Origin of the sequence: Allosphingosinicella sp., assembly GCF_036403745.1 — a bacterium.
GTDB lineage: Bacteria > Pseudomonadota > Alphaproteobacteria > Sphingomonadales > Sphingomonadaceae > Allosphingosinicella.
This window is the reverse complement of record NZ_DASWQI010000039.1, coordinates 1-57,671: the sequence shown is the minus strand read 5'-3', so window position 1 is coordinate 57,671 and position 57,671 is coordinate 1. Positions and strand designations below refer to the sequence as shown.

Here is a 57,671-nt window from a genome sequence, read left to right as displayed (position 1 = left end):
TTTCCGAAGGCACGGCGCTCTTTGACATATTCCAGTGTGAGATCGAACGCGGTTTGCGCGGCCGCCATGAAGCCTATGGCTGCGACGAGCCGCTCCTGCGCGAGGAAACGCGCCAGATATTTGAAGCCTTGTCCTGCCTCTCCAAGGAGATTGCTCTGCGGGACCTTCACGTCATGGAAGAAAAGTTCAGCGGTGTCCTGCGACTTCAAGCCGATCTTAGCCAGCTTCCGGCCACGCTCGAATCCTTCCATTCCGCGTTCGACCAGGAAAAGACTTATCCCGTGCGGCCGGCTCGGATCAGTGCGTGCCGCAACGATGATTACGTCCGAGAGTATGCCATTGGAGATGTAGGTCTTTGCGCCGTTGAGCACCCAGTGGTCCGCCCGTTCCACCGCCCGTGTCTTCATTCCTGCGAGGTCGCTGCCCGTCGAAGGCTCGGTCATCGCAATGGCCAAAATTGTCTCCCCAGAGACGATGCCCGGCATCAGCCGCATCCTTTGCTCGTCAGTCCCGAGCTTGGCGATGTAAGGCGCTACGAGGTCGCTGTGCAGATTGATGTAGAAGCCAATATCGCCGTGACGCAAATTCTCCTCGATGATGATTTGCTCAAAGCGAAAGTCATCGATACCCGCCCCGCCGAAACGCTCGTCGGCCCAGGTGCACAGGAAGCCGGCTGCGCCCGCCTTGTGATAGACTTCCCGGTCCACCTGTCCCGCTTCGCGCCAGCGCTCGGCGTGCGGTCCCACCTCCTTCAACATGAACGCGCGGACGCTATCGCGGAACTGCTCGTGCTCCGGTTCGAAGATGAGCCGCCTCATTGCGAATTGAAGCTTTGGCCGGCCGCCGCCATTTCGCGCAGCTGCCGGGTGGGGGCGAATCGCGCCCCGTGTTGTTGCGCGAGCCTGTCGCACTCGGCGACGAACTGAGGCAGACCGATCGTCTCGACGAGCGAAAGCGTTCCGCCCGTCCAGCTCGGAAATCCCCAGCCGTACACGCTGCCGAGATCCGCGTCCGCCGGATGGGTCAGGACACGCTCTTCGAGACATCGAGCAGTCTCGATGGCCTGAATGTACAGCAGCCGTTTCGTGACGTCGCTGGGCGATGGCTGCTGCGCGGCGACTGGGAAGGCCTCAGCGAGGCCCCGCCACAGCCGCTTCGACCCGCCTTCCGGATACTCATAGAAGCCGCCCCCGCCCTTGCGGCCGGAACGGCCGAGTTCGTTGACCATCTTTTCCATCACCTGCATCGAGGACGGACGGCGATAGCCCGCCTCTTCCGCCTCGGTCTGGCGGACGATCTTGATCGGCAACTCCAGGCTCACTTCGTCCGTGACGGCGAGCGGCCCCACCGGCATGCCTGCGTTTCGCGCGGCGTTCTCGATCAGCGCAGGGTCGACGCCTTCCCGCAGCAATTCCATGCCTTCGTGGATGAACGTTTGAAACACGCGACTGGTGTAGAATCCCCGGCTGTCGTTGACGACGATCGGGATCTTGCGGATCTGAGTTACAAAGTCGAGCGCGCGCGCCAGCGTCGCCTTGGAGGTGGCGCGACCGAGGATGACCTCCACGAGTGACATCCTGTCGACGGGCGAGAAGAAGTGCAGCCCGATGAAATCCTCGGGACGTCCGAACGCCTGCGCGAGCCCGCTGATCGGCAGCGTCGATGTGTTCGAGGCGAAGATCGCCTCGGAGCCGATAGCTGCCTCCGCTCTGCGGGCGACGTCCGCCTTAATTGACGTATCCTCAAAGACGGCTTCGATCACGAGCTCGGCGCCGCGCAATGCGTTGTAATCGACCGTGGGCACAATGCGCGCCAAAATGGCGTCGGCGTCCTGCTCCGTCAGCACACCCTTCTGCAACTGCTTGGCGAGCAGCTTGGCGGAATAGTCCTTTCCCTTCTCGGCAGCCTCCCTCGAGGTGTCGATCAGGACCACCTCCATTCCAGCCTTCGCCGCGACGTATGCGATCGCCGCGCCCATCATCCCGGCACCCAGAACCCCAAGCGTGGCGACCTTGAGCTTGGGCACGCCATCAGGTCGTCGTGCGCCCTTCTCCGCCATCCCCTTTTGGATGAACGTGGTCCGAATGATGTTGCGGCTGACCGGGCTGGTGAGCAGCTTGGCGAAATAGCGGCTCTCAACAAGCAGGCCCTTGTCGATCGGCACCTGCACCCCCTCGAAGATTGATGACAGGATCGCTATCGGCGCCGGATAATTGTCACCGAAGCGCGCGCGCAGCCTGGCCGTCGTCGCAGTAAAAAAAGCAGCCGTTGACTGTTTGAGGAGGCCGTCCGATTCGGGTATCGCAAATCCCCGTTTATCCCAGGGGCGCGCCGGATCGGGAGCACTGGCCAGCCACGTGCGAGCGCGGGTGAGCACCTCATCCTTGGCCACGACCTCATCGACCAGACCGAGCGCAAGGGCCTCGGCTGGCGCGTATGTCCTTCCCTCGAGCAGCACCTCGGCCGCGCGCGCCACCCCGATAATCCGCGGCAGTCGCTGCGTGCCGCCCGACCCCGGCAGCAGCCCCACGGTCACCTCGGGCATGCCCACGACCGCCTTGCTGTCGTCTGCCAGTATGCGATGGTTGCAAGCCAGCGCCAGTTCATACCCGCCGCCAAGGGCAAACCCCGCCATCGCTGCCACGACCGGCTTGCCGCACGTCTCGAGCAACCGGTGCATATGCGTGGCGCGTTGACTGAACCCGAACGCCTCCCCGGGCGTCATCCCGGACGCCTGGTCGAGGATGAACTTGAGATCCGCGCCCGCCATGAACCCGGGCTTGGCGGACGCGACGATGATGCCTGTGACACCGACATCGTCGCGCAGCCGCTCGATGGCCTGCGACATCTCGGCGATCCAGGCTGGCGCAACTGTGTTCACGGCTGCGTCCGGCGCATCGAGCGTGAGCGTTGCAATGCCTTCCGAGACGTCGATCTTGAGGTAGCGCATTCCAGTCATATCCGTTCGATGATGGTCGCGGTGCCAAGGCCATTGCCGGCGCAAAGCGTGATGAGCGCCGTGTTCAGGTCGCGCCGCTCAAGCTCGTCGAGCACCGTCCCCAGGATCATCGCTCCCGTCGCTCCCAATGGGTGCCCGAGGGCAATCGCGCCGCCGGCAACGTTGGTGCGCTCCGGATCGAGGTCCAGGTATTTCATGAATCGAAGCACCACGCTTGCAAAGGCTTCGTTGATCTCGAACAAATCAACATCGCCTATCTGCATGCCTGTGCGCTTGAGGAGCTTCCGAGTGACGTCCGCGGGAGCGGTTAGCATGATCGTCGGCTCGGAGCCGATGTTGGTGAAGCCCCGGATACGGGCGCGCGGCTTCAGCGCTGCTGCCTGACCGAACTCGGCGCTTCCCACCAGCACCGCGGCAGCGCCGTCAACGATACCGGACGAGTTGCCGCCGGTGTGGACGTGCTCGATCGCTTCGACCTGCGGATATCGCTGGAGCGCGATTGCATCGTAGCCCATGGCGCCTTGCCCGATGAAGGCTGGCTTCAGGCCGGCGAGCGACTCCAACGTTGTCTTCGGGCGCAGATACTCGTCTTTTTCGAGTACCGTCTGTCCGATCACGTCCTTTACCACCGCTACCGACTTGTCGAAGTTACCGCTCCGCTGTGAGTTGGCTGCGCGACGCTGGCTCTCGACGGCGTAGCGATCGACATCTTCGCGGGTGAAGCCGTCAAGCGTCGCAATCAGATCCGCCCCTATGCCCTGGGGAGCAAAATAGCTGTGATAACTGCGCCAAGGATCAGCAGACCAAGCGCCGGTGTCCGCGCCGATATAGGTACGGGACATCGCCTCCACGCCGCCGCCGACAGCCGCGTCGGCCGCCCCGCTCATCACCTGCGCCGCCGCGTTGTTCACTGCCTCGAGGGCGGACGCGCAGAAGCGATGGACCTGCTGGCCCGCAACGCTCTCGTGCCAACCGGCGGCGAGTATCGCGGCGCGGCCGATGTTGCCACCCTGCTCACCGACGGGCTGCGCGCAGCCGTAGATCACGTCGTCCACAAGGGAGGTATCCAACCCGTTGCGTTGGGCCAGGGCCTCTAAAGGGGTGGCCGCGAGTTCCACCGCTGTGATCTCGTGCAACGACCCATCCGATCGTCCTCGGCCGCGCGGCGTGCGCACATGATCATAGATGAAGGCTTCCGCCATGGCAGTCCCCTGACCCGTGTCAAATCGGCACCGACCCGGGCGCCTGCTCATGAAGCTAACGCACCGAGCCGTCGCTGTCTACCATCCGTTTGGTATTTTTTCGTTTGACTTCGCCCGGCAAGTTCCACAAACCGACAGCGCCAACCGGGGCAGGTGGGCGACGAGCCTGGCCTCCGTACCTTTTCTGACGCGAGTGGGGCATGGATCGTCAATCTCATTTCCAAGTCGGGTATCTCGAGGTTCGATCCGAGGGTCACGTTGCCCAGATCGTGATGCAACGCCCTGAGAAGCTCAACGCGATGACCGCGGGGTTCTGGTCGGATCTTCGCGAAGCGCTCGATCGCTTGGCCAGCGACGGAGAGACGCGAGTCGCGATTATCACAGGAGGAGGCGATCGCGCCTTCAGCGCTGGAGGAGATATTGCGGGCTTCCTCCATTTGCAGACCATCGACGAGATGCGCGCCTATCAGGTGGACGCAATGCAGGCCTTCGCGCACGTTGAGGGATCACCCCTGATCGTGATTGCGGCGGTAAACGGCATCGCCTACGGCGGGGGGTGCGAACTGGCCATGGCGAGCGACATCGTCATTGCGAGCGATGCTGCGCGCTTCGCGATGCCGGAAGCGATGCTCGGCCTGGTTCCCGGATTTGGCGTGCTTCGCGCGCCGGACGTCGTCGGACGGCAGATGGCGAAGCTCCTGATTGCAACCGGGGAGAATATCGACGCGCAGAGGGCTCTTGAGGTCGGTCTTGTTCAGCGCGTCGTACCCGCCGCGGAGCTAATGGTGGAAGCGCGCCGAATGGCCGAGACTATCGCCGCGCGCTCCCCGATGGCGCTTTCAGTAGCGAAGCGCATGGTCAATCGTACGATTGACGATGCAGCGCTGAACTACTCGGTGGAAGAGATTACGATTCTGCACACGTCCGAGGATCGCAAGTGCGGCGTCGAGGCATTTCTCGCAAAGCGCACTCCCGTCTTCACAGGCGGCGTAAAGGTGGCGCCGAAATGAGCCCCTCCGAGCCGACCATGCACGAGAGGGTCGCAGACCTGCGCGAGCGTCAGGCGCGCGCGCTCGAGATGGGCGGGGCCGAAGGTCTCGAAAGGCATCGCGACTCTGGGCGCCTCCCCGTGCGGGAGCGGGTCGAGTTGCTGATCGACGAGGGCAGCTGGTTCGAAATTGGTGCGCTTGCGCTGCCGGAACGGCGCACCTCTCGGCATGTGCCGGGTGACGCGGTCGTTACTGGATTCGCGACTCTCGATGGCCGTCAAATCGGCGTGATCGGAATCGACTCGTCAGTGCTTGCCGGCACCACCGCGCCCACGAGCATGCGCAAGCAGGGGCGCCTCATCGAAATAGCGCAGAAGAACGGCTATCCCCTCGTCCTGCTGTGCGATGCCGACGGGGGGCGTATACCGGACGTGATGGGGTGGCGCTTTTCCCACCTCCCGCTCGACTTCAAGACCTTTCTCAAACGCACGGATGGAGGGCCCCAGGTGCCCCGCGCCGCCGCGGTGCTCGGCCCCTCCTACGGAGACTCGGCGCTCCACGCCTCCACCGCCAATTTCGTCGTGATGCTCAACTTCGCTTCGCTTGCTCTCGTCGGGCCCTCAGTAATCGCGCCGGCGACCGGTGAGACGCTCACGGACGCCGAGCTTGGCGGCCCTGAAAAGGCAATGGCGGTGGGCAATGCGCACATGGCCGTGGAGACAGAGGCGGAGGCGATGGACGCCATTGCTGCCTTTCTCTCCTACCTCCCGTCCAACAGCGCAACACCGGCGCCGATCGCCCCCTCCCGAGGACCTGCCATCGACCCTGCGGAGCTCGAGACGATCGTGCCGCTGGGACCCAAATCGGGCTACGACATGCGGCGAGTGATAGAGGCCATCGCCGATGAAGCGAGTATCTTCCCTTGGGCAGAAGCGTGGGGCCCCTCGCTGCTCACCTGTTTTGCGCGCATTGACGGCCATCCGGTCGGCATCCTCGCCAACCAGCCGATCGTGAAGGCCGGTGCGCTGGACGCGGACGCGTTGGTCAAGGAGCACGATTTCGTCGATCTCTGCGACACGTTCAACGTGCCACTCGTTTTTCTTCAGGACGTGCCGGGGCTGATGGTCGGCACCGAGGCGGAGAGGAAGGGGACGCTGAAGGCTTACGAGAAGCTTGCATTGCGGATCTCGACGGCCACCGTCCCGAAGGTCGGCGTCATCATCCGCAAGGCTTATGGCGGCGGTCACTTCGCTATGGGCGGCCGACCTACCCACCCCGATTTCCTCTTTGCGTGGCCTTGCGCGGAGATGGGCTTCATGGCCCCCGAGACCGGCATCAAGACCGTCTACCGACGCAGGCTGGACAAAGTCTTGGCGGAGGAGGGCGAGGAGGCGCACGCAGCACTTGTGGCCGAGCTACACCGTGAATGGACCACGATCTCGGAACCTTGGGAGGCGGCGGCGCATATCGCGCTCGACGACGTGATCGAGCCGGCGCAAACGCGAGCGAAGCTGATCAAAGCCCTCGAGTTCGCATGGGGCCAGCGGCCGCGGGTCAGCGAGTGAGCAAGCTCTCTGTTGCCGAGGGTCCAGCTTTCCTGCGGCTAATGAAGCGGTACGTGGTGGAATACACGAACGCCCACAATCAGGCGCTGACCAAGGACATCATGGAGCCGGACTACCAGCTTCAGATGGGCGGTCACCGAATCTCCGGGCGTGACGGCGCTTATGCGGAGGCCACGCGTAGGCAGTTAGACCAATTTCCGGGTCTCGGCCTCACCGTGCACGAGATTTGGACCTCCGGAGAACGCCTCGCGATGCGCTTCTCGGAACATGGAGCCTCCCGCCGTCATAATGGCAACCGCGCGGCGTGGGGTGGCATCGGGCTATATCGTTGGAACGGCCGAAAGCTCACCAGCAACATGGTCGAACAGGACTACTTCTCGCGCGCGACCCAGCTTGCCAGCGGGGTGGCGTACCCCGTCGAGACGCCCGCGACGGCGCCTTGGGACACTATCGCCGCCGCACCCGATGGGGAAGTGGAGGAGGTGACGCGCCGCTGGCTGGGAGAAGGTCTTCTGGAAGCAACTCCTGGCGTGCTCTGCGACGACGCATGGCATCTTGGTCGGGAGCTTGGCCTTGTCGATCAGGAGGGGATCGAGATCAATGACCTCTTCTCGTGCGGCGACGTAGCAGCCTTTCATGCAACTCAGACAGGGAAGCTCGCCCGACAGCTTGGGGAGGTTCCTGCCGACGGCACATTGGTCCGCCTGCACATGGCAGGCATCGTTCGGATCGACCATGGCGCAGTCGCTGAGGGGCGTGTGATCCGGAATCGGCTGGACCTCATTCGCTCCGTCAATCAGCGCACCTGATGTTCGAGTCGATCCTTGTCGCCAATCGCGGTGAAATCGCAGTCCGCATCATCCGTGCGGCCCGCGAGATGGCCATCCGGACGATCGCCGTGTTCAGCGATGCGGACGAAGGCGCCTTGTGGACGCGGCTTGCGGACGAGGCCCATCGCCTTGGGCCGGCGGTCGCCAGCGAATCTTATCTCAGCATTCCACGGCTCATGGAAGTGGCGAAGGCGGCGGGCGCTGCCGCGGTGCACCCAGGCTACGGGCTCTTGAGTGAGAGCGCAGAATTCGCACGGGCTGTGGAAGAGGCAGGACTCGTCTTCATCGGTCCTGAGGCGCCGACCATCGCGATGATGGGCGACAAAGTCGAGGCACGGCGCGCTGCCCAATCGTGCGGAGTTCCGGTGCTGCCGGGGACGGATCGGCCGGTGGGGTCATTGGAAGAAGCGCTCGCCCTTGCCGACCATATCGGCTGGCCCATCGCGGTGAAGGCGAGCTTTGGCGGCGGTGGGCGCGGGATGCGGGTTGCGACCAACCCCGACCAGTTGGGCCCGGCGCTCGAGCAGGCGGCCCGCGAGGCCGCGTCCGCTTTCGGCCGCGCAGAGGTGTTCTTGGAGCGCTTTCTAATGCGCCCGCGCCATATAGAGGTGCAGGTGCTGGGCGATTCCCACGGGAACGTGATCCATCTCGGCGATCGGGATTGCTCCGTCCAGCGCCGGCACCAGAAGCTGCTGGAGGAAGCTCCCGCGCCGGCCTTACCGCCCCTGTTGCGCGCGCGCATTTCCGACGCTGCGATAACCTTGTGCCGAAGTGTAGGTTACCGTGGCGCGGGCACGGTCGAGTTTCTCGCCGACGTCGCCGATGAGAGCTTCTTCTTTCTTGAAATGAATACGCGCTTGCAGGTCGAGCACGGCGTCACCGAGCTCGTTACCGGGATAGATCTGGTCCGCCAGCAGATCTTGGTCGCTACCGGGGCGCCGCTGCAGATTCGGCAGGAGGATGTCGTGCTTCGCGGTCACGCCATCCAGGGCCGTATCGCCGCCGAGGATCCATGGGAGGGATTTCGGCCCACACCGGGTAAGGTTCGGTCGCTCAAGCTGCCGCTGGGGCCGTGGGTTCGTCTCGACTTCGGCATAGAGCAAGGAGACTCCGTACCCCAATTTTACGATTCGATGTTCGGCAAGGTGCAAGCTTGGGGCGCCACTCGCGATGAGGCGCGGGCACGCCTTGCACTTGCGCTCGACAGCCTTGCCGTGGAGGGCGTCTCCACCACGGCACCATATCTGCGCACGCTGATCGACAGGTATGCGTTCGTCGCGGCCAGCCACGACACCGGCTCGCTGGAACGGGATTGGCTACCGGATGCTTCGGGCCGCCCGGCGAAGCTCGAACCCCTGGACGAGACGGCCTCAAGGCGCAGCGAGCGCAGCGTGGGGGTACCCTGGGGCGGCCGGATCGTTGACGTCGCGGTTTACGGCCTTGCGCCTGCAAGCGGTGGGATTCCCGCTGCCTCTGGCCAGAGGCCGGACAGACGCGCCTCCGCGGTCGCGACAGGTGGCGGGCCACTTGTGACCTCGCCCATGGACGCCGTCATCATCTCGCTCGGGTCTGCCGTCGGGGACCGTGTTGCGAAGGGCGACCCCATTCTGCTTCTTGAAGCGATGAAGATGGAGGTGGTGATCGCCGCGCCCCATGACGGCATTGTTGAAGCGATCCACGTTGCGGCCGGTGACACCGTCAAGACAGGCGCGAAGCTCGTGACGGTGCTTCAGGAGGCCCGGGGATGAGTGGACCCCTCAGTGGATTGAGAGTGGTCGAATTTGCCGGAATAGGGCCCGGCCCCTTTGCCGGAATGTTGCTTGCCGACATGGGGGCCGAGGTACTGCGCATCGATCGCGCCGGTGGGGGGGACTGGCCGGAGATTCCAGTCGTATCTCGCGGCCGATCGTCTCTGGCGCTCGATCTCAAGGACGAGGAGGCGATCGGCACTTGCCTGACCGCGATCGATCACGCGGACGTGCTGATCGAGGGGTTTCGGCCCGGGGTAATGGAGCGGCTGGGGCTTGGCCCCCAGACGGTCCTTAAGCGCAATCGCAGGCTGATCTACGGCCGGGTAACGGGATGGGGTCAGGATGGCCCGATGGCGCTCCTTGCCGGGCATGACATCAACTATGTGTCCATCGCAGGCGCGCTGGCGATTATTGGTGACCCCGCCCGACCGCCATCGCCGCCGCTCAACCTGCTGGGGGATTACGCCGGGGGGTCCCTATATCTGGTGATGGGAATTCTCGCCGCGCTGCACGAGCGCATGTCCTCAGGGTGCGGCCAAGTCATCGACGCGGCGATCGTGGACGGCGTTTCCTCCATGTTGGCGCCGCTGCTTGGCATGCGGGCAGCGGAGGTCATCGAATTTGACAGGGCGCGCAACGTGCTCGGCGGTACTGAGGCACCGCATTACCGCTGCTACACCTGCCTCGACGGCAGGCACATCGCGGTTGGCCCTCTCGAACCACGTTTCCGCGCAGTACTCTCCGAGAAGCTCGGCCTGGCGCCGGCGACGCTTTCTGGGGTCGACGACAAGGAGCAGTGGGCGCGCCTCTCCGAGACCCTCGCCACTGCGTTCGCCGAGCGCACGCGCGATGAATGGGCAGAGGTTTTCGCTGGCTCCGATGCATGTGTCTCGCCCGTGCTGACACCGGAGGAGGCCGCTGCGCATCCGCAGCTGGGGGGCCGTGGAGCCCTCAGAGAGGTCGATGGCCTGCTCCAGCCTGCTCCCGCACCGCGCTTTTCGCGTACGCCGGGCACGATCCCCGGCACACGTCCGACTGGTCTCGCTCTGCTCGCCGATTGGTGCTCTTAGCGCATCGGCAGTTCGGTGGAATGCTTTCGCGGTCGCTGCTTTGCTGCTACTCGCGGGGGCTAATCGTGGAATGACTGACATGCAGAAGGCCCTGGACCCCCTCCCCGTGGGACGCCGCCGCAAGCCTGCCGGCGAGCGTAAGCCACGCGAAGAGCGGTGGAGCGAGCTTCTCGACGTCGCCGCTCGTATCTTCGCGCGCAGCGGCTACGATGCGACCTCGTTGCAGGACATCGCCGACGAGCTCGGAATGCTCAAGGGCAGTCTCTACTATTACATCACCACGAAGGGGGATTTGCTCGCGCACCTGCTGCGCAATGCGCACGAGCAAGGCATTCGCAATATCCAGCCGATCGCCGAGGGGGCTGGCAATCCCATCGAACGGCTCGCGCAGATGATCCGTACTCACGCCAATTACGTCTGCACGGACCGTGACCGTACCGCCGTCTTCCTGCACGAGCGAAAGCGATTGACGCCTGAGCAGCGTAAGGATTTTCTGGGCGACGAGCATGCGTATCGGCGCTTCTTCGAAGCCGTGATTACGGATGGTCAGCGAGAGGGTCTCGTTCGCAGCGAGCTGGATCCGAAGCTGGTCGCGCTGTGCCTGCTCGGCTCCCTCAACTCCGTGTATCAGTGGTACAAGCAGAGCGGCGAATTCTCGGCGGACGCGATTGGGGACACATTCGTGATGAGTTGGCTTGCGGGTATCACCACGCCCGCTGGGGCTGCTGTGGTCGGCATAATGTCTACCGCGGCCGCGCGGAAACCGCGGAAACCTCCGGGCTCATAACCCACAAAGGATATGCTGGGACTTGTCGCACGCGGACCTCTGTGTTACCAACCGAACGTTTGGTATTTAGGAGTTCGTCAGAATGGCCTCACTGGAGCCGCTCCGGTTCGACGGTAAGGTAGCGCTCATCACCGGCGCCGCCGGCGGCCTTGGCCTATCGCACGCGCGCGAATTCGCAGCGCGTGGCGCCAAGGTCATCCTGTCCGACATCACGCCAGACGTGAAGAGCAGCGCCTCCGGCATAGGAGATGCGGCCGCTTTCGCGGTAGGGAGTGTTACGTCACGCGCCGACTGCGAAGCCGCCGTCGCCGTGGCACTCGAGGAATTCGGACGGCTCGATATCCTGGTGAACAATGCCGGCATGTTGCGGGACCATACGCTCGAAAAGCAGACCGACGCGGAGTGGCAGTCCGTCATCGATGTGCATTTGACCGGTACTCGCAATATGACGCTCGCTGCCTGGGACGCCCTGAAGGCGTCCGGCGCAGGCCGGATCATCAACACAAGCTCGGCGTCGGGGCTCTACGGCAATTTCGGTCAGTCCAACTATTGTGCTGCGAAAATGGGCATCGTGGGATTCACAAAAGCGTGCTCTCAGGAGGGCAGGCGCTTCGGCATAAACGTCCACTGCATTGCGCCAATTGCGCACACACCGATGACGGACGATCTCTGGCCGGATGAAATGGTGAAGGCGGCGACGAGCCCGGAATTGGTCTCGCCAGTCGTTGCGTATCTTTCCTCCGAGGAATGCCAGGAAAATTCTCTAATACTCGCCGCTGGCGGTGGGTATCTCGCACGTGTCGCCGTCGTCGAGTCTGCTGGAGTGAGGCTAGCCGCCGGAGAGATGCTCGACGCCGAATGGGTTGCCGCACGCTTCAGCAGTGCTGCCGCCATGGCCCAGTGGGCCGAGCCTGCGACGGTTGCTTACGCCCTCGATCGGGCTTTCGGCCGGTGAGCGAGGCGTGTGCTACCCTCGGCCACTTGCTGGAGGAACAAGCAAGGACCCAGGCCAACCGGCCTTTTCTCGTCATCGACGACACACAACTCGACTTCGGAGAGGTGTATGCCCGAGCGCTGCGCCTCGCGCGAGGCCTGGTCGAATTGGGCCTAAGGCCGGGCGACCGAGTGGCCGTGCTGATGCCTAACAGTATTGAGGCAGCGCTAGTCTTCTACGCCTCGCACCTAGCAGGTGCGACCGCAGTGCCGATAAACGCTAGATTCAAGCGCCGTGAGCTTCGCCACATCATAACGCACTGCGACGCGCGCTTCCTTTTCACCACGCAATCGGTCAGGGAGCACGTTGATTTCGTCGCACTCATTTGGGACGCGGTGGAGGGACTTGCCACAGCGGCTGCAGGTGAACCGCTCGCGCTTTCGAGCGCGCCCGAACTCCGCCACGTGATTGTCTGCGGCGGTGAGTCTCCGTCTCCTGCGGTCGGTTGGGACGAAGTTGAGGCAGCCGGCGACGCCACTGCGAAAAGCGGCTTGTCGCCCTTCGATGTCCCCACGTGCGGCAGCGACATCGCTTTCCTGCTCTACACCTCTGGTACAACTGCGCTGCCAAAGGGATGTGAACTCACTCACGCGGCGGTGATCTCGAGTTGGCGCAGCTACGCCGAGATCATCGGTCTCAGCGCCGATGCGGGAATTTGGAGCCCGTGCCCGTTTTTTCACATAGGAGGAATCGGCCCCATGACTTCGGCGTTGCTTCGGGGAACACGTTTCCTGTCAACGACGCGTTTCGAGCCTGGCAGCGCCGTCGAAATGCTACGGCGCCATCGGCCTCGACACCTCTTCCCGGCCTTCCCGACGCTAACCCTAGCGACGCTTCGGGAGGAGGCGTTCGACCCCCAGAATTTCACATTCATCGAAACCGTGGTGAACGTCTCTCCGCCTGAGACCCAGCAGTTGATCCAGCGGTTGCTCCCGTCCGGCACGAAGCTCCTCAACGACTTTGGCATGACCGAGGCCTCGGGCATCGTCACGATGACGCGACCGTCAGACGACGATTCTCGCAGGCTGAACTCAAACGGCAGACCTCTCCCGGGCATTGAGGTCAGGATCGTGGACCCCTCGAAAGGGGAGGTGTTACCGAGCGGCGCGCACGGAGAGATACAATTCCGCGGCAACAATGCGCTGCGGTCTTATTATAAGGATCCGGAGGCGACTTCCCGCACGATTGACGGTGACGGTTGGGTCACGACGAGCGATCTCGGCTGCGTCGACGCGAACGGTGATCTGCATTTTATCGGACGCCTCAAGGACATCCTAAAGGTAGGCGGCGAAAACGTCGCGCCTGCCGAGATCGAGGCGCATCTCAGCACGCACCCAGGGGTGAGGATGGCCCAGGTGGTGGGCCGCCCGGACAAGAAATATGGTGAGGTTCCGGTAGCATTTGTCGAGCTGCTCCCCGGGAGGGTCGCGGACGAAGGCGAGATTATCGCCTTCTGCCGAGGCCATCTCGCCTCTTTCAAGGTACCACGCGAGGTCCGGTTCATAGAGGACTGGCCGATGTCGGCGAGCAAAGTCCAGAAGTTCCGCCTGCGCGAGATGCTGGCGCTATGAGGCCTTGGCATGGTGACCCATGGTGGTCGTTTCCCCTGGGCAAGCCGCAGGTGGCGGGCATCAAATAGAGGAGTCTGGGCGGCTCCCACTTCACGGCCTGCCTTGGCCAAAAAACAGGCTACCAAACAGTTGTTTGGTCTGCTAGGCTGGGTCCATATAAAGAATCACTGAGAGGGAGGGGTCCATGCGGAGCTGCTATTTGGTTGGTGCGGCGTTGTCGGCGCTCGCGGCGGGCTCGGCCGCACAGGCGCAGGATGCAGTCGTCCAGCAAACTTCGCCATCGCAAACGACCTCTGCTCCAAGTGAACCGGCCTCACAGCACGCGGCCCCTGTCGCTCAACCGCCGGGCACAGCCCCCGCTAATGAAGATGCAACACCATCGCAGGCGGCATCGGCTCAAAACGCGGCGAACGGCCAGCCAGCCGGTGCGTCGGTTCTTCTCGATGAGATTGTCGTTACGGCAAGGAAGCGCGGTGTCGCGGAAAAGGCCCAAGATACACCAATCGCTTTGACGGTGTTCAACGAGGCTCAATATAAAGCGGTCTTTGCGCAGGATTTGCGCGACCTAGGGCGCCTCGCCCCGAATGTGAAGTTCGAGGGTTCCACCATCGTAGGGCTGCAGAATTTCACCATCCGGGGTATGGGGATCACCGGTTCGACGCCGTCGGATTCCCCTGCGGTCGGCATTTTTCAAAACGGCGTGTTTTGGGGCTCGAATTATGGCGCCCTCCTCGAGACGTTCGATATCGAGTCGGTGGAGATTCTGCGCGGACCGCAGGGGACGCTTTTCGGGCGAAATGTCACGGGTGGGGCCGTGGTCGTGCGCACCAAGCGCCCCGGCCAGGAATTCGGCTTGGATGCTGATGCTACCATCGGGACGTACGGTCAGAAGGATCTCTCGTTGGCGGTAGAGGGGCCAATCGCGGGCCCGACGCTGCGCGCGCGCGTGGTCGGCCTGTATCGCAGCACCGATGGCTATTACCACAATTTGGAGACCGGTAAACGCTACGGAGCAGCCGACACCCGCCTGTTGCGGGGAACTTTGGTGTTCCAGCCTACGGGCAACCTCGATGTCACGCTGATCGGGGATTATTACAAGTCCACTGGAGACTCGACACCCGTCGTCGGAATTGAGGTTCCTGGCACTCTTCCATACAAAGCTGGCTTCCGCCAACCGGCGAACTACTGGGATATCCGCCTCGATCGGCCCGGGAGATCCGATATCGAAGTCCATTCGGCGACGTTGGAGGCTAACTTAAACGCGGCCCACGGAGTGATAACTTCGGTCTCCGGATATCGTTATGTGTTCAATAAAAACAACACCGATTTTGATGGTACGAATTTTTCAGGTTTCAATCAAAGCATTCTATTTCACTCCAAACAGTATAGTTCCGAGCTCCGCTATGCATCCAAGTTTAACGGGCCGCTCAACTTTACCGTCGGCGGGTATCTTTTCGACTTGGACCACCAGTTCCGCGAAGGCCGAAATTTGAATGCAAACTCCACCATCTTCGCGTCCGGAAATCATCTCCATGAGTCATCGGAGGCGTTGTTCGGGGAGTTCGATCTGAAGTTCGGTACCGTCACCTTCACCGGCGGCGCCCGCTATACCGCCGAAAAGATCAAGGCGGAGTCGCGTCCGTTCGGCGCCTGCCCCCTTCCTGCCACCACCGACATAAACCGTTATCTCGATCTTACCCTTCCGTGCGACCTGGGGCCCTCAGGGCAGGCGACGTATCACGACGTCTCGCCGAAAATCGGCGTCAACTGGAAGCCAGACGCCAACAATATGGTCTATGCCAACGCCACGCGAGGCTTCCGGAGCGGCGGCTTCAGCCTCAGGGGGTCGGCGATCACGCCGCCGTTTAACCCGGAAAAGGTCACTGCGTACGAGGTGGGCTATAAGGGCGATCTGCTCGAAAAGAGGCTCCGTCTGAACGTAGCCGTGTATTTGAATAAATACGATAATCTACAACGGACGATCGTTTTCGTGAGCCCGACCCTCGGCACGTTTCAAAAGACAGGCAATGCCGCTTCAGCAACCATCAAAGGGGCCGAGTTTGATATCACCCTTCAGGCGGCGAAAAACCTAGTCTTGACTGCCAATTATGGGTATACCGATGCAAAGTTCAATAGTTTCGTCGGACTGGACGTGACGGGCGACGGCGTGCCGGATCCGGATTTAGCGAAACAGCTAAAGTTTGTTCGCGTTCCGAAAAGCACGGCGAGTGCGAGTGCCAATTATACCGTTCCGTTCAATAGTGGCGCGCACCTCGACTTCCGAGTCGCAGCCACATATCAGAGCGGACAGTTTCTTGACGATTTGAACAAGTTTCATGAAGGGGCCTACACTCTCTTGGACGGAAGTGTATCGTACACGACCGCTGACAAAAAATGGCGAGCCTCCCTGTTTGTGAAGAACCTTACCGAGAAGAAATATTATTACTACTCGGCAAGCTTGGGAGCATTGGGTTTGATCCAGCTTCCTGGGGCGCCCCGTCAAATCGGCGCTCAACTCAGCTTTCACTACTGATAACCGATGGGACGGTGGATGAGCATTTCTGCCGGCCCGCGGTGACATAAATCCCGAAGCTGGCAGACGAAACGGACTTTTGGTAATGGTACGTTATCAAAGCTACCTTGAGCAGCAGACAGTCGCGGGGTTCCGAATGGACCATGTCCCGCTCGCGGGAACAGGCCTGGTCTTCATCTGCCCATTCGTGGTTTGTAGCAGCGACTCTGGCCGCATGTTCCAGCTGATGCGTGGGATAAATGGTCGGCAGAAGGGCGTCACGATCAACTTTGGGATCTACGAGGTCACGGACGAGCTCGACGCTCAGGGGCCTTTCCTCTACAAGGCGGACGAAGCGCCAGTCCTCGAGCCGTTGAAGATACGGGATGATGGCCAAACGGTCACTTACGCCGGCGACCATTTCAGCCTGGACTTCGGCCTTGAAGGCTACCGCTGGATTGATGCAGGCGGCAAAGTCGACCTCGCGATTGAGCCCGTGGGGAGCGTGAGCACCTTCTCGATACCGGCGCAGGAGCACCTCGAGCACCCCCAAGTGCTGCGCAGCCACATGGGTCGAGTCACAGGGGTAATCGCCGGCGAAACTGTGTCCGGCCTCTTCATGGTGGATTTCATCTACAGCCGGCCGGACCTGCTGTGGAACGAAATGGGGATGATGACGGAGCTGCACAACGTGTGGCTCAACTGGCTGGTCGAGTATGAGGATGGCGGGTACGAAGGCGGCCTCGCCTGGAGAGGCCGGCCGGGCACTGACTTTGCCGCCGCACATCACGTGGTAGACGGGGTCAGTACAGGTCGCTGCGATGCGGTCATTGATTTCGACACGACTGACAGGGGAACGCCGACAGTTGTACGCTTGTCTCTCGGGGAGGACACGCAAGTCGAACTGCGGCAGCGCGGATCTCAGGACTGGCCGATGCACACCTGCGGTACCGTCGCGAGCATCAATCGGGACCGGAAAATAAAGCGTAGCTGGAATTATACGGAATTCTACCCGCTGAACTGGCCGGCTGTCATTAACTACTTTAGTGCTTACGCTGAGCTGCACGGTGCGCCGCCGTCTTGGCGCAAAACATTCGCTGAGGCTCGCCTAGTGGATCAGCGGGTCGTGTGGTGATTTGCTCCAAGGTATTCCGCTGGCCCGGCGCGAAAGCTTTTCCAGGAAATCATGCGGCCTGGCCTTGCTATACAAGCCGCCGCGCGGTTGGCGCTCCTTCTTTAGCGAGGTTGAGATTATCGTCGCCGGCATGCTGAAGTCCCTTGGCGCCGAACACCTGGTACGCTCCGTATACGTTACCTGACGCACACTTAGCTAAGGATGAATAGCGGAAAACTGGCTCCCCCGACAGGATTCGAACCTGCGGCACCAAGCATAGAAGCAACGTGCTCCCCCGCATCGGCGCGGCTTAGGGATCTCACTGCCCCCTAAGATGCCTCCAAATGCGCTTCGTTGCGGCGGGGCGGTAGTTCTGCCCCAGGAGCCATCTCTCTAATGCTCTGGTGATGCGGGTGAAGAGCATCACGGATGACACGATCGAGACGGCGGCCCGGCCCATCACCGTGCGCATCCGAGAGGCGTGCCGTCTGACGGGAATGGGGCGATCCAAGCTCTACATGCTCATCGCCGAGGGGCATATCGAGGTGGTGAAGGTTGGATCCATGACGCTCATCCCCTTCCGCAGCCTCGAGAAATTTCTCGGCGTCGACGCCCGCTAAAGCTGCGCGGCCGCATCGCTGTTCGACGGAAGTGATAGCCGTTGTTGTGGGGTCCTTAACGTCGGGTGTTGTCCTAGCGGACTGTCTGCTGCGGCGGACGGAGCGGCTAACGGGACGCCCGCGACAGCTGGGCGCCTATGTCCGCTTACGCCGCCTTTGCGGGCGTTAAGCCGCTGGCCGCGAACTCCCCGGAATCGGAACTCGTCGAGCAACATCGGAATGGCCACTTCCGACCCTTTACGAAGCACCGCCCCTCGGAGTGGACCGCGAAAGGAGAATTTAACCGAAACCGCGCAACGACAGCTTTGGAGTGGGTGTTTGCGAAGGTATAAATGAGTTTGAGGCTTAAGGATTGGTGGCTCTATGGAAATTTCATACGACGATATCACCAGTAGAATTACAGTGCCGCCGCTTTGGTGGCTCGATGGCGTGCCCCGCTATGATCAGTTTCGGCCGGAAGCGATGTCTCCTCGAGGGTATACCGAAGCCCTATTGGTCCATGCCCGCTGCCAGATGTGCGCTCGCGACTTCCACGTCGCGTTGTGGCACAAGCCGGTCGGAGAACTGAGCTACACTGGCCTGTTGAACACCCGACGTGAAATCGGACTCGTCGGGGATCCTCCAAGTCACAACTGCGGCGGAGACTCGGAGACGGCTAACGAAATCGCCGTTCTCGAGTTTTGGAGGCGCCTTACGGCGCCGGGTACTCCATGGGAAAGAGTTCCCGACCTCGAGCGGAGCTTGGAGGAGTCTGATGCGGCGAGGCAGGAGCGCCACCGAGAAGGATGGGCGCGCATCCGTCGCTTCCGCGACCGGCCGGAGGGCCTCATGGGTTCCTGGAGGAGTTACCCGGCGCCGCCCGACTTCCCACATCAGCTTCCAAGGCCATATATTGAGCGCTCCGACACCACTGGAAAGTTTATCGACACGCCCCGACTCAATCAACGTCGACGACTGGCTCTCCTTGCCATATCCGGCCGAGTAAGTCTTGATGAGTTCGAGGAATTAGAGGAACGGCCCCAGACGGAATACGCAGACTACGAGGCGCGACGCCCAGCAACGCGCGCGGAGTGGGCGGAATCACTCATGGGGGAAGTGAGGGAGATCGACGAAACCGTCCTTGCGAACGCGATCGTCGGCTATTGGGAGATGTCTTCCGAGCAACGTGAAGAGCGCTATTGCCACGGCTTAAACAAGCTTCTGTACGAGTTGGCGGTCGAGGGGAAAATTGCGCCGGAAGAGCGGCAGCAAGTCGTGGGCTCACTAATCAGAAACTTCTATACTTTTTGAGCATCGCGGCGACCGCATTCACTCCCGAGCACCGGGGGCGGCGGTCCATTTTCGACGCAATGCGGACATAGGTGACCACTCGGCGCCAGCGTCCGGTTGGCCGCTCCCCGGGGACGCGAACCGACGGTCCGAATTCGGCTAGGTTCAGCCCTGGGTAGGCTTTGCGCCAGTAGCGGACCTTGCCGGCCACGGGCGGGACTGTTGAAAGCGGACATTCGTTCAGGATCGGCCGGCAAGTCCGCTATCGAGCCATTGCGGACGTTGGCGGTCCGCCGGCCGCACGTCAGCCTTGCGCCAATCGCGGCCGTTCTGCACCCCATCAGCTAAACCCGAAGGCAGACCCCCGCGGCGCACACGCGACTGGCCGGCGTGCGGTCCGAAGGGCGCGAATCTAGCCCCTATCCCCCGTCTGAATTTATGATAAGTCGACACTTGCGACTATTCTCGCGCTGGCGGTCCCCAGAGCACATTCCCGACCTCAGCGCGGCGCCTAAACGATCCAGGGCTGCTCAGGCGAAATATCAGGATCATGATGCGGGGGGCCTCAATTGGGACACCCTATGGGTTATCAGCAGGACAACGCAAAACGTGATAAGCGCGATGATATCTAAAACCCCTACGACAACATGCCGGTGAGTGAGGAGAGCGATAACCGCACGCACAGATACATATCCCGCCAAAAGCCCAGCCACGGCTACGACAGCTCTGAAGATCCGCATCATTTACACTCCCGCAACGGTGCGCCTGTGAAGGGCCACGGCCGTTCCAATCAGGTCGTCGGCTGCTCTTCTCCTCCGAACATCGCCGGCAACAGTAGCATTCTCACCAGGTCGCCGCTCTCAGCGAGACGGGATGCCTGTTCCAGCGACGCTACCCCGGACTAGTCGGGGCCATTTTGCTTCCGTCTTCCTCCGAAGCCAGCTCATACCCGCTCCAATGTCTAGGCATGGTCATAGCAGGCCAACGTCCGCTTTCGACCCGAAGCGGACATTGATCGGATGTCTGCTTTCGACCCATCGCAGACATTCAGATGTCGGGGCCCATCACGCGAGCTCAAGGGCTGCCGATTGATTCCGCGCGCAGCACCTGCCCACGACGGCCGACCTGGATAATCCAGTATATCGGTTTGAGCGGCGTGAACGAGGACGCGTAGACGATCTCTCCGACACAGCCTCTCCCTGCTCCGTAGGGGAAGCGGCTTTCGCACGCTCCTCGCCAGCTCGGGGTTCCTAGGAGCCGCACTGCGCTCTCTGCCGGGGATCCCGGCTGAACTTGGCCAATCGCTCGATCGATTCGGTCATCGCGCCTGAGGCCGTAAACGACACAGCACGCGGCGCCGAGCAGGAGCAACGTGACAGCCGAGAATCCGAGGAGCGACCTCTTTGGGCGGTTAGGCTGAATCATGTCTCGCCGCGTCAAGGTGTTGGAGAACGGGACTGAGCGAGGATTCGCTCGCTCGCTTCGACAGGCTGCTCACACGGCGAGAGCTTGAGCGGCAACGCAATCTGTTCCATTTTCTGTCGTCTGCCCCGATTCTCCGAAGACCCGCTTATCGCCAAGGCTCTCGCCCCCGTCGAGGCGGTCGAGCAGCGGGCGCACGTTCCGCCTCGCCCTAGGCTGTCTGCTTGATCGTGCCGGAGAGGCAGAGCCTACCGGGCTCCCTCGCCTCAACGTGACGCATGTTCACGAACGCCACCATCTCAAAAAGGTCACTGAGAAGGCTTGGCGCTCGATCTTTGAGGCCTTGTCCGTGGATGAGGTTGATCGTCACGACATCCGCAGTGCGAAGGCCCACATCGGTCATCTCGCCTGGGGTGGTCATGCAATCCACCCAAGCCGCAGCGTTCCTCCCATAGAAAGCGGGGAACCGGAACGCCTTGGAAAACTCCTCGTGAAATGACGGCCAGTCTGAAATCCGACTGCAGTCCACGCCGATGATCTTGCTCATAGGGAACGACTGACACTGACCAGCAATGTCCGCAATGGGTCGAAAGCTGACGTTCAGCGCTTCGGCTATCGAAGGTCCGATAACGGGCAGCGCTAGCGGCCGGTGAACTCAGCTAGTGGCGCTTAACGGACGCTCGATCGAGGCGTTGCGGGAGCTGGAAATCGAATTTGTTCGATTTAGCAGCGACTTGGAAGCAGGGGCACTCGTGGGGTCGCGTGCGCGCGTCCAACAAGAATATCATCCTTCATTCAATACTTTAGACGAGGATTGTGGTTTCCTCCGTCTCCGCCAGCTTTCAAATCTTGAGCCCCGACGCGACGAACCAGGCCGCAGCGCCCGCAGCGAGTGCGGCTGGCACGGCTATCCACCAGCGCGCGATCCTCGGCTCGGCGCCCTCGGAGGCGCCTCGACCGGTGAGCATCGGCGCGACGAGGTTCCGCTTCCTCGCCACGACATAATAAGCGATCGCCGCGATGTGCAGGGCGATCAGCGCCACGAGCCCCCAGAACAATTTGTGGTGAATCGCCGCCGCGCTGCGGGCGGTGTCGAAGCTGACGAGATAGGAGAGCGGGCCCGATTCGAGCCCGTCTTCGTCGACTGCGAAGAGGCCGAGGCCGATCTGGGCGGCCAGGGCTGCGAGCAAAGCGAGGACGCTGAGGGCGCCGAGCGGGTTGTGGCCGGGCGATGCAGGCGCCTCTCCCCGCAAATATCGCCGAATGGCGGCAGGGCCGCGGACGAAGGCGGCGAAGCGCGCCGTCTCGCTGCCCGCAAAGCCCCAGATCAGCCGGAAGAGCAAAAGGCCGAGCAGGAGGTATCCGGACAGCCGGTGCCGCTCCAGCTGGTCGTTATGCGCCGTCCACCACGACCAAGGGATGAGCGCCGCCATCGCCCAGTGGACGAGGCGGGTCGGCAGGTCCCAGACCCGCACGGAGCCGGCGGCCATCGCGCGCTGCGGCCCTTAGTGGTCGGACAGCTTGTACGTCGTGTGGCAGCCCTTGCAGGCGCCGCCCACCTGCCCGGCGAGCGGCCCGAGCACGGCCGGATCGGCGCTGCGCGCGGCGGCGTTCGAAAGCGCGATGCTCGCCTTGGCGAAGGCGGCGGCCTTGGCGTCGAAATCGCGGCGGTTGGTCCAGATCTCCGGCTTGGCGGCGGTCTTCACGCCGGCCTCCGCGCCGCTGCCCTTGGGGAACCAAGTGTGCGCCCGCTTGGCCAACTCGGCCAGTTCGTGAGTCTGCGCCTTGAGCGTGGCGGCGTCGTGGGCGCCGTGAAGCTGGTCGTTAATGCCTTTGAAATTGCGGCCGACCTGCTTCATCCCGGCCTGGCGGGCGGCGACCTGCGCCTTGGGATCGGCGGTGGCGGCGACGAGGAGGACGGCGGCGGCGGCAACGAGGGCGAGGCTGGCGAGACGCATGAAACTTAACTCCCGATGGAATGGCGGGATGGTGCCGCCTCGCGCGCCGTTCGGCAAGTGCCGGTTGAAGCTGCCGGGGGAGCCGCATAGGAACCGGGGGCCATGAAGATCACCGCCGCCCGCGTCATCGTCACCTGCCCCGGCCGCAACTTCGTCACCCTGAAGATCGAGACCGACCAGGGCGTTACGGGCATCGGCGACGGCACGTTGAACGGCCGCGAACTCGCCGTCGTCTCCTATCTCGAAGACCATGTGATCCCGACGCTGATCGGCAAGGACCCGCGGCGGATCGAGGACATCTGGCAATATCTCTACCGCGGCGCCTACTGGCGGCGCGGTCCGGTGACGATGCGGGCGATCGCCGCGGTCGACGTCGCCTTGTGGGACATCAAGGCGAAGATGGCCGGCATGCCGCTCTACGATTTGCTCGGCGGCAAGAGCCGGGAGGGGGTGATGGTCTACGGCCACGCCAACGGCGCCGACCTCGAGGCGACCGTCGATGCGGTCGGCCGCTACATCGACTTGGGCTATAAGGCGATCCGCGCCCAATCCGGCATTCCCGGCATCGAGATGGCCTATGGCGTCGGCCGCGGCACGCTCCAGTACGAGCCGGCCGATGCGGCCCTGCCCACCGAGACAATGTGGGACACGGCGAAATATCTGAACTTCGTGCCCAAGCTGTTCGAGAAGCTGCGGCACACATACGGCTTCGACCATCACCTGCTCCACGATGGCCACCATCGGATGACGCCGATTGAGGCGGCGCGGCTCGGCAAGGCGCTGGAGCCCTATTCCCTGTTCTGGCTCGAGGACGCGACGCCGGCCGAGAACCAGGAGGCGTTCCGGCTAATCCGCGAGCACACCACCACGCCGCTCGCCGTGGGCGAGATCTTCAACACCATCTGGGACGCCAAGGACCTCATCCAGAACCAGCTGATCGATTATATCCGCATGACCATCGTCGGCTCGGGCGGCCTCACCCACCTCAGGCGCGTCGCGGATTTCGCCAGCCTCTACCAGGTCCGCACCGGCTGCCACGGCGCCACCGACCTGTCGCCGGTGACGATGGGCACGGCGCTCCATTTCGACACCTGGGTCCCCAATTTCGGCATCCAGGAATATATGCGCCACACCGAGGAGACGGACGCCGTCTTCCCCCACGCCTATCGCTTCGAGGACGGCTTCCTCTACGCGGGCGATGCCCCCGGCCACGGCGTCCAGATCGACGAGGCGCTGGCGGCGAAATATCCCTACAAGCCCGCCTACCTCCCAGTGGCGCGGCTCGAGGACGGGACGTTGTGGAACTGGTGAGCGGCTATTGCACCGGCGCGGGGGTCATTTCGTAGAGGCCGAGGCGCGCGCCGTCGCGGCTGGGGACGGCGAGGCGGTAGCGGAAGGGGCCGATCCGCTCGAACAGGCCGATGACGTTCGCGGCGAGATCCTCGCCATAGCCGCGCAGCACGCCGCGCGGGCGCGGCGCGGCGGTGCCGAGGAATACGAGGCAGGCGTTTGCCTTGTCGTCGAACAGATAGCCGCCGAGCCGCTCCGGCCCTGCCTCGACGGTGAGACTGAGCCGCTCGCCCTCGACGCCGACGAAGCAGAAGCCGTCCGGCCGGGCGCGCGGCGGCGCGAAGCCCAGCGAGACGAAGCGGCAGAGATAGGCGCCCGGCGAAGGCGCGGCGCGGGCGAGGCCAGCGCGCGGATCGACCAATGCGCCGCGCCGCCCGCCGCGGCCGGCCGAGGCGCGGGCCCATGTCTCCGGCAGCTTATCGAGCAGTGCGGCATCCGCCGGGGTGGCAGCCTGACGCCACGCTTCCGGAGCTTCCACCGTCACCGATGCGGCCTGCGGAAGCGCGGCGTGCGGACGAAGCTCGGCGCACGCGGCCAGGCCGGCGAACGGCAGGAGCAGGCAGGCGAGGCGGGGGAGCGGGCGGGTCATCGCCTTCCAGCTTGGCGATAATGGTTAACGGAAGGTTACCGCGCCGCCGAGCCGCCCGCACTGCGCGGCGGCTTGTCTTTTGGAGCCCCGATGCTAGGCCCCGGCCATGCTGAGCCTCCAGTTCATCCGCGAGCATACCGACGCCGTGCGCAAGGCCGCGGCGGAGAAGAACGTCGCCCTCGATCTCGACAGCCTGCTCGCCCTCGACGGCGAGGCGCGGACGCTCAAGACTCGCATCGACGAGCTGCGGCGCCAGCGCAACGAGATCAGCGCCAGCTTCAAGACCGCCGATCCGGCCGAGCGCCCGGCGCTCGGCGCCAAGGCCAAAGCGATGGGCGCCGAGGCTTCGGAGGCGGAGGCGGCGCTGGGCGAGAAGCAGGCGGCGCTCGATGCCTTGCTGCTGCGTGTGCCGAACATTCCCTGGGACGGCGCGCCGGTGGGGCCGGACGAGAGCTTCAATACGGTTGTCCGCACCGAGGGCGAGCCGCCCCGCTTCGACTTCACGCCGCGCGACCATGTCGAATTGGTCGAGATGAACGACTGGGCCGACCTCGCCCGCATCACCCAGGTCGCCGGCTCGCGCCAATATTGCCTGAAGGGGCGTCTGGCCCTCCTCGAACAGGGCCTGATGTTCTGGGCCGAGCGCAAGCTTGCGGCCGAGGGGTTTACTTTGATGACCGTGCCGGCGCTGGCACGGCCGCAGGCCTTCGTCGCCACAGGGCATTTCCCGGGGCACGAGGAAGAAGCCTATTCGGTCCCCGCCGACGACCTCTATCTTGCCGGCACCGGCGAGATCGCTTTGACCTCGCTCCACTCGGGCGAGATCCTGGAGGCCGACAAGCTCCCCATCCGCTACGCCGGCTATTCCCCCTGTTTCCGCCGCGAGGCGGGAAGCGCGGGGCGCGACGTCCGCGGGCTGCTGCGCGTCCACCAATTCTACAAGCTCGAACAATATGTCATCTGCGAAGACGACGACGCCGTCTCCGCCGAATGGCACGCCCGGCTCCTCGCCAATGCCGAGATGCTGCTCAGGGAGCTCGAAATCCCCTATCAGGTCATCGAGACGTCGACCGGCGACATGGGTCTCGGCAAGTTCCGGATGAACGACATCGAGAGCTGGGTGCCGAGCCTCGGCAAATATCGCGAGACCCACAGCTGCTCGACGCTCCACGATTGGCAGGCGCGCCGCGCCAATTTGCGCTGGCGCGACGGGGAGCGGAAGGTGCGCTTCGTCCATACGCTCAACAACACGGCGCTCGCCTCGCCCCGCATCCTCGTGCCTCTGCTCGAGAACCACCAGCAGGCGGACGGGCGGGTGCGGCTTCCCAAGGCGCTGCAGGAATTGATGGGCGGCGAGTATCTCTGAGCGCGATGCCCGGAGGCCGCCGGCCTGGCTCCTCTTGAAGGAGGGCGGAGCACTCGCGGCGCGCTTCTGGCGCGGCTTCGGCCGGCTCGGCGAGCGCGGGCCGGAGGACGGGCAGCCGCTGATGGTCATCCCCGGCTTCCTCGCCAACGACCGCACCACCCTGGGGCTCCAGCGCGCGCTCGCCGCCGCAGGCTACCGCGTCGTCGGCTGGGGCATGGGCATGAACAAGGGCGTCGAGCCCGATACGCTCGAACGGCTCGCCGGGCAGATCGAGCGGCATGGCCGCAGCGCGCCGGTGATCCTCGTCGGCTGGAGCCTCGGCGGCATCTATGCGCGGGAGGTGGCGAAGCTGCGGCCCGATCTCGCTGCCAAGGTCATCACGCTCGGCTCCCCTTTCTCGGGCGATCCGCGCGCCAACAATGCCTGGCGGCTCTACGAGCGCGTCGCCGGCCACAAGGTCGACGCGCCGCCCGTCGAGACGAACACCTGGGAGAAGCCGCCGGTGCCGACGCTGGCCATCTGGTCCCGCCGCGACGGCATCGTCGCCCCTGCCTCGGCGCGCGGCAGACCGGGCGAGAGCGACCGCCAGCTCGAGCTCGACTGCGGTCACATGGCCTTCGGCGTCAGCGGCCGCGCCTATCCCAGGATCGTCGATGCGGTGCGCGCCTTCTGACCCCCCGCGAGCCGCGGCGCCATTCGCCTCTTCCCTTGCCGTTTCAACTTGTTAAGCTTCACGCTCTCGGGGGAGAGGCTTGATGTTCACGATCGACGATCCGGGTTTCCGGGAAATGGCGGTGGCGACCGTGGTCGCCTTCCTGTTCGCCTATGGCATGTGCTGGGGGCTCGACAAGCTCGTCCTCCGCCGCCTGATCGCCGACCGCATCGCCGGCATTGCGCTCGGCGGAGTCGCCGCCTTCCTCTGCCTGATGGGCGCCGGCACCTTCTACCTGACGCGGGCCATGGGGTTCGGCGGCGGACCGATCGTGGTGCCGCCGATCCAGTACGTCCTCACCTTCCTCGGCGGCACGTTCGCGGCGGGCGCGCTGCGCATGGCGCTCTACGTCCGGGAATATGAGCGCAGCGACGACATGCTCGTCTTCGATCCCGATTATGACGACCTCTCGCGCTACGACGAGGAGGTCAACGACTGGGACGAGAAGAATCGCGGCCGCGGCTATTTCCGCCGCCACTGGGTGGGCCACCTGCCGCTGCCCGTCGCCTATTGGGTGAACGGCGCAATGCTGTCGGCGCTGGTGCTCGGCGCCGCCGAGTATCTCGCCCACAAGGTCAGGACCGAGTGGCATTCGCTGCAGGCGATGGCGGCGGTCGCGCTCGGCTACATCATCGTCTCCAGCCTGGTGTGGCTGTGGAGCTCGGTCGGCATCTGGCGCTCGGCCTACTGGCACCGCCGCCGCGGCGGCTCGGCCGGCTGGGGCTTCGCCGCCCGGGCGCTGGTGCTTCTCGGCGCCCTCGGCATTACGCTGCGCGCCGGCGACGTCGGCCTCCAGGCCGCAGAGCTCGGCAAGCTCGCCCGCGGCGAGGACAGCATCGGCAAGGTCGCCGAGATGAAACTCTCGCCGGACGGGCAGGAGATCGTCCTCAACGGCAATCTGGCTTTGGGCGCCGCCGACCGGTTCGACGCCGTCCTGTCGAGCGCGCCCAAGGCGAAGACCCTCGTCCTCACCTCGCCGGGCGGGCGCATCTTCGAGGCGGAGCAGATCGCCGAGGCGGTGCGCAAGCGCGGTCTCGACACCCGGGTCGACGATTCCTGCATGTCCGCCTGCACCGACATCCTCCTCGCCGGCCGCTCGCGCAGCGCCCCGGCGCGGGCGCGGATCGGCTTCCACCAGCCCGATTTCCCCGGCCTCAGCCAGAGCGAGCGCGCGCAGGCGACGATGGCGATGCACGACCGCTACATCGCCGCCGGGGTGAAGGAGCAGTTCGTGTGGCGGGCGATGACGCCGCCGCCGCAGAACATGTGGTTCCCGACCGCCGAGGAATTGGTCGACGCCAACGTGCTGACCACCTCGGCGGCGGTGACCCGTCCGGGCGCGGCCGCCGAGAGCCTGAGCGACCGGCGGCTGCGCGCCGATGTCGAGGCGGCCGCGGCGCGGATGAACCGCGGCACGCCGCGCGCCGTGGACGGCATGACGACCCTCGAGCGGGCCACCGCGTCCGGCTTCACCCTCACCCAATATTACCGGGTGAACCTCGAGCATCTCGACATCGCCCGCAGCCGAGCGGCGATGACGGCCGGCGCGCGGCGCCTCGTCTGCTCGGACCGCGACGGCGCCGCCACCGTGCATGACGGCGGCCGCTTCGCCTTCGTCTACACCGACCGCCGCGGCGGGCATCTGTTCGATGTGGCCGTGACGAGCTGCGACGGCGTCTAGCCTAGGAACGCGGCGGCGACCTCCGGCGGCACCCGCAAGGGGCGTCCGGTCACCTTGTCCAGCACCGCCCAGGTGGTGCGCGCGCGGACCCGGGGCTTGCCGTCGGCGCCGGTGAACTCGACATGGCGGTCGAACCGGGCGCCCCGCGGCGCCTCCCCGACCCAGGTGCGCCCCGTCACCGTCTCGCCCGGCAGGACGGCGCGCAGATAGTCGATCTCGTGCCGGACCACGACCCAGACATAGGCGTCGCGATGCGCCGGCGGCGCCGCCGCATACCAGTGGGCCGTGGCGATGTCCTGAATCCAGCGCACCCACACCGCATTGTTGACGTGGCCGAGCTCGTCGATGTCCTGCTCGGTCGCCGTGATGGTGCGGTCGAAAGGAGTCACGCGCCGCCCATCTGGGTGAGGACGAAGGCATAGGCCTCGGCCACCTCGCGCAAGCTGTCCCAGCGGCCGGACTTGCCGCCATGGCCGGCGCCCATGTTGATCTTGAGGAGGAGGAGATTGTCGTCGGTCTTGGTCGCCCGCAGCCGCGCCGCCCATTTGGCCGGCTCCCAATAGGTGACGCGCGGATCGTGGAGGCCACCGGTGATCAGCATCGGCGGATAGGAATGGGCGCCGACATTGTCGTAGGGGCTATAGGAGCGGATCAGCGCGAACGCGGCCGGGTCCTCGATCGGGTTCCCCCACTCCGGCCATTCGCCCGGGGTCAGCGGCAAAGTGTCGTCGAGCATGGTGTTGAGCACGTCGACGAAGGGGACATCGGCGACGATCGCGCCCCATAGCTCCGGATCGGAATTGACCACCGCGCCCATCAGCTCGCCGCCCGCCGAGCCGCCTTGCGCGGCGATGCGGCCGGGCCGGGCGAAGCCGGCGGCGGCGAGGCCTTTCGCGGCATCGACGAAATCGTTGAAGGCGTTGGTGCGCTTGTCGAGCTTGCCGTCGAGGAACCAGCCATAGCCGAGGTCGTCGCCGCCGCGGATATGGGCGATGGCATAGGCGTAGCCGCGGTCGAGCAGGCTGATGCGGCTGGTCGAGAAAGCCGGCGGGATGGCGATCCCGTAGGCGCCGTAGCCGTAGAGGAAGAGGCGGCCGGAGCCGTCTTTCGGGAAGCCCTTACGGTAGACGACGGAGACCGGCACCTGCTTGCCGTCGCGCGCCGGCACCATCAGCCGCTCGCTCGTGTAGGCGGAGGCGTCATAGCCTGACGGCACCTCCTGGACCTTGCGCACCTCCAGCTCGCCGCTGCCGGGATGGTAGTCGTAGACCGTTCCCGGCGTGACCATCGAGGAGTAGCTGAGGCGGTAGGAAGCAGGCCCGAATTCGGGATTGCCCGAGAAGGAGGCGCTGTAGGCGGCCTCCGTGAACGGCAGCGGCGTCTCCGCGCCCCCATAGGTGCGGAGGAGCAGTTGATCGAGGCCGTCGACCCGCTGCGAGACGGCGAGATGGTCTCGGTAGCTGGTATGACCGGTCAAGTAGACGCGGTCGGAGCCCGCGATCACCGTCCGCCACTCCGCCGGGTTCGTGAACTCCGCCTCGGCGAGGCGGAAGTTCACATGGTCGTCGTTGGTGAGGATCCACAGCTTCCGGTGCGCGGCGTCGCATGTGTAGTGGCGCCCCGTTTGCCGCGGCGAGACCAGGACCGGCTCCGCCGCGGGGTCCGTCGCGGGCACGAAGCGGACCTCGTCGGTGGTGTTGTCGCCGGTGGCGATGAAGATCAGGCTCTTGTCCTGCGACTTGCCGAGACCGACGCTGAAGCCGAGGTCGTCGGTCTCCTCGTACAGGGTGCGGTCCTCCTCGATCGGGCGGCCAAGCCAGTGCAGGCGCGCACGGTAGCTGCGCCAATTGTCGTTGACCTCGGTGAAGAGGATCCCGCGGCTGTCGGCGGTCCACACCGGCTCGCCGATGCCGACCTCCGTCACGGTCTCCAGATCGGTGCCCAACGCGATGTCGCGGATGCGCAGCTTGAACCGCTCCGAGCCGGTGTCGTCGACAAGCGTCGCGGCCAGCTTTCCGTCCGGGCTCACCGCCAGTGCGCCGAGCCGGAAGTAATCGCTCGCGGCGGCCGCGGCGGGCTCGTCGAACACCACTTCTTCAGCGCCGTCGCCTTCGGCCGGTTTGCGGTACCACACCCGATATTGCGCGCCCGGCGTGAACGCCCACCAATAGAGCCAGTCGCCGTTGCGGATCGGCACGGAGGCGTCGTCCTCCTTGATCCGCCCCTTCATCTCCTCGAACAGAGTCTCGACCAGCGCCTTGTGCGGCCCCATCGCCGCCTCGAAATAGGCATTCTCCGCCTTCAGATAATCGTGCACGCCTTCGTCGGTGACCTCGGGATAGGCCGGGTCGCGCAGCCAGTGCCACGGATCCTCGACGGTGACCCCGTGGCGTTCGTAGCTGTACGGGCGCTGCTCGGCGCGGGGCGGTGGGGGGAGGGTCATGCGGCTCTTTCGTGGCTGCGGCGGCTGGTCTATTCGAGCCTTCAGCCCATAACGCCGCCTGAGGAATTTGCCATGTCCACCTACGAAGCCCGCCTCGCCGCCCTTCGCGAGCAGCTCAAGGCGGATCGCCTCGACGGCTTCGTCGTGCCGCTCACGGACGAGCATATGAGCGAATATGTCGGCTCCTACGCCCAGCGGCTCGCCTGGCTGACGGGCTTTCAGGGCTCCGCGGGCTCGGCGGTCGTGCTGCCGGAGGAAGCGGCGATCTTCACCGACGGGCGCTACACCCTCCAGGTCCGCGACCAGGTCGACGGCCGCCACTGGTCCTACCAGTCGGTGCCGGAGACCAGCGCCGCCAACTGGCTCAAGGTCCACGCCCCCGATGGCGGCCGCATCGGCTACGATCCGTGGCTCCACACCAGCGACTGGGTCGTCCGCGCGAAGGAAGCGCTCGCCGAGAAGGGCGCCGAGCTCGTCGCCGTCCGCCGCAACCCGATCGACGCGGTCTGGTCGGACAAGCCGGAGCCCTCAAAGGCCCGCCTCGCCGTCCACCCCGAAACCTACACCGGGAAATCCTCCGCGGCGAAGCGGCAGGAGATGGCGGACTGGCTCCGGGAGCAGAAAGCCGATGCCGCCGTCCTCTCCGCGCTCGATTCGATCGCCTGGACCTTCAACGTCCGCGGCGCCGACGTCGAGCACACCCCGGTCGCCCTCTCCTTCGCATTGGTCAACGAAGACGGCACCGCCGACCTGTTCGTAGCGCCGGAGAAGATGGGCGACGACGTCCGCCAGCATCTCGGCAACGGCGTCCGCGTCCACGACCGCTCCGCGTTCGAAACCTATCTCGGCAGCCTCAAGGGCAAGACCGTCGTCGCCGATCCGGAGCGCGCGGTCGCGGCGATCTTCGAAGCGCTGGAGAAAGCCGGCGCCAAAGTGGTGAAGAAGCGCGATCCCGCGGTGCTTCCCAAGGCGATCAAGAACGATGCCGAGGTGAACGGCCACCGCGCCGCCCAGGCCCGCGACGGCGCCGCCCTCACCCGCTTCCTCCACTGGATCAGCATCGAGGCGCCCAAGGGCAATGTCGACGAGCTGATCGCGGTCGACAAACTCCAGCAATTCCGCATGGCAGCGGGCGACCTCCGCGACACGAGCTTCGACACCATCTCGGGCGCCGGGCCCAACGGCGCCATCGTCCACTACCGCGTCACCGAGGAGACCAACCGCCCGATCGAGATGGACTCGCTCTATCTGGTCGATTCGGGCGGCCAGTATCCGGACGGCACCACCGACGTGACCCGCACCGTCGCCATCGGCATCCCGACGGCCGAGATGCGCGACCGCTTCACCCGCGTCCTGAAAGGCCATATCGCCGTCGCCCGCGCACTCTTCCCTGAAGGGACGCGCGGCAGCCAGCTCGACACGCTCGCCCGTCAATATCTGTGGCGCGCCGGCCTGGATTACGCCCATGGCACCGGCCACGGCGTCGGCTCCTTCCTGGCGGTCCACGAAGGGCCGCAGCGCATCGCGCCTGCCGGCTCCAGCCAGTCGGGCGGAGACGAGCCGCTGAAGGCGGGCATGCTGCTCTCCAACGAGCCAGGCTATTACAAGACCGGCGAATACGGCATCCGCATCGAGAACCTGGTGCTGGTGGCGCCGCAGGAGGTCCAGGGCGCCGAGAAGAAGCTGCTCGGCTTCGAGACCCTCACCTTCGCGCCGATCGATCCGGCGCTGGTCGAGGTGTCGCTGCTCTCGCCGGAGGAGCGCGACTGGCTCAACGCCTATCACGCCCAAGTGCTGGAGGTGGTGGGGCCGCAGCTCGAGGGCGAGGTGAAGGCCTGGCTCGAGGCGCAGTGTAAGCCGCTCTAATCCTCCGCGTCCCGGGGAGGAACTGGGGCTGGGGCACCTTCCCCCCGCGCCTGCGCCTTCCGCCTGCGCAGATTGTCCCGCAGCGCCTCCGCCAGGCGCCTTTCGCGCTCTTCGTCCCGCTTCGCCATCGCCTTTGCCTTGACATAGCGCACGGCCCACGGCCATAGCGCCGCGTCCCCGAATGCCCTCGCTGGGCGTCGACAGGCGATGCTGCCGTAGCTCAGTGGTAGAGCGCATCCTTGGTAAGGCTGAGGTCGTGAGTTCAATCCTCACCGGCAGCACCACCGTCTGCTTTGGCGTCTGTTCGGGCGCCTGTTCGGGACCCGCCATTGACAAAGGCGTCGTCTCCGGGCGATCAATGCCGCGGGATGTCAGCGAAGCGTGACGGAGAATTCGATGCGAATTGTGATGCTTATGGGTGCCGCCTGCAGCGCGGCCATGCTGGTCTCCACTGCGGTCGCAACGACGCCTGTGAAGAAGAGCGACGGAACCAAGGTGATCTGCCGTGAACTAGGCGAGACAGGGTCTCGGCTGGCGTCGAAGCGCGTCTGCCTGACCCGCGACCAGTGGCGCGACCAGGCGCAGACGCAGCGCACCGATCTCGACAAGGCCCAGCGCATCCGCGTCGGCCCGGACGGCCAGTAAGGCTTGTCGCCCGCGCCCGCGCCTTACTGGCGCGCGGTGCGGACCACCATATCGAGCACCGCCGGGTGAAGCGGGCGGACGAATTCGCAGCCCATCAGATGGCCGCGCATCCAGGCGACGCGCGCGTGCATGCTCTCCAGCCCCGGCATCTTCAGCCACACGTCCGAGCCCGGCATCAGGTCGAGGTGGGTGGCGGCGCGGAAGCCGTGGGTCGAAAGGTCCATCACCTGGATCGTCACGGCGTGGGCGCCGCGCTGACGCAGTCCGGCACCGAGCACCAGCTCGGTGCGGGCGGCGCGCCGGCCGTCCTCGCCGGGCTGGGTGCTGAGTTGTCCGGTGAGCGCCGTCACGGCTGAAACCTCAGCGCTCGGGAACGGCGATCCCCACCGCCATGCCCCACATCTCGGCCAGCTTACGATCGTGCGCGGTCATATCCTCTCCGAACAGGCGGGGGCGGCGGAAACGCGGCTGGTTCTGGTCGGTGGTCGTCCGGCGCAGCTGCACGAGCACTTCGCTCTCATCGATCTGGAAAGCGAATTCGAGACCCGCGCGGTTGCATCCGGTCCAGGCGATTCGCGCAGGAACCGTAATCGAGCCGCGGTGGAACACCACTTCCGTCCCCGGCGCCGGCGGCACGGTCTGGCACTCGACCAAAGCGCCTTTCTGCGACAGATCGCGCAGCCGCACGTCGATTTCCGACCCGCCGATGTCGAGCTTCGCGGCGAGCAGCACGCGGTTGCGCTTCGCCCGGCGCTTGCCGGCCACCGGCAGATCTACGTAGCTCTCGACGCCCATTCCCGTTTTCCCGTCTCATCCGGCCTTGCGGGCACGCTACGCGCGCGCCGCCTAACTTGTGGTAAACGCGGCGGCAGATTTTTCCGCGCCGGCCGCCCTCCGCGTTGACCTGCCCGGCCCGCCCACTATGGCGCCGCCATGCGTTTTTTCTCCGACAATGCCGCCCCCGCCTGCCCGGAAGTCATGGCCGCGCTCCACGCCGCCAACCGCCTCGACACCGCCTATGACGGCGACGAATGGAGCCGGCGCCTCGACGGGACTTTTTCCGAGCTGTTCGGCACCGACGTGGCGGCCCTGTGGGTGGCGACCGGAACGGCGGCCAACGCCCTCGCCCTGGCTGCCCTCTGCCCGCCCCACGGCAGCATCGTCTGCCACCGCGACGCCCACATCCAGAACGACGAATGCGGCGCGCCCGAATTCTACACCCACGGCGCGAAGCTGCTGCTCGCGGAAGGCATCGGCGCCAAGCTCACCCCGGAGACGGTCACCGCGCTCCTCGACAGCGTCCGCAACGATGTCCACCAGACGCAGCCGCACACCCTCTCGATCACCAACGCGACCGAATATGGCCTCGTCTATTCAGCCGACGAGACGTCCGCGCTCGGCGCGCTGGCGCGGGCGCGGGGCCTCAATTTCCACATCGACGGCGCCCGCTTCGCCAATGCGATGGTGCGCACCGGCGCCAGCCCCGCCGATTTGAGCTGGAAGGCCGGCGCGGACGCGCTGAGCTTCGGCTTCACCAAGAATGGCGGCATGTCCGCGGACATGCTGATTTTCTTCAAGCCGGAGCTCAAGGCCGCGGCACTCTACCGCCGCAAGCGCGCCGGGCATCTGCTGTCCAAGGGCCGCTTCCTCGCCGCCCAGGTGCTGGCGATGCTCGATGACGATGTCTGGCTGCGCAACGCCCGCGCCGCCAATGCCGCCGCCGCCCGCCTCGCCGAAGCCGCCGGGCCCGAACGCCTCCTTCTCCCGGTCGAAGCCAACGAGCTCTTCATCCGCGCCACGCCGGCCGAAGCGCAGCGCCTGCGCGCCCAGGGCTTCGACTTCTACGACTGGGGCCCCGGCGAAGCCCGCCTCGTCACCAGCTGGGACACCGACCCCGCCGCCATCGACGAGCTCGCCGCGGCGATCCGGGCCCTGTGAGGACGGACGGAGCGAGCTTCCTCAATCCTCGCATCCTCCTCCCCTTCATTGTCGTCACCCTGATCTGGGGATCGACCTGGATCGTCATCCGCGACCAGTTCGGAGCGGTCCCCGCCACCTGGTCGGTGACCTACCGCTTCGCCATCGCGGCGGCGGCGACGTTCGCTTACGCCAATGCGACCGGCGCCTCGCTCGGCATCGGGCGCCACGGGCATCTGCTCGCTCTGACGTTCGGGATTCCGCAATTCTGCCTGAACTTCAACCTGGTCTACGCGGCAGAGCATCACGTCACCTCCGGCCTCGTCGCGGTGGTGTTCGCGCTGCTGCTGGTGCCGAACGCGGCCTTGTCGCGCGCCTTTCTCAAGCATCCGCTGAGCAGCCGCTTCCTGCTCGGCTCCGCCATCGCAATCGTCGGCGTTGGGCTGCTGTTCGTCCAGGAGATGCGGGCCAGCGGTGGCCGGGAGGCGGAGGTGGCGCTCGGCATCGCGCTGACCCTCCTCGCCGTCCTCTCCGCCTCCGTCTCGAACGTCCTGCAGGGCAGCCAGCGGCTTCGGGCCCGGCCCGTGCCGCCGATGCTCGCGTGGGGCATGGTCTACGGCGTGCTGTGCGACGGCGCCGTCGCCGCACTCTTCTACGGCCCGCCGCGCTTCGACCTCCGGCCCGATTACATCGCCGGGCTGCTCTATCTCGGCCTCTGCGCCTCGGCGCTCGCCTTCACCCTCTATTTCGGCATCATCCGCGCCATCGGCCCCGGTAAGGCGGCCTATTCGAGCCTGCTCGTGCCGATCATCGCGATGGGCTTCTCGACCGCGTTCGAGGGGTACCATTGGTCGCGGCCAGCGGCGGCGGGCGGTGCGCTCGCCCTCGCCGGCCTGTTCATTGCGCTGCGCTCGGCGCGGCGGCCGGCGGCGGAGGCGTGACGATCCCGCGCTGATCCGTCGGCAGCTCGCCGAGGTGCCGCGCCTTCCAGTCCATCGACGCCCGCACCCGGGTGCGGCCTGAAGGATGGTCGAAGAACATAGCCTCCTCGATCGGCCCTGGCTCGATTTTGCGATATTCCGAAAGCTTCATCGCGATCGAGGCGAAACCGTCCGGCTCGCGTGCCGCATCGAGGCCGAAGGCGTCGGCGGCGTTCTCCTCGCTGCGGATCACGGTGTTGAACACCGGAGTCAGCACAAGGATGAATATGGTCAGGATGAGCGCGAAGGCGGGCACCACCGCCGGATCGGCGACGCTCTCGATACGCCACCGGCTCCCCCACCGCGCGAGCATCCACGGGGTCAGACGCCACAGGATCAAGGCGGCGACTAGGGCGATGGCCGAGAAGGCGAGGATCAACTTCCACACGTGCCCGAGCACGTAGTGGCCCATTTCGTGGCCCATCACCGCCTTCACTTCCGCTGGGCTGCTGCGATTGAGAAGGTTATCGTTGAGGGCGATGCGGATCGTCGGGCCGAAGCCGGCCACGTTCGCCGAGATGCGCTTCGACTGCTTGGAAGCATCGACCACCCACACGTTAGTCGCGGGGATATGGTTCGCCTGCGCCATCGCTAAAATCTGCTCGCGCATTGGGCCGGCCTGCATCGGCGTATATTTGTTGAACAGCGGCTCGATGAAGAGCGGCTGGAGCACCAAGGCGAAGGCCATCATCGCCACCAGCGCCGCCGTGCCCCACAGCCACCAGGTCCGCGGCGCGCGGCGGATGACGGCGAAGATCACCGTCAGCATGATCGCCGTCATCACCAGGGTGACGCCGAGGGCGATGCCCTCCTGCCCGAGCCAGCCGCCGAAGCTCTGGTTGGAGAGGCCGTATTGATGCTCGCGGAAGAAGCCGGTGTAGATCGTCCACGGAAGGACGATCAGCGAACCCAGTACGACATAGGGAAGCGCATACACGCCCGGCTGCAGCCAGCCGTGCTTCGTCACCCGCCCCGCCCAGTCGCGCCACGCCGCGGACCAGCCCATGTGCAGCATCAGCCAGTGCGACGCGACGCCGACCAGCGCGCCCCACAGGAGCAGCCAATAGCCGCCCTCGAAATAGGCGTCGGACTTGGCCCGCGCCGCCCCCTGCAGGGTGGCGAGATAGGCGCGCGTGGCGACTTCCGGATCGAAGGGCGCCGCGGCGGCGGCGATCAGCGCGATGATCATGAAAGCATATCCTCCCCGAAACGATTGTGTGGCGCGAAAGCACGGCGAAGGAAAGCGCCCGCGTTGCGCCCGCCCCGCCCGGCTCCTAAGTGCCCGCCATGGTCGATGCCCAACACGCCGCCGCCCCGCCCCCCGCTCCCGTCCGCCGCGAGGATTACCGGCCGCCCGAGTGGCTGGTCCCGGAGATCGCGCTGGAGTTCGCGCTTGGGGCGGAGCGGACCCGGGTGCGCAGCCGTCTGACGGTCACCCGCAACGGGGAGCACGACCGGCCCCTGAAGCTCAACGCGGAGGAGCTCGAGCTGCTGTCGGTCACGGTCGACGGGCAACCCGCCGCCTACGAGCATGACGAGGAGGAGGGCATCCTCACCATTCCCCTCGCCGGCGCCTCTGCGATCGTCGAGACCGAGGTGGAGATCGAGCCCTCCGCCAACACCGAGCTGATGGGGCTCTACGAGTCCGGCGGCATCCTGTGCACGCAATGCGAGGCCGAGGGCTTTCGGCGCATCACGCCGTTCCCGGACCGGCCGGACGTGCTCACCCGCTACACGGTGAAGCTGATCGCCGACAAAGCCCTCTATCCAGTGCTGCTCTCGAACGGAGACCCGGTCGGCCAGGGCAATCTCCCCGATGGCCGCCACTGGGCCGAGTGGCACGACCCCTTCCCCAAGCCCTGCTACCTCTTCGCGCTCGTCGCCGGCGATCTCGTCGCCAACCGCGACAGCTTCACCACCCGATCGGGCCGCGAAGTCGCACTCGGCATCTGGGTCCGCGAAGCCGACCTGCCGCGCACCGGTCACGCCATGGAGTCGCTGAAGGACGCCATGGAGTGGGACGAGGAGACCTACGGGCGCGAGTATGATCTCGACGTGTTCAACATCGTGGCGGTGGGCGATTTCAATTTTGGGGCGATGGAGAATAAGGGCCTCAACATCTTCAACTCGCGCTACATCCTGGCGGACCAGGAGACCGCCACGGACGACGATTTCGACGCGGTGGCCGGCGTCGTCGCCCACGAATATTTCCACAATTGGTCGGGCAACCGGGTGACCTGCCGCGACTGGTTCCAGTTGAGCCTCAAGGAAGGCTTCACCGTCTTTCGCGACCAGCAATTCTCCGCCGAAGGATCGGAAGCGGTGAGCCGCATCGCCGACGTCCGCGTGCTGCGCGCCAGCCAGTTCCCCGAGGATTCGGGCCCGCTCGCCCACCCCGTGCGCCCGGAATCCTATATCGAGATCAGCAACTTCTACACGGCCACCGTCTACAACAAGGGCGCCGAGCTCATCCGGATGATGCACACCATCCTCGGCCCCGACAAATTCCGCGCCGGCACCGACCTCTATTTCGACCGCCACGACGGCGAAGCCGCGACCTGCGAGGAGTTCGTGAAGGCGATGGAGGATGCGAGCGGCGCCGATTTCTCCCGCTTCCGCCTCTGGTACGGCCAGTCGGGAACCCCCCGCGTCCGCGCCGACCTCCGGGTCGTCGACGGCCACGCCCATCTGAAGCTTCGTCAGGGCGTGCCGGCGACGCCGGGACAGCCCGCCAAGCAGCCGATGCCGATCCCACTCCGGACGGCTCTGTTCGGCCTCGAGACCGGCGCGAAGCTCGGCGAACGCCTGATCCTTCTCGACCAGGCGGAGGTCGATCTCGACGTCGGCCCCGTCTCGGAGCCGCCGATCCTCTCGATCAACCGCAATTTCTCGGCGCCCGTCACCATCGAGACCAACCGCAGCGCCGCCGACCTCGCCTTTTTGTCGGCACGCGACGACGATCCGTTCGCACGCTACGAGGCGATGCAGCAGCTGATGCTCGACACTCTCCTCGCCGCCGTCGCCGGCCGCCAGGACCACCGCCCGGTGATCGCCGCCGTGCGAGAGACGCTCGCCGACGAGCAGCTCGACCACGCCTTCGTCGGCGAGGCGGTGATCTTGCCGAGCGAGGCGTTCGTCGGCGACCATCTCGCCACCGTCGACCCCGAAGCCGTCGCCGCCGCCCGGGAGGCGCTGCGCACCGCGCTCGGCGAGACGCTGGAGGACGCCTGGCGCGCCGCCTACGCCTCGACCGCCGCCAACCGCTACGAGTATAGCGCCGCAGCCTGCGGCGCGCGGCGCTTGCACTCGGTGGCTCTGAGCTATCTGTTGGCCTCGGGCGCTGCGGACGCGCCGGCGCTGGCGATGCGGCAATATGACGAGGCGGACAACATGACCGACCGCCTCGGCGCCTTGACCGTGCTCGCCAATTCCGATGCGCCCGAGCGGCAGGGCGCCCTCGCCGCCTTCTACGACCGCTACCGTGCCGATCCGCTGGTGCTGGACAAATGGTTCGCCGCCCAGGCCCGCGCGACTCGCGCCGACGCCATCGACACCGTCGAGGCGCTGGCCCGGCACCCGGATTTCTCGCTGACCAACCCCAACCGGCTCCGCTCCCTCGTCGGCGCCTTCGCCGCCAACCAGCGCGCCTTCCACCACCCGTCGGGCCGCGGCTACCGCTTCCTCGCCGACATCCTCCTGCAGGTCGACAAATTGAACCCGCAAACGGCGGCCGGGCTGGTGCCCCCGCTCGGCCGCTGGCGCCGCTTCGGCCCCGACCGCCAGGCCCTGATGCGCGCCGAGCTCGAGCGCATCGTCGCGACGCCGGGCCTTTCGAAGGAAGTGTTCGAGCAGGCCAGCAAGAGCCTCGCGGCTTAGCGGCCCACCCAGGCGGCGACCTGCGCCGCCACGTCGTTCGCGGCGCGGTTAAGGGCGGCGGGGGCGTTGGCGGCGTCGATGGCCGCGACCGGTACGCGCGCTTCGAAGCGGCGGGTCTCCACCGCGTTCGTTCCGCGGGCGATGGCGGCGTCGTAGATCACTACCGCCTGGGAGCCGGTTTCCTCGAAGCCGAACTCCTGCAGGGTGCCGGTAAGGCGCTGGCCCGGGTCGAAGGTGAATTGCCTGGGATCGAGCACCACCCGGCCCGTCTTCGCCGCGATCGTGTCGGAGAGCAGGCGCGCGAACATCGTGTTCGGCATCTCCACCCATTGCGCCTTCGGAAGATAGGTGACCTGCGTGCCGCTCTCGCGCACCGGCACGCGCAGGGTCATCAGCTCCTGCGGCACCGCCGGCGCGACGACGGTGATCGCCTGCGCGGTGGGCGCCGTGCGCGAGCCATTCGGCGCCGCCGCGTCAGGGCTGAGCCGCATCAAGGTCGCCGGCGGCTTCGCGCCGAAGCTGCAGGCCGAGAGGGCGGCGGCGCCCGCGAGCGCCGCGAGGAGAATCGTGCGCGTCATTTCTTGCCCCGCTTGTAATCCGGCAGCTTCGCCGGCCCGAGGATCGAGGTGACCCCGCCCTGGTCGAGCCGCTGCGCGACGTTGTTCAGCGAATCCGACATCTGCCTCAGGTCCCGCACCAATTGCCCGACCTCGGGGATCGTCTGCTTGGAGAAGGCCTGCAGCCCCGGCCGCGCGTCGCCCAAAGTCGCGTTCAGCGTCTTCATGCTGGTGTCGGCCGACTGCACCGTGCGGCGCAGGTCGGCAATCAGCGGCCTGGCGTCCTTCGACAGCACGTCGTTCGACGTGTCGGCGAGGCGGCCGAACCGGTCCGCCGCGTCGCCCGCCTGGCGGATGGCGATACGGGCGTCGGCGAGGGTCGCGGCGATCTCGTCCGAGCGGGCGGCGAGGTTGTGGCTCATCGTGTTGACGTTGTGGAGGATCGCCGCGATCGATGCCTGGTTCTTGTCGCCGAGCAGTTCGGTCAAGCGCAGGGTCAGCGTCGACACGCGCTCGAGCAACTCCGGCGCGCTGTTGAGGATGGCGCCGAGGCCGCCCGGCTTCATCGGGATAACCGGCACGCCGAACGGGCATTGCGCCTTGGCGTCTCCCGAGGGACAGGCGAGTTCGGGCCGCGGCAGGTTCGGGCGCTTGGGATCGCGGTCCGGCGGATCGAGCTGGATTTGCGAGACGCCGGTGAAGCCGACGCCCTTGATCGTCGCGGTGGTGCCGGCGAGGATCGGGGTGTCGTCGTTCACGCTGATCCTGACCCGCACGAATTCGGGCGTCTGCGGCAGGAGGGTGATCGACTTGACCTGCCCCACCGGCACGCCGGAGAAAGTCACCGCCGAACCCGTGGCGAGGCCGTCGACGGCCTGGCTGAACAGGACATCGTAATATTTTTTCTTGTCGCCCGACGCCTGGCTCAGCCACAGGATGAAGGCGAGCACGGCGACCAGCATCACCATGACGACGCTGCCGACGAGGATATGGTTGGACCTGTTTTCCATCAGCCTTCAGCGCCCCCCTGCGCAGCCCCCGCCTTCGCCTCGGCTTCTTCGGCCCGGGCCTCGGCTTCCTCGACGGCTTCTTCGGCCGCCCGTCCGCGGGTACCTCTGAAATATTCCTGTATCCACGGGTGGTCCAAAGCCAATAATTCCGCAATCGTTCCAACCGCGACGACCTTGCGGTCCGCGAGTACCGCCACGCGGTCGCAGATCGTGTACAGCGTGTCGAGGTCGTGGGTGATGAGGAACACCGTCAGACCGAGCCGGTCGCGCAGCTCCAGGACGAGATTGTCGAACGCCGCGGCACCGATCGGATCGAGGCCGGCGGTCGGCTCGTCGAGGAACAAAATCTCCGGATCCAGCGCCAGCGCGCGGGCGATTCCGGCGCGCTTGCGCATGCCGCCGGAGAGCTCGGCCGGATATTTAGGCCCGGCATCGGGATCGAGGCCGACCATGACGATCTTGTAGGCGGCGATCTCGTCGAGCAGCTTTTCCGACAGGCGCGGGTAGAATTCGCGCAAAGGCACTTCGACATTCTCGGCCACCGTCAGCGTCGAGAACAGGGCGGCGCCCTGGAACAGGATGCCCCAGCGCTTGCGCACCCCCTGGAGCGCGGCTTCGCGCGCGCTCAGCATCGGCACGCCGAACACTTCGACCTCGCCCTCGTCCGGCTGCTGGAGGCCGATGATCGAGCGCATCAGCACCGACTTGCCGGTGCCCGAGCCGCCGACGACGCCGTAAATCTCGCCGCGGCGGACCTCGAGGTCGAGCCCTTCGTGCACCTGCTGCTCGCCGAAGCTGTTGGCGAGGCCGCGGACGCGGATGACGATCTCCTGCTCCTCCGGCGGCGCGGCGGCCTGTTTGGCGAGGGTCTCGGTCACAGCCAGCCGATCGAGGTGAAGAAGACGGCGAAGAAGGCGTCGAGGACGATGACCAGGAAGATCGCCTGCACGACGGCGGTGGTGGTGCGAAGCCCGACCTCCTCGGCGTCGGACTTGACCTGCATGCCCTGGAAGCAGCCGGCCATGGCGATGATCAGCCCGAACACCGGCGCCTTGATCAGCAGCTCCCACACGTCGGTCGTCCCGGTGAGGACCTCCCGGACGCGCTGGACAAAGGTGATCGGCGGGATACCGAGGCTGATCCAGCAGAAGATGCCTCCGCCGACGATGGCGAGGATCGCCGCGTAGAAAGCGAGCAAAGGCATCATCGCCACCGTCGCGATGACCCGCGGCAGGACCAGCGCCTCCATCGGCGAGACACCGATCGTGCGCATCGCGTCGACTTCCTCGGCGAGCTTCATCGAGCCGATCTCGGCGGCGAACGACGAGCCGGAGCGCCCCGCGACCATGATCGCCGTCATCAGCACGCCCAGTTCCTTGACCGCCGCGCGGCCGATCAGATTGACCGTGAAGACCTCGGCGCCGAATTGCCGCAGCTGCACCGCGCCCTGCTGCGCGATGACGATGCCGACGAGCAGGCTCATCAGCCCGATGATGCCGAAGGCGTGGACGCCGACCACCTCGAAGCGCTGCACCACCGCGTTGAGCCGAAAGCGGCGGGGGTGCTGGATGACAGCCCACAAGGAGATCAGCATCGCGCCGAAAAAGGCGAGCAGGCCGAGCATCGTCCGGCCCGCAAGCACCGTGGCGGAGCCGATCTGGTCCATCACCCGCATCACGGGCGGCGGGGGGTCCGGGCGGACCTTGATCGGCTTGTCCGCCTCGCCGACCTGGCGCAGCAGGCTGGCGGCGCCCGCGTCGGCCCCAACGATCTCGCCGCCGCGCTCCCGCGCCGTGCGGTGGAGCAGCCAGGCGCCGATCGTGTCCATCCGGCCGACACCGGAGATGTCGAGGACGAAGCCGCGGCCCTTCAGCCGGTCGAGCCGCTGCGGCAGCGGCCCGAGCCGCGAGAGGGTGAGATCGCCGGCGAAGCGCAGCACGCGCCGGCCGTCTTCCTGCGCCTCGCTGTACCTGGCGACCGAACTCATAGCCGCGACATGCTTCAATTCCCCGGTGCCCGCAAGCTGGACAGAAGGCTACGCGCCGTGGATGGAGCGGTTCCATGAAGGTCGGGCTCGCCATCTACGACATGGACAGGACGGTGACGCGGCGGCCGACCTACGCCGCCTTCCTCCTCCACGCAGCACTGCGCCTGGCGCCGTGGCGGCTGCTGCTGCTGCCGTTCTCGGCGCTCCTCAGCCTCGGCTACGCGCTGCGTCTCCTCGACCGCGCGCGCCTCAAGGAGCTGAACTACACGCTGCTGGTCGGCCGCGGCGTCGCGCCGGAGCGCCTCGCCGCCGTCGCCGAAAGCTTCGCGCGTGCGCAACTCGCCACCAACATCCTCCCCCAGGCCCGCGCCGCGATCGAGGCCGATCGCAAGGCCGGCCGCAGGCTCGTCCTCGCGACCGCCTCGTACGAGCTGTACGCCGCCGCCATCGGCAAGGCGCTGGGCTTCGACGACGTCATCGCCACCCGCACGCAGAGCGACGCGCGGGGCCGCGTCGTCGCCCGGATCGACGGCGCCAATTGCTACGGCGACGCCAAGCGTGACATGGTCGAAGCCTGGCTGGCGCAGGAGGGGCTGGCGCGCGACGCGGTGCACATCCGCTTCTATTCCGACCATCATAGCGACGCGCCGATGCACCGGCTCGCCGACGAAGCCTTCGCCGCAAATCCCAATGCCCGCCTCGCCCGTCTCGCCGCCGCGGAAGGGTGGGAAGTCGTGCGCTGGAAGGGCCGCCGCTGAATTCCTCCAAATCGGCTCCATTACCGCTTTGTTAACCATTGCCTGCGAAGACCGTCTCCATGGGTGGAGGAAAGATCAGGTCGGGACGGCTGCGCCGCATGTGGCGCGACGGGCGAACGCGCATCCTGTTCTGGACCGGCCTCGTCGCTCTTATCTTCGGCGTCCTCGATCTTGGCCAGCCCGTGGAGCAGTTGCTGTACGTCGCTCGCGCCCAGGCCCAGCACAAGGCGAGCGGCGGTATCGTCATCGTGGGAGTGGACGAGCGCAGCCTGGAGCGCATACCCAGCGTCCCTTGGCCCCGCCGCGCACACGCGGCCTTGGCGGACCGGCTGAACAGCCTGGGTGCGGCACGGGTTTTCTTCGATTTCGACTTCTCGCTGCCCAGCCAGCCGGCCGACGACCGCGCCTTTGCGGCGGCATTGGAGCGTCTCCACGGCCGCGGCACGCTCGCACTGCGCTTCCTGATCGATCCGATCACGAAGAAGCGCGTCGACAGCTTCCCGCTTGAGACGCTCCGCAAGCGCGCGAATCTCGCCAACATCAACGCGCAATATATGGCGCACGGCTCTCTCTGGAGCATCCCCTACGCCCTCACTTATGCCGGGCGCGACTATCCGTCCTTTGCGTCGGCGCTGTCGAGCAAGCCGGGGCCCGTGAACGAGATGTTCCCGATCGACTATTCGATCGACCCCAAGACGATTCCGGTTCTCAGCGCGATCGACATATTGGACGGCCGGGTGCGCCCCGAGGCGGTGCGCGGCAAGGTGGTCATCATCGCCTCCACGACGTTGAGGCTAGGCGACGAGTTCATAATGCCGGGCCATGGCCCGACGCCGGGCGTTTACGCACAGGTGCTCGGTGCCGAGACGTTGCTGGCCGGCAGGCCGGTGGTCGTCGGCTGGATGTTGCCGCTCCTCCTCGCCTTGGGCGCGGCCGCAATCTGCGCCTATGCGCGCCGTGTGCCGGTGGCGGCGAGCAGCATCATCGTCGGCTTGACCGCCGCGCTGTTTCTCCCCCTCGTGCTCGAAGCCCATGGCGTGCGCGCCGAGATCGCGCCTGCGCTGGTCATGCTGCTCGGCGCAGCGGGGGTGAGGACGTGGCTGGTCTTCCGCCGGACCCTGCGCGAACGCGGCACGACCAACCAGATTACCGGCCTTCCGAACCTCAATGCGCTCCGCAAGGAAGAACCGAGGGGCGAGGTCCCGCTCATCGCCGCGCGGGTGCAGAATTACGCGCAAATCTGTGCCGCGCTGCAGACCGACGAGGAACGCACGCTCGCGGCGCAGATTGCGGCCCGCCTCTCCGTCGGTGGCAGCATGACCTCCGTATACCAGGGCGACGAAGGGATCTTCGCCTGGTTCGCACCCGAGCAGGCGGACCTCGACGAGCATCTCAACGCCCTTCACGCTTTGTTTCGCAGCGCCATCGTGGTAGCCGGACACCGGTTCGACCTGGCCATAACCTTCGGGGTCGACACCAATGGCGACCGCCTCATCGCCAGCCGCCTGGGCGGCGCCTTGGCCGCGGCCGAGGAAGCCGCCGCCGAATCCCGCCGCTGGAAGCGCTACGCCCACGACCAGGGCGAGGACGCATCCTGGCGCCTGTCGATCCTCAGCCAGCTCGACGCGGCGATCGGCGCCGGCGACCTCTGGGTCGCCTACCAGCCGAAGATCGACGTCAAGACGAAGCAGGCGATCGGCGCCGAGGCCCTGGTGCGCTGGACCCACCCCACCAAGGGCGAAATCAGCCCGATGGAGTTCATTCCCGCCGCCGAGCAGAGCGGCCGGATCGAGAAGCTCACCGAGTTTGTCCTCGACCGCGCCATCCGCAGCGGCGCGCTGGCCGCCAAGCGCTGCCCGCACTTCAACATGTCGGTGAACCTCTCGCCCAAGCTGCTCGGCGCCTTCCCTCTCGAGGCGAAGGTCATGGAGCTGCTGAAGAAGTTCAACCTGCCGCCGGAATGCCTGACGCTGGAGGTGACCGAAACCGCGACCCTCGCCCGCGCCGAGGCCGACCTCGCACCGCTCCATCGCCTGCGCGCACGCGGGGTTCAGATCTCAATCGACGATTACGGCACCGGCCTGTCGACGCTCGACTATATCAAGCGGCTGCCGGCGAGCGAGATCAAGATCGACAAGAGCTTCGTGCAGGCGGTCGGCAAGAGCCAGAGCGACCGACTCATGGTCCACTCCACCATCCAGCTCGCGCACTCGCTGGGGCACAAAGTGGTCGCCGAAGGGGTGGAGGATCTGGCCACTTTTGAGACGCTTGCGGCCATGGGCTGCGATATCGTGCAGGGGTTTTATTTCGCTAAACCAATGACTTTCAGTCACTTAACGCCATTCATTCCGGGTTGGAGAAAAGCTTCCGCTGCCTGAAAACGATGAATCTCTTGCTAACCCTTAACGGTTTGTTTACTTAGATCCCCGTCGCCGAGGTGATTCGCATCTTGGCATGTGAAACGGGGAAAGCAGATGCAGAAGCAGCAGAAGCCCGCTCGCAGCATTTACGATTATCTTTTCGGTTCGGGCTGGGGCAGCACCGGCGCGAAAGGCTGATCGGCTGAGCGCATCGAGACCCGGACTACCGTGGTTTCAAATTGAAGAGGCTCTGCCGCACCCGCGGCGGGGCCTTTTCCATTTCTGGCCCCCGTTCTGGAGCCCGACGCCTCCCGGTCCTCGGGAACTTGGGCGCTGCGTATCTCTTGTAGCGGCGTGATACAAAATGCCGCCCGGCCGCGCGCCGTCCTTTTCGACGTTGACGGCACCCTCGTCGACACTAACGAACTTCACGCCGTCGCCTGGCGCGAGACCTTTCGCCATTTCGGCCACGAGGTGCCGCTCGACGCGATTCGCACCCAGATCGGCAAAGGCGGGGACAATCTGATCCCGACCTTGCTGCCGGACCTCGGGGAAGAGCAGGCGGACGAGATCGACGCCTGGCGCGGCGAGCTCTTCAAGCGCGACTATCTGCCGAGCACGATGCCCTTTCCCGGCGTCCGCTACCTGTTCGAGCGGCTCGTCCAGGACGAGATCCGAATCGTCCTCGCCTCCTCGGCCGGAAAGGAGGAGGTCGGTTTCCACCTCGACCTCATCGCTGCCGCCGATCTCGTCGCCGCCATCACCTCCAAGGACGATGTCGAAAGCTCCAAGCCCTGCCCCGACATCTTCGAAGCGGCGGTGAAGAAGGTTGCGCCGATCCCCGCCGAGGAGGTCGTCGTGGTCGGCGACTCGCCGTGGGACATCAAGGCCGCCGGGCGCGCGGGCCTCAGGGCGATCGGCTTCCTCTCCGGCGGCTTTCCGGAGGCGCAGCTGCGGGCCGAAGGCGCCATCGCCTGCTACCGCGACGCCCGCCACCTCCTCGCCGACTATGACAGCTCGGTCTTCGCCCGTGGCTAAGCGCCCCGCAGACCGCACCCTCGCCGCCGACAGCGCAGCCGCGCGCCTTGCCCGGCAGTATAAGGATACGCTCCCGGTTAAGGCTCTGGAGCATGTCGCCGACTTGGGCGACCAGCCGCCGATGCGGATCCTCTGCGGCGCCGTCATCGGCATCGGCCTCCTCTCGGGCAACCGCCACCTCGCCCGCACCGGCGTTTCCATGCTGGCCGCGCACACGCTCGCCACCTTCGTCAAGGACGAGGTCAAGGAGCGCGTGAACCGCACCCGCCCCCGCTCCGCCGGCAAGCAGGGCAAGGACTCGAAGCCCCGCCCCGGCGACAAGACTGCCAAGGAGGAAACCAGCTTTCCCTCCGGCCATTCCGCCGGTGCCGCGGCCGTCGCCCGCGCCTTCGCCCGCGGCTATCCGGAGCATGCCGGCAAGGCCTATGCGGCCGCAGGCTTCCTCGCCCTCGCGCAGATACCCCGCTGCGCCCATTATCCGACCGACGTCGGCGCCGGCCTCGCCATCGGCGTCGCCGCCGAGGCGGTGACGGAAGCTGTGCTGAAGCGGACCTGAGATTCAGCGCACCCCGACGGCTTTCCTGACCTCCACCATCGTCGCCTCCGCGCGCTCCGCAGCCGCTTCCGCGGACCGCTTCAGCATCGCCTCGAGCGACGCCTCGTCGTCCCGAAGCTCATGGAAGCGCTTGCGGATCGGCTCCAGCCCGGCGATCACAGCCTCGGCCACGCCCGTCTTGAGCGCGCCATAGCCCCGGCCGTCGAAGTGCCGCACCGCCTCGTCCCAAGTCCCCCCGGCAAAGGCGTGGTAGATGGTGACGAGGTTCTTCACCCCCGCCCCCAGATCGGCGCCGTCCACCGCCGTTCGCGAGTCGGTCTTGGCCGATTTGAGCTTCTTCAGGATAACGCTCGGCTCGTCGAGGATGCCGATGGCGTGCTTCGGGTTCGCCGCGCTCTTCGACATCTTCGCCTCGGGGTCGTCGAGCCCCATCACCCGCGCGCCGACCTGCTGGACCATGATTTCGGGCCGCGTGAAGTGATAACCGAACAATCCCTCGAAGCGTTGGGCGATATCCTGGGTGATCTCGATATGCTGCCTCTGGTCCTCCCCCACCGGCACCAGGTCGGTATGGTAGAGGAGGATGTCGGCCGCCTGCAGGATCGGGTAGGTGTAGAGGCCGGTGCCGACCGTATCCTGCTTCTCGGACTTGGACTTGAACTGGGTCATCCGGTTCATCCAGCCCATCGGCGTCACGCATTCGAGAATCCAGGCGAGCTCGGCATGCTGGCGCACCTGGCTCTGCAGGAAGATGATCGACTTGTCCGGGTCGATCCCGCAGGCGACGTAGAGCGCTGCGACGTCGAGGCTGCTCTTGTGCAGCGCCTTCGCCTGGATTGCCTCGGGAATGGTCAGCGCATGGAGATCGACGACGCAGAAGATATTGTCGTGCCGCTCCTGCTCGCGCACCCACAGCGACAGCGCGCCGATGAGGTTGCCGATATGCAGGTCCCCCGTCGGCTGCACGCCGGAAAACACGGTCTTCTTCGTCTTGGGCGCCGCCACGTGTCTTCGCTCCTGAAGGATGAGCCTTGCGCCGTACAGAAGCGGGCGGCTGCAAGGCAAGCGCCGCCCGTTGCCGTCAGCCGGTTGGCGGCCAGGCCCGTCCGGGGGAGGCGCAAGCGATTGACGCGGTGGCGCGAAGTTCTAGCGTCCACCGCGATGACAAAGCCCGTCCTCTACGATTATTTCCGCTCCTCGGCCTGCTACCGGGTGCGGATCGCGCTCAACCTCAAGGGCATCCCCTATGAGGCGGTGCCGATGAACCTGCTTCAGGGCGCACAGAGGGAGGATGGCTATCGCGGGCGCAATCCGCAGGGGCTCGTACCGTTGCTCGAGATCGACGGGCACCGCCTCACCCAAAGCCTCGCCATCTGCGACTATCTCGACGACACGCGACCGGAACCGCCGCTCACCCCCACGGGGCCAGCCGAGCGCGCCCATGTCCTCGCCCTCGCCCTCGCCGTCGCCTGCGACATCCATCCAGTGAACAATCTGCGCGTGCTGAAATATCTCTCCAACACCCTCGACCAGCCGCAGGAGGCGCGGGACGCGTGGTACCGGCACTGGATCGCCAAAGGGTTCGCGGCGCTGGAGGCGCTCGCCGCCGCCCGCGCCGGCCGCTACCTTTACGGCGATACACCGACCCTCGCCGACCTCTGCCTGGTCCCGCAAATCTACAATGCGCGGCGCTTTGCCGTGCCGCTCGACGACTATCCGACGCTGGTCCGCGCCGACGCGAAGGCGTGCGCGCATCCCGCCTTCGCCGCGGCGCATCCGGACGCTATAGAGGCGGCGAGTTGAGGAGAGCGAAGATGGGCCGAGTCGAAGCGATCACCGCCAGCATGGACGCGGCTCCGCTCCAGTCGGTTGACATTCCGCCGATGCAAGGCCGGGTCAGCGCCGAGGAGTGGAAGATCCGCGTCGACCTCGCCGCCGCCTACCGCCTAATCGCTTATTATGGCTGGGACGACCTCATCTTCACCCATCTCTCCGCCCGCGTGCCGGGGCCGGAGCATCATTTCCTCCTCAACCCCTACAATCTGATGTTCGAGGAGGTCACCGCCTCGTCGCTGGTCAAGGTCGACATGAACGGCCTGCCGGTCGAGCCGAGCCCGTTCATCACCAATCCTGCCGGCTTCACCATCCACTCCGCGCTGCACATGGCGCGCGAGGATGCGCACGCGGTGATGCACCTCCACACGCCGCACGGGCAGGCGGTGTCGGCGCATTCCGACGGCCTCCTGCCGCTCACCCAGACGGCGATGCTGATCCGCGGCGAAGTCGCCTATCACGATTATGAAGGGGTCGCCGTCGATCTCGACGAGCGGGAGCGGATCATCGCCGATCTCGGCGACAAGGGCGCGATGCTGCTGCGCAACCACGGGACCCTCACGGTGGGCGAAACGGTCGGCGAGGCGTTCGTCAAGATGTACTTCCTCGAGCGGGCCTGCGAGGCGCAGATCCTCGCCCTTTCGGCCGGCACCGAGAACCTCAGCAACCCGCCGCAAGGCGCGCCGGAGGTCGCCGCCCAGCAAGGCAAGGTGGGGCTGAAGCTCGCCGCCGGCGCGCTCGCCTGGCCTGCTTTGCTGCGCAAGGCCTACCGGCTCGATCCCTCCTTCGCGAGCTGAGCGGGACGATCCTCCCCCGCGGCTGGGGGAGGCAAGCCGCATCCCTCCCGCCGCGCCTCGCCGGGAACCGGTCCGTACCTGCGACGTTTAAACGTCCTTAAGCAGGTACTTACCAAGAGGTGGTGATTGGCTTCAGGACGGCGCTGTCGGCGAAACGCCCGGCCCTTCCTGGCATGCCGCGCCGGCCTGCCATCGTCCCCACTGCACGTACCGCCCGCCGGACAGCCTCCGGCGCGCCACGCGTTTGCTCCCCAAAAACATAAAATCCCCCAAGGAGGAAGCCTATGCTGCGTCGCGGCACCAGCCTTTTCGACACCTGGAACAACGATAACGGCCTGATCGCGGCCGCCCTCACCGACGGAGGCACGTTCGCGCGCCTCGCCGTCCAGGACCAGAGCGATTCCTACGCGCTTGCCGGCACCTATTCGAAGAACCTCACCATCGCCTCCGTCTTCTCGACCGCGCTGCCGATCGACGGCGTCGGGGACCTCCACCCCATCACCACGCCCGCTCTGTTCGTCGTCACGCCCGACGAGGCCGGTGACGGCAAGGGCCTCGCTCCGGGCAACCCGGTGCTGACCGTCGATGCCGCCGCCCATACGATCGGCACGCTGAACACGATCGGCGACCAGGATTATTACCAGGTCACGCTGACCGCGGGCCAGACCTACCAGATCGGCATGTACGGCTATTCCGGCGGGCCGAGCACGGTTCCGAACGCCGATTCCTACGTCGAGGTCTATGGCGCGGACGGAACCACGCTCCTGGGCAGCGGAGACGGCGGCGCCACTACGCCGGCCAACAACGTCAATTCCGGTTTCGACGTGCTGATGACCTTCACGGCCCCGACCACCGGCACCTATTATATCAACGCCCGCGCCTTCGATCAGAACGCGACGAACGGCACCACGGGCGACACGGTCGGCGATTACGAATTGTTCGTCCACAACGCGACCAACGATCCCAACGTCTACCATCCTTATTATACCGACAGCAGCCCGCTCTACGCGATCGACTGGGGCACCCGCGTCAACAAGGTCAACCAGACCGCCGCCAATCCGGACGGCAATGAGGGCAACCGCCCGACCGGCAACGCGCAGGGGACGCCGACCTACGGCGCTGCCCTCGACATGAACGCCCTGCTCGCCGCCAACGGCAAGACCGCGGCCGACATCGCCGGCAAGAACGTCATCACCATCTATTTCGCCAAGGCCGGCGAGGTCGTGACGTCGCTCGAAGACCCGTCCAACCCTGGCCTGCCGCCGGTGGCGGTGCAGACCGCCGACGTCTCGGACTTCGAGCATCTCGCCGTCATGACCGCGCTGCACCAGTTCGAGCTGGTCGCCGACGTCGTCTATCTCGAGGTCCAGGACAAGAGCCAGGCCGACTTCGAATATGCCAGCTACAAGGGCACGCCGGGGCCCGGCATTTCCCTCCTCGGGTCGATGGAGCCGCCGGACGAGCCGAACGAAGGCCTCGCCCTCTTCAACTCCGGCGATTACCGCTGGAACGCGACCGACCTGCAACAGGGCGGCTTCTCCTTCGTCACGCTGATCCATGAGATCGGCCACGGCCACGGCCTCGCCCACCCCCACGACAATGGCGGGCACTCGGGCATCATGCACGGCGTCGTGCCCGAAGGCGCCGGCGTCGCCGATTACACGACCGGCGACTTCCACCTGAACCAGAGCGTCTTCACGATGATGTCCTATGAGGACGGCTGGCAGGATTCCCCCTACGGCAACGCCCCGACCACCGGCGGCTACGGCTATCTCGGCGGCCTGATGGCGTTCGACATCGCCGCCATCCAGGACAAATACGGCGTCAACGAGGACACGGCGACCGGCAACGACGTCTACACGATCAAGGACGTCAACGCGCCCGGAACCTATTACACCTCGATCTGGGACGCCGGCGGCACCGACCTCATCCAATATGTCGGCACCAAGGACGCCAATATCGACCTCAGGCCCGCTACCCTCCAGTATGAATATGGCGGCGGCGGCTGGGTCAGCTACGCCTACGGCATCTACGGCGGCTTCACGATCGCCAACGGCGTCACCATCGAGAACGCGACCAGCGACGCGGGGAATGACACGCTGATCGGCAACGACGTCGCCAACATCCTCAGCGCCGGCGCGGGCACCGACACGCTCACCGGCAATGGCGGCGACGATACGCTCGACGGCGGCACCGGCGCCGACCACATGGAAGGCGGCCTCGGCAACGACATCTACCTCGTCGACGATGCCGGCGACGTGGTCGTCGAGAATGGCGGCGAAGGCAGCGACACGGTCCGCACCACGCTCGCGACCTACACGCTGCCGGACAATGTCGAGACCCTGGTCTACACCGGCACCGGCAACTTCACCGGCACCGGCAACGCCACCGACGACGACATCACCAGCGCCGGCGGCAACGACTATCTCGATCTGTCGCAGGGCGGGGCGGACGTCGCCACGACCGGCGCTGGGGGCGACGCCGTCTATTTCGGCGCCGCGTTCGGCGCGGGCGACCGGGTCGACGGGGGCGCGGGGGCCGACACGGTCGGCATCCGCGGCGATTATACCGGCCCCAACAAGGTCACGATCGCGGCGGGCCAACTCGTCAACGTCGAGACGCTGAGCATCATGACCAGCCTCGGCGCCACCCCGACCGGCTATGACATCACCTGGCAGGACGGCAATCTCGCCGCGAACCAGAAGATGGCGATCTATGCCGGCAACCTCCAGGCGGGCGAGAACGTCACGTTCGACGGCTCGGCGGAGACCCACGGTTACTTCGTCATGTATGGCGGCCTCGGCACCGACAATTTGAAGGGCGGTGCGCTCAGCGACGGCTTCTACTTCGGCCCGGGCAAGTTCACCCAGGCCGACCAGGTCGACGGCGGCGGCGGAAGCCAGAACCAGCTCGGTCTCGACGGCAGCTACGATTTCTCGTCGGGTTCGGCGCTGGGGACGTTCGGCGGCAACTTCACCAACATCCAGACCATCGTCCTCTATGGCGGCGATTCCGTCTACAACATCGTCACCAACGACGCGGCGGTGACGAGCGGGCAGCTGCTCACCATCTACGCGACGCCGGTGCTATCGAACCTGGTGTTCGACGGTTCGGCCGAGACCGATGGGGCGTTCAAGATCCTGTCCGGCACCGGCAACGACACGCTGACCGGCGGCCACGGCGCGGACACGCTCTACGGCAATAGCGGCGCCGACACGCTGACCGGCGGGGCGGGCAACGACGTCTTCCTCTACACCGACGCCGCCCAGTCCGCGGGGACGAGCGTCGATCACATCACCGACTTCACCGCCGGCGACAAGATCGACCTCTCGCAGATCGACGCGGATTCGACGCAGGGCGGCGACCAGGCGTTCAGCTTCATCGGCACGGACGCCTTCGGCCATCATGCCGGCGAACTGCGCGCCGACTTCGACCAGGCGAACAACGTCTGGACGGTGCAGGGCGATATCGACGGCGACGGCGTTGCGGATTTCACCATCCTCGTCGCCACCACCGGCGGTCACGCCATCGTCAACACCGACTTCGTCGTCTGATCGGCTGGAGACGCTAGCCCCGGGGACACTCTATTGGGTGTCCCCGTTGCTGCCGATGGGGACAGTCAATAGACTGTCCCCTTTCCTCCCCTCCCCCGCTTGCCATAAGCCGCGGCCCCTCTAGACTTGGCCGATGAACGATCTCGGCCGACACGCTTACGGCGCCGCCGCCCTGCTGCTGGCGGCGCTCGGCTTCGCCTTCGGCGTCACCGCCGGCGTCTGGCACCCCCTGCCCGACAGCGTCCCGGCCGGCACCCCGTACATCATCGCCGCCATCTTCCTGCTCGGCGGCGCAGGGGTGCAGTGGCGGCAGACGGCGACGATCGGCGGCGTGCTGCTCGCCCTCGCCTTTCTCTTCTTCGCCGGGATGTGGGTAACGCGCATCCTGCTCCTGCCGCGTGTGTTCGGGACGTGGAGCGGCTGCGGCGAAGAGCTGGTGCCGGCCGTTGCGGGCCTGCTCATCGCGCTCGGCGGCGGCGCCAAGGGCCGCGCCGTCGACAAGCGCCTGCTGCTGATCGTCCGCGTCGCGATGGGCATCTGCGTCGTCGGCTTCGGGATCCTGCATTTCGACGCATTGCCCCAGACCACGGCGATGGTGCCGCGCTGGATTCCACCCGGCCAGCGTTTCTGGGCGCTCGCCACCGGCCTCGCCGATGTCGCCGCCGGCCTCGCCCTCATCTCCGGCATCCTCGCAATCCCGGCAGCGCGGCTGCTCACAATCATGTTCGCCTCGTTCGGCGCCTTCATCTGGTTGCCGATGCTGCTCCGCACGCCGCACGAACCGACCGTGTGGGGCGGCAACGCGATCAACCTCGCCGTCACCGCCGCAGTCTGGGTGCTCGCCGACACCCTCTCCCGCCGGGGCCGCAGGACCCGCTAGCGCGGCGCGTCCTTGTCGGGACCCTTGGCCAGGATCGTCTCGCGGGCGAGGGTCAGCTCGCGAATGGCGGCGGCGGTGGCCGCGCCCCAAACGAGGTGGGCCGCGATCATCAGGCCGTTGCGCCGCGCCGGGTGCTTGGTCGCCGGCTCGAGCGTGCCGACCGCCGGGATCCAGCCCATGTAGCTCGCCAGCCAGATCGCGACGCCGGCGGCCGCGCCGGTGCGCTTCTTCGGGTCCGGGTTCATCGCCGCCACCATCGCGCCGGTGAGCGCCCCGTAGGCGAAGTGGGCGATCAGCGTCACGTCCCGCGCGGGGTCGTCGGCCAGTGGCATACCGATTTGCTTGGCGCCGCTGTCGATGATCTCGCGCGGCGTCAGCGGGTAGCGCTCCTTGGCCGGCAGCCGCGCGTGCATCCGCCGCATCGCCGCCGTCATCGCCAGCGTTGCGGCGAAGCCGGCAATGCCGCCGATCACCAGCCGTGAGCCGAGCTTCAGCCTGTCGTCCTTCACCGCCTGCCCCTCACGCAACCGACCATGGCCGGAGTGTAGGGCCAGGCGGCGAGGATGCGAACCCTACTCGTAGCGCAAGGCGTGGATCGGGTTCGCCCGCGCGACGCGGAAGGCGTGGCCCGCCACCGTCCCGACCGCGATAGCGAGGGCCACCCCGCCGGCGATCAGGAACGGGCTCGGCCCAAGCCCGATGCGCGCGTCGAAGCCGTTCAGCCAGCTGCGCATCACCCACCAGGCGATCGGCCAGGCGATGATGTTGGCGACGATCACCGGCTTCGAGAATTGCCAGACGAGCAGCCGGACGATGTCGCGGGTGCGGGCGCCGAGCACCTTCCTGATCCCGATCTCCTTGGTCCGCCGCTCGGCGGTGAAGGAGGCGAGGCCGAACAGGCCGAGGCAGGCGACCACCACCGCAAGCAACGCGAAGGCCGCGAAGGTCTTCGCCCGCGCATCCTCCGCCTTGTAGAGCTCGACCATGATGTCGTCGCTGAACTTGGCGTTGAACGGCACGTCCGACGCCAGCGACTTCCACGCCCGCTCGACACCCGCCCGAACCGCCGCCGGATCGCCGTGGAAGCGCACGATCATCTCGCTCTCGCCGTTGTGCGCGCTCTGGAACAGGATCGGCTCGATGGGCTCGCGCACGGAGCGGAAGCGGGCGTCCTTCACCACGCCGACGATGGTGGCCGGCACCCACCCCGCCTCGTTCGAGACGAGGCCGGCCTCGAACGTCTTGCCGATCGCATCCGCCGGGTGCTGCAGCCCCAGCCGCTTGGTGGCGAGCTCGTTGACGACGATGTTGGCGCCGCGCTGGGCCAGCGCCTTTTCCGCCGCGGGATCGGGGGGATAGGGGAGCGTCGTGTCGTCGAGCGGGCGGTTGTCGTCGAACCAGCGCCCGGCGACGAGGGTCAGCCCCATCGCGTCCTTGAAGCCCGCATCGACGGTGTACTGGCCGATCGTCACCGGCTCCGCCGTCCCCGGCACCTTGACGCCGGTGTTGTTCTGGTTGCGCGTCGCGACCCCGATCGACGTGCGCCCGACCGCGTCGACCCCCGGCACCCGCCGCGTCGCCAGCTCGATCGCGTCACCCCGCGTGGTGAGCTGGGCGCGGCTCAATTCCGTGACCTGGAGGATATGCTCGCGCTTGTAGCCCGGGTCCGCGGTGCGGGCGTAGACGGTCTGCGCGTAGACGATCGCGGTGCAGATGATGAGGCCGATCGACACCGCGAACTGCCCGACCACCAGCACGCTCCGCAGCCGGCCGGTCCCCGCTGCCTCGGCGGAGGACTTGTTGGCCTTGAGCACCGTCGCCGGCTGGAAGCGCGAGAGGAAGAAAGCTGGGTAGAGGCCGCCGAGCACGCCGACGAGCAGCACAAGCGCCAGCACCGGCAGCAGGATGCCTTCGGCGCCGAAATAGCGCACCTTCATGTCGGCATCGAGGAACTGGGCGAAGCTCGGCATCAATATCTCGACCAGGGTCAGCGCGATCACCATCGCCAGCATCGAGATCAGCACCGATTCGCCGATGAACTGGACGATGAGCTGCTTGCGGTTGGCGCCGAGCACCTTCCTCAGTGCCACCTCGCGCGCCCGCTGGCTGGCGCGGGCGGTGGCGAGGTTGGTGAAGTTCACCACCGCCATGCCGAGGATCAGCAGGGCGATGACGGCGAAGGTGACGATGGTCGTGCGGTCGTTGCCCGGCGCCATCGCCCCGCCCTGCGCCTGGCCCAGATGCACGTCGGCGATATTGGCGAGATGCCAGTCCTGATCGTCGCCGGCGTTGAAATGAGCTTC

At 66.0% G+C, this 57,671-nt stretch carries 48 protein-coding genes and 1 tRNA gene (1 of these 49 running past the window's edge); 30 read left to right on the top strand and 19 right to left on the bottom strand.

Translation table 11 applies throughout. The features are described 5' to 3' along the window. The 3 genes in view from VGC56_RS05645 to VGC56_RS05635 are tightly spaced (at most 5 nt apart) and all read right to left on the bottom strand, a layout consistent with a single transcriptional unit that may run on beyond the window. Window positions 1-818, bottom strand: the 5' portion of a protein-coding gene (locus VGC56_RS05645) for an acyl-CoA dehydrogenase family protein (RefSeq protein WP_464123813.1). It extends 340 nt beyond the left edge of the window; the window shows 818 of its 1,158 coding nt (coding positions 1-818); the start codon lies at window positions 816-818; the stop codon falls past the left edge of the window. Then, window positions 815-2,950, bottom strand: coding sequence for a 3-hydroxyacyl-CoA dehydrogenase NAD-binding domain-containing protein (locus VGC56_RS05640; protein WP_464123811.1), 2,136 nt, complete (start codon window positions 2,948-2,950; stop codon window positions 815-817). The genes VGC56_RS05645 and VGC56_RS05640 overlap by 4 nt, the downstream gene beginning before the upstream one ends. Before the next feature lie 5 nt (window positions 2,951-2,955). Next, window positions 2,956-4,161 carry an acetyl-CoA C-acetyltransferase gene (locus VGC56_RS05635; protein WP_464123809.1) on the bottom strand — a complete coding sequence of 402 codons (1,206 nt, stop codon included), beginning with the start codon at window positions 4,159-4,161 and terminating at the stop codon, window positions 2,956-2,958. 200 nt (window positions 4,162-4,361) lie between these two features. Between VGC56_RS05635 and VGC56_RS05630 the strand changes: the two genes are divergently transcribed. The 12 genes from VGC56_RS05630 (at window position 4,362) to VGC56_RS05575 (ending at window position 19,254) form a co-directional block, all read left to right on the top strand. After that, the gene (locus VGC56_RS05630; protein ID WP_464123807.1) at window positions 4,362-5,171 is read left to right on the top strand and encodes an enoyl-CoA hydratase/isomerase family protein; all 810 of its coding nucleotides are present in this window, start codon (window positions 4,362-4,364) and stop codon (window positions 5,169-5,171) included. Then, window positions 5,168-6,715, top strand: coding sequence for an acyl-CoA carboxylase subunit beta (locus tag VGC56_RS05625; protein WP_464123805.1), 1,548 nt, complete (start codon window positions 5,168-5,170; stop codon window positions 6,713-6,715). Before VGC56_RS05630 ends, VGC56_RS05625 begins: the two co-directional genes overlap by 4 nt. Before the next feature lie 41 nt (window positions 6,716-6,756). Further along, on the top strand, window positions 6,757-7,524 hold the full coding sequence (locus VGC56_RS05620) for a nuclear transport factor 2 family protein (protein ID WP_464123803.1): 768 nt from the start codon (window positions 6,757-6,759) through the stop codon (window positions 7,522-7,524). Continuing rightward, window positions 7,524-9,293, top strand: a complete 1,770-nt coding sequence (locus VGC56_RS05615; protein WP_464123801.1) for an acetyl/propionyl/methylcrotonyl-CoA carboxylase subunit alpha — start codon at window positions 7,524-7,526, stop codon at window positions 9,291-9,293. Before VGC56_RS05620 ends, VGC56_RS05615 begins: the two co-directional genes overlap by 1 nt. After that, window positions 9,290-10,366, top strand: coding sequence for a CaiB/BaiF CoA transferase family protein (locus VGC56_RS05610; protein WP_464123800.1), 1,077 nt, complete (start codon window positions 9,290-9,292; stop codon window positions 10,364-10,366). The genes VGC56_RS05615 and VGC56_RS05610 overlap by 4 nt, the downstream gene beginning before the upstream one ends. A gap of 79 nt (window positions 10,367-10,445) precedes the next feature. Next, window positions 10,446-11,153, top strand: coding sequence for a TetR/AcrR family transcriptional regulator (locus VGC56_RS05605; RefSeq protein WP_464123798.1), 708 nt, complete (start codon window positions 10,446-10,448; stop codon window positions 11,151-11,153). Between the two features lie 82 nt (window positions 11,154-11,235). Next, window positions 11,236-12,108: an SDR family NAD(P)-dependent oxidoreductase gene (locus VGC56_RS05600; RefSeq protein ID WP_464123796.1), complete on the top strand. Its 873-nt coding sequence runs from the start codon at window positions 11,236-11,238 to the stop codon at window positions 12,106-12,108. A 26-nt stretch (window positions 12,109-12,134) separates the two neighbouring features. Beyond that, on the top strand, window positions 12,135-13,718 hold the full coding sequence (locus VGC56_RS05595) for a class I adenylate-forming enzyme family protein (RefSeq protein WP_464123795.1): 1,584 nt from the start codon (window positions 12,135-12,137) through the stop codon (window positions 13,716-13,718). Between the two features lie 184 nt (window positions 13,719-13,902). Further along, window positions 13,903-16,251: a TonB-dependent receptor gene (locus tag VGC56_RS05590; RefSeq protein WP_464123794.1), complete on the top strand. Its 2,349-nt coding sequence runs from the start codon at window positions 13,903-13,905 to the stop codon at window positions 16,249-16,251. 214 nt (window positions 16,252-16,465) lie between these two features. Beyond that, a complete protein-coding gene (locus VGC56_RS05585) occupies window positions 16,466-17,365 on the top strand; it encodes a hypothetical protein (RefSeq protein WP_464123792.1) in 900 nt (299 codons plus the stop codon). A gap of 386 nt (window positions 17,366-17,751) precedes the next feature. Further along, on the top strand, window positions 17,752-17,964 hold the full coding sequence (locus tag VGC56_RS05580) for an excisionase family DNA-binding protein (protein WP_464123791.1): 213 nt from the start codon (window positions 17,752-17,754) through the stop codon (window positions 17,962-17,964). A gap of 363 nt (window positions 17,965-18,327) precedes the next feature. Next, entirely contained in the window at window positions 18,328-19,254 is a 927-nt protein-coding gene (locus VGC56_RS05575; protein ID WP_464123789.1) for a hypothetical protein, read from the top strand. 1,612 nt (window positions 19,255-20,866) lie between these two features. Here VGC56_RS05575 and VGC56_RS05570 read toward each other — a convergent pair. The 3 genes from VGC56_RS05570 to VGC56_RS05560 all read right to left on the bottom strand — a co-directional run bounded on the left by VGC56_RS05570 (window position 20,867) and on the right by VGC56_RS05560 (window position 22,613). Beyond that, window positions 20,867-21,202, bottom strand: coding sequence for a barstar family protein (locus tag VGC56_RS05570; RefSeq protein WP_464123788.1), 336 nt, complete (start codon window positions 21,200-21,202; stop codon window positions 20,867-20,869). Window positions 21,203-21,497: 295 nt separating this feature from the next. Beyond that, complete coding sequence (locus VGC56_RS05565; RefSeq protein ID WP_464123786.1) at window positions 21,498-22,145, bottom strand: cytochrome b/b6 domain-containing protein; 648 nt, start codon at window positions 22,143-22,145, stop codon at window positions 21,498-21,500. Between the two features lie 15 nt (window positions 22,146-22,160). Continuing rightward, window positions 22,161-22,613, bottom strand: coding sequence for a c-type cytochrome (locus VGC56_RS05560; protein ID WP_464123784.1), 453 nt, complete (start codon window positions 22,611-22,613; stop codon window positions 22,161-22,163). Window positions 22,614-22,715: 102 nt separating this feature from the next. Here VGC56_RS05560 and manD point away from each other — a divergent pair, with 102 nt between their 5' ends. After that, a complete protein-coding gene (gene manD / locus VGC56_RS05555; protein WP_464123782.1) occupies window positions 22,716-23,924 on the top strand; it encodes a D-mannonate dehydratase ManD in 1,209 nt (402 codons plus the stop codon). A 4-nt stretch (window positions 23,925-23,928) separates the two neighbouring features. Here the strand turns inward: manD and VGC56_RS05550 are convergent, their stop codons facing one another. Then, complete coding sequence (locus tag VGC56_RS05550) at window positions 23,929-24,552, bottom strand: DUF4893 domain-containing protein (protein ID WP_464123781.1); 624 nt, start codon at window positions 24,550-24,552, stop codon at window positions 23,929-23,931. Between the two features lie 106 nt (window positions 24,553-24,658). On the opposite strand from VGC56_RS05550, the gene serS reads away from it, so the two are divergent. The 3 genes from serS (at window position 24,659) to VGC56_RS05535 (ending at window position 28,311) form a co-directional block, all read left to right on the top strand. Further along, window positions 24,659-25,918, top strand: a complete 1,260-nt coding sequence (gene serS, locus VGC56_RS05545) for a serine--tRNA ligase (RefSeq protein ID WP_464123780.1) — start codon at window positions 24,659-24,661, stop codon at window positions 25,916-25,918. A 34-nt stretch (window positions 25,919-25,952) separates the two neighbouring features. After that, a complete protein-coding gene (locus tag VGC56_RS05540) occupies window positions 25,953-26,591 on the top strand; it encodes an alpha/beta fold hydrolase (protein WP_464123778.1) in 639 nt (212 codons plus the stop codon). Window positions 26,592-26,673: 82 nt separating this feature from the next. Next, window positions 26,674-28,311, top strand: a complete 1,638-nt coding sequence (locus tag VGC56_RS05535) for a COG3904 family protein (RefSeq protein ID WP_464123777.1) — start codon at window positions 26,674-26,676, stop codon at window positions 28,309-28,311. On the opposite strand, the gene VGC56_RS05530 is transcribed toward VGC56_RS05535, so the two are convergent. Both VGC56_RS05530 and VGC56_RS05525 read right to left on the bottom strand, forming a co-directional pair. After that, window positions 28,308-28,700, bottom strand: coding sequence for an acyl-CoA thioesterase (locus VGC56_RS05530; RefSeq protein ID WP_464123775.1), 393 nt, complete (start codon window positions 28,698-28,700; stop codon window positions 28,308-28,310). The genes VGC56_RS05535 and VGC56_RS05530 overlap by 4 nt on opposite strands. After that, the gene (locus VGC56_RS05525; protein ID WP_464123774.1) at window positions 28,697-30,754 is read right to left on the bottom strand and encodes a S9 family peptidase; all 2,058 of its coding nucleotides are present in this window, start codon (window positions 30,752-30,754) and stop codon (window positions 28,697-28,699) included. The genes VGC56_RS05530 and VGC56_RS05525 overlap by 4 nt, the downstream gene beginning before the upstream one ends. A 72-nt stretch (window positions 30,755-30,826) precedes the next feature. Here VGC56_RS05525 and VGC56_RS05520 point away from each other — a divergent pair, with 72 nt between their 5' ends. The 3 genes from VGC56_RS05520 to VGC56_RS05510 all read left to right on the top strand — a co-directional run bounded on the left by VGC56_RS05520 (window position 30,827) and on the right by VGC56_RS05510 (window position 33,265). After that, on the top strand, window positions 30,827-32,620 hold the full coding sequence (locus VGC56_RS05520; protein WP_464123772.1) for an aminopeptidase P family protein: 1,794 nt from the start codon (window positions 30,827-30,829) through the stop codon (window positions 32,618-32,620). 209 nt (window positions 32,621-32,829) lie between these two features. Continuing rightward, window positions 32,830-32,904 (top strand) — tRNA-Thr (locus VGC56_RS05515). A 112-nt stretch (window positions 32,905-33,016) separates the two neighbouring features. After that, window positions 33,017-33,265: a hypothetical protein gene (locus tag VGC56_RS05510; protein ID WP_464123771.1), complete on the top strand. Its 249-nt coding sequence runs from the start codon at window positions 33,017-33,019 to the stop codon at window positions 33,263-33,265. 23 nt (window positions 33,266-33,288) lie between these two features. On the opposite strand, the gene VGC56_RS05505 is transcribed toward VGC56_RS05510, so the two are convergent. After that, a complete protein-coding gene (locus VGC56_RS05505; RefSeq protein WP_464123770.1) occupies window positions 33,289-33,615 on the bottom strand; it encodes a PilZ domain-containing protein in 327 nt (108 codons plus the stop codon). Window positions 33,616-33,625: 10 nt separating this feature from the next. Beyond that, window positions 33,626-34,060: a PilZ domain-containing protein gene (locus VGC56_RS05500; RefSeq protein ID WP_464123768.1), complete on the bottom strand. Its 435-nt coding sequence runs from the start codon at window positions 34,058-34,060 to the stop codon at window positions 33,626-33,628. 138 nt (window positions 34,061-34,198) lie between these two features. On the opposite strand from VGC56_RS05500, the gene VGC56_RS05495 reads away from it, so the two are divergent. After that, complete coding sequence (locus VGC56_RS05495; RefSeq protein WP_464123766.1) at window positions 34,199-35,203, top strand: threonine aldolase family protein; 1,005 nt, start codon at window positions 34,199-34,201, stop codon at window positions 35,201-35,203. Further along, window positions 35,200-36,123: a DMT family transporter gene (locus VGC56_RS05490; protein ID WP_464123764.1), complete on the top strand. Its 924-nt coding sequence runs from the start codon at window positions 35,200-35,202 to the stop codon at window positions 36,121-36,123. Before VGC56_RS05495 ends, VGC56_RS05490 begins: the two co-directional genes overlap by 4 nt. Here VGC56_RS05490 and VGC56_RS05485 read toward each other — a convergent pair. Next, window positions 36,080-37,351, bottom strand: a complete 1,272-nt coding sequence (locus VGC56_RS05485; RefSeq protein WP_464123763.1) for a M48 family metallopeptidase — start codon at window positions 37,349-37,351, stop codon at window positions 36,080-36,082. The genes VGC56_RS05490 and VGC56_RS05485 overlap by 44 nt on opposite strands. Window positions 37,352-37,449: 98 nt before the next feature. On the opposite strand from VGC56_RS05485, the gene pepN reads away from it, so the two are divergent. Further along, window positions 37,450-40,038 (top strand): aminopeptidase N, encoded by a 2,589-nt coding sequence (gene pepN, locus VGC56_RS05480; RefSeq protein ID WP_464123761.1) that lies wholly within the window; start codon window positions 37,450-37,452, stop codon window positions 40,036-40,038. Here pepN and VGC56_RS05475 read toward each other — a convergent pair. Genes VGC56_RS05475 through VGC56_RS05460 form a run of 4 tightly spaced genes read right to left on the bottom strand, consistent with a single transcriptional unit; the run spans window position 40,035 to window position 43,592 of the window. Next, on the bottom strand, window positions 40,035-40,616 hold the full coding sequence (locus tag VGC56_RS05475; protein WP_464123759.1) for an ABC-type transport auxiliary lipoprotein family protein: 582 nt from the start codon (window positions 40,614-40,616) through the stop codon (window positions 40,035-40,037). The genes pepN and VGC56_RS05475 overlap by 4 nt on opposite strands. Then, entirely contained in the window at window positions 40,613-41,605 is a 993-nt protein-coding gene (locus VGC56_RS05470) for an MlaD family protein (protein ID WP_464123757.1), read from the bottom strand. The genes VGC56_RS05475 and VGC56_RS05470 overlap by 4 nt, the downstream gene beginning before the upstream one ends. Next, window positions 41,605-42,483, bottom strand: a complete 879-nt coding sequence (locus VGC56_RS05465) for an ABC transporter ATP-binding protein (RefSeq protein ID WP_464123755.1) — start codon at window positions 42,481-42,483, stop codon at window positions 41,605-41,607. Before VGC56_RS05465 ends, VGC56_RS05470 begins: the two co-directional genes overlap by 1 nt. Continuing rightward, window positions 42,480-43,592: an ABC transporter permease gene (locus VGC56_RS05460; RefSeq protein WP_464123753.1), complete on the bottom strand. Its 1,113-nt coding sequence runs from the start codon at window positions 43,590-43,592 to the stop codon at window positions 42,480-42,482. Before VGC56_RS05460 ends, VGC56_RS05465 begins: the two co-directional genes overlap by 4 nt. 74 nt (window positions 43,593-43,666) lie before the next feature. Between VGC56_RS05460 and VGC56_RS05455 the strand changes: the two genes are divergently transcribed. The 4 genes from VGC56_RS05455 to VGC56_RS05440 all read left to right on the top strand — a co-directional run bounded on the left by VGC56_RS05455 (window position 43,667) and on the right by VGC56_RS05440 (window position 48,304). Continuing rightward, window positions 43,667-44,350, top strand: coding sequence for an HAD family hydrolase (locus tag VGC56_RS05455; RefSeq protein ID WP_464123752.1), 684 nt, complete (start codon window positions 43,667-43,669; stop codon window positions 44,348-44,350). Window positions 44,351-44,409: 59 nt separating this feature from the next. Further along, window positions 44,410-46,728 carry an EAL domain-containing protein gene (locus tag VGC56_RS05450; protein ID WP_464123750.1) on the top strand — a complete coding sequence of 773 codons (2,319 nt, stop codon included), beginning with the start codon at window positions 44,410-44,412 and terminating at the stop codon, window positions 46,726-46,728. 336 nt (window positions 46,729-47,064) lie between these two features. Beyond that, window positions 47,065-47,748, top strand: coding sequence for an HAD family hydrolase (locus VGC56_RS05445; RefSeq protein ID WP_464123748.1), 684 nt, complete (start codon window positions 47,065-47,067; stop codon window positions 47,746-47,748). Then, window positions 47,741-48,304 carry a phosphatase PAP2 family protein gene (locus tag VGC56_RS05440; RefSeq protein ID WP_464123746.1) on the top strand — a complete coding sequence of 188 codons (564 nt, stop codon included), beginning with the start codon at window positions 47,741-47,743 and terminating at the stop codon, window positions 48,302-48,304. Before VGC56_RS05445 ends, VGC56_RS05440 begins: the two co-directional genes overlap by 8 nt. Window positions 48,305-48,307: 3 nt before the next feature. On the opposite strand, the gene trpS is transcribed toward VGC56_RS05440, so the two are convergent. Then, window positions 48,308-49,309 carry a tryptophan--tRNA ligase gene (gene trpS / locus VGC56_RS05435; RefSeq protein ID WP_464123745.1) on the bottom strand — a complete coding sequence of 334 codons (1,002 nt, stop codon included), beginning with the start codon at window positions 49,307-49,309 and terminating at the stop codon, window positions 48,308-48,310. 156 nt (window positions 49,310-49,465) lie between these two features. Here trpS and maiA point away from each other — a divergent pair, with 156 nt between their 5' ends. The 4 genes from maiA (at window position 49,466) to VGC56_RS05415 (ending at window position 55,368) form a co-directional block, all read left to right on the top strand. Next, a complete protein-coding gene (gene maiA / locus VGC56_RS05430) occupies window positions 49,466-50,107 on the top strand; it encodes a maleylacetoacetate isomerase (RefSeq protein WP_464123743.1) in 642 nt (213 codons plus the stop codon). A gap of 41 nt (window positions 50,108-50,148) precedes the next feature. Further along, window positions 50,149-50,934, top strand: coding sequence for a class II aldolase/adducin family protein (locus VGC56_RS05425; RefSeq protein WP_464123925.1), 786 nt, complete (start codon window positions 50,149-50,151; stop codon window positions 50,932-50,934). A gap of 284 nt (window positions 50,935-51,218) precedes the next feature. Next, on the top strand, window positions 51,219-54,488 hold the full coding sequence (locus VGC56_RS05420; RefSeq protein WP_464123742.1) for a M10 family metallopeptidase C-terminal domain-containing protein: 3,270 nt from the start codon (window positions 51,219-51,221) through the stop codon (window positions 54,486-54,488). 133 nt (window positions 54,489-54,621) lie between these two features. Next, window positions 54,622-55,368, top strand: a complete 747-nt coding sequence (locus tag VGC56_RS05415) for a DoxX family membrane protein (RefSeq protein WP_464123740.1) — start codon at window positions 54,622-54,624, stop codon at window positions 55,366-55,368. Here the strand turns inward: VGC56_RS05415 and VGC56_RS05410 are convergent. Together VGC56_RS05410 and VGC56_RS05405 are read right to left on the bottom strand one after the other, a co-directional pair. Beyond that, window positions 55,365-55,877 carry a hypothetical protein gene (locus VGC56_RS05410; protein WP_464123739.1) on the bottom strand — a complete coding sequence of 171 codons (513 nt, stop codon included), beginning with the start codon at window positions 55,875-55,877 and terminating at the stop codon, window positions 55,365-55,367. The two genes, VGC56_RS05415 and VGC56_RS05410, sit on opposite strands and share 4 nt — an antisense overlap. A 63-nt stretch (window positions 55,878-55,940) precedes the next feature. Further along, window positions 55,941-57,671, bottom strand: a 1,731-nt coding sequence (locus VGC56_RS05405) for an FtsX-like permease family protein (protein WP_464123738.1), incomplete at its 5' end; no start/stop codon positions are given.

Bases quoted from the DNA above. Each gene is read 5' to 3' on its own strand.
- VGC56_RS05640 (WP_464123811.1), bottom strand. From the start codon at position 2,950: ATGCGCTACCTCAAGATCGACGTCTCGGAAGGCATTGCAACGCTCACG.
- VGC56_RS05635 (WP_464123809.1), bottom strand. From the start codon at position 4,161: ATGGCGGAAGCCTTCATCTATGATCATGTGCGCACGCCGCGCGGCCGA.
- VGC56_RS05630 (WP_464123807.1), top strand. From the start codon at position 4,362: ATGGATCGTCAATCTCATTTCCAAGTCGGGTATCTCGAGGTTCGATCC.
- VGC56_RS05625 (WP_464123805.1), top strand. From the start codon at position 5,168: ATGAGCCCCTCCGAGCCGACCATGCACGAGAGGGTCGCAGACCTGCGC.
- VGC56_RS05620 (WP_464123803.1), top strand. From the start codon at position 6,757: ATGAAGCGGTACGTGGTGGAATACACGAACGCCCACAATCAGGCGCTG.
- VGC56_RS05615 (WP_464123801.1), top strand. From the start codon at position 7,524: ATGTTCGAGTCGATCCTTGTCGCCAATCGCGGTGAAATCGCAGTCCGC.
- VGC56_RS05610 (WP_464123800.1), top strand. From the start codon at position 9,290: ATGAGTGGACCCCTCAGTGGATTGAGAGTGGTCGAATTTGCCGGAATA.
- VGC56_RS05605 (WP_464123798.1), top strand. From the start codon at position 10,446: ATGCAGAAGGCCCTGGACCCCCTCCCCGTGGGACGCCGCCGCAAGCCT.
- VGC56_RS05600 (WP_464123796.1), top strand. From the start codon at position 11,236: ATGGCCTCACTGGAGCCGCTCCGGTTCGACGGTAAGGTAGCGCTCATC.
- VGC56_RS05590 (WP_464123794.1), top strand. From the start codon at position 13,903: ATGCGGAGCTGCTATTTGGTTGGTGCGGCGTTGTCGGCGCTCGCGGCG.
- VGC56_RS05585 (WP_464123792.1), top strand. From the start codon at position 16,466: ATGTTCCAGCTGATGCGTGGGATAAATGGTCGGCAGAAGGGCGTCACG.
- VGC56_RS05580 (WP_464123791.1), top strand. From the start codon at position 17,752: ATGCGGGTGAAGAGCATCACGGATGACACGATCGAGACGGCGGCCCGG.
- VGC56_RS05575 (WP_464123789.1), top strand. From the start codon at position 18,328: ATGGAAATTTCATACGACGATATCACCAGTAGAATTACAGTGCCGCCG.
- VGC56_RS05570 (WP_464123788.1), bottom strand. From the start codon at position 21,202: ATGAGCAAGATCATCGGCGTGGACTGCAGTCGGATTTCAGACTGGCCG.
- VGC56_RS05565 (WP_464123786.1), bottom strand. From the start codon at position 22,145: ATGGCCGCCGGCTCCGTGCGGGTCTGGGACCTGCCGACCCGCCTCGTC.
- VGC56_RS05560 (WP_464123784.1), bottom strand. From the start codon at position 22,613: ATGCGTCTCGCCAGCCTCGCCCTCGTTGCCGCCGCCGCCGTCCTCCTC.
- manD (WP_464123782.1), top strand. From the start codon at position 22,716: ATGAAGATCACCGCCGCCCGCGTCATCGTCACCTGCCCCGGCCGCAAC.
- VGC56_RS05550 (WP_464123781.1), bottom strand. From the start codon at position 24,552: ATGACCCGCCCGCTCCCCCGCCTCGCCTGCCTGCTCCTGCCGTTCGCC.
- serS (WP_464123780.1), top strand. From the start codon at position 24,659: ATGCTGAGCCTCCAGTTCATCCGCGAGCATACCGACGCCGTGCGCAAG.
- VGC56_RS05535 (WP_464123777.1), top strand. From the start codon at position 26,674: ATGTTCACGATCGACGATCCGGGTTTCCGGGAAATGGCGGTGGCGACC.
- VGC56_RS05525 (WP_464123774.1), bottom strand. From the start codon at position 30,754: ATGACCCTCCCCCCACCGCCCCGCGCCGAGCAGCGCCCGTACAGCTAC.
- VGC56_RS05520 (WP_464123772.1), top strand. From the start codon at position 30,827: ATGTCCACCTACGAAGCCCGCCTCGCCGCCCTTCGCGAGCAGCTCAAG.
- VGC56_RS05510 (WP_464123771.1), top strand. From the start codon at position 33,017: ATGCGAATTGTGATGCTTATGGGTGCCGCCTGCAGCGCGGCCATGCTG.
- VGC56_RS05500 (WP_464123768.1), bottom strand. From the start codon at position 34,060: ATGGGCGTCGAGAGCTACGTAGATCTGCCGGTGGCCGGCAAGCGCCGG.
- VGC56_RS05495 (WP_464123766.1), top strand. From the start codon at position 34,199: ATGCGTTTTTTCTCCGACAATGCCGCCCCCGCCTGCCCGGAAGTCATG.
- VGC56_RS05485 (WP_464123763.1), bottom strand. From the start codon at position 37,351: ATGATCATCGCGCTGATCGCCGCCGCCGCGGCGCCCTTCGATCCGGAA.
- pepN (WP_464123761.1), top strand. From the start codon at position 37,450: ATGGTCGATGCCCAACACGCCGCCGCCCCGCCCCCCGCTCCCGTCCGC.
- VGC56_RS05475 (WP_464123759.1), bottom strand. From the start codon at position 40,616: ATGACGCGCACGATTCTCCTCGCGGCGCTCGCGGGCGCCGCCGCCCTC.
- VGC56_RS05470 (WP_464123757.1), bottom strand. From the start codon at position 41,605: ATGGAAAACAGGTCCAACCATATCCTCGTCGGCAGCGTCGTCATGGTG.
- VGC56_RS05460 (WP_464123753.1), bottom strand. From the start codon at position 43,592: ATGAGTTCGGTCGCCAGGTACAGCGAGGCGCAGGAAGACGGCCGGCGC.
- VGC56_RS05455 (WP_464123752.1), top strand. From the start codon at position 43,667: ATGAAGGTCGGGCTCGCCATCTACGACATGGACAGGACGGTGACGCGG.
- VGC56_RS05450 (WP_464123750.1), top strand. From the start codon at position 44,410: ATGGGTGGAGGAAAGATCAGGTCGGGACGGCTGCGCCGCATGTGGCGC.
- maiA (WP_464123743.1), top strand. From the start codon at position 49,466: ATGACAAAGCCCGTCCTCTACGATTATTTCCGCTCCTCGGCCTGCTAC.
- VGC56_RS05425 (WP_464123925.1), top strand. From the start codon at position 50,149: ATGGACGCGGCTCCGCTCCAGTCGGTTGACATTCCGCCGATGCAAGGC.
- VGC56_RS05420 (WP_464123742.1), top strand. From the start codon at position 51,219: ATGCTGCGTCGCGGCACCAGCCTTTTCGACACCTGGAACAACGATAAC.
- VGC56_RS05415 (WP_464123740.1), top strand. From the start codon at position 54,622: ATGAACGATCTCGGCCGACACGCTTACGGCGCCGCCGCCCTGCTGCTG.